Genomic DNA, 56,410 nt, shown 5'->3' with positions numbered 1-56,410 from the left:
GATGTCCCATAATCGTTCCTCATCGTCAGTAGAAAATCCAGTGACCGTCAGTACCCCTGCAGTCGGTACCAACAAAGCGTTCATAAGCTTTGCTAACGTCGATTTGCCAGAGCCATTGTGTCCAATAATTGAAACAAAAGAACCTTCCTGAATAGAAAAGTCTATACCTTTTACCACGGGGGATGCTTCAAATTGCTCCGAGTGATATTGAAAGGTAAGCCTACTAGCCTGAATCATGTTAGATTGTTCTTTCAAAGTCCTCACATCCCTCGTCACAGGCAATAATACAAGATGTTTTTGGAACTATATCTGGATAAAAGAAAAAAGGGTTGAATCAGAACCCGGCAAAACCAGACCCTGTCCTCACCCTTTCTCTAGCAACCAGTTACTATTCAACTAATTCGATATAAGCCATTGGTGCAGCATCGCCACGGCGAGGACCAATTTTAAGGATACGAGTGTATCCACCATTACGCTCAGCGAAACGTGGTGCGATATCATCGAAAAGTTTTTGAACAGCTGTTTTGCCTTCCTCAGTAGCGATTTCGTTACGAACGAAAGCAGCTACTTGACGACGTGCATGAAGATCACCGCGTTTTGCAAGAGTGACCATTTTATCAGCGATAGAACGTAGTTCTTTCGCTTTCATTTCAGTCGTTTCGATGCGCTCATTGATGATAAGATCTGTTACCAAATCGCGGAACAGAGCTTTACGAGCCGCACTACGACGTCCCAGTTTACGGTATGCCATGTTCTAACCTCCTTCTTTCTGGTGTGTTGTGACTTATATTGCATCAGCATTTCACACCAGATTTGACCCTCTCCCAAGACAAGGAGTGGATAGTAACATCTGTATAGATAACTATGCTAAAAGCTCTTAGTCATCGTTACGTAGACCTAGACCAAGTTCTTGAAGTTTTTCTTGAACTTCTTCTAAAGATTTACGTCCCAAGTTACGAACTTTCATCATATCTTCTTCAGACTTCTGAGTTAACTCTTGAACCGTGTTGATACCAGCGCGTTTCAAGCAGTTGTAAGAACGAACAGAAAGATCAAGCTCTTCGATAGTCATCTCCAAGACTTTTTCTTTCTTATCTTCTTCTTTTTCGACCATGATTTCAGCATCTTTGGCTTCGTCAGTCAAACCAACGAACAAGTTAAGATGTTCCGTCATGATTTTGGCTCCAAGGCTAACAGCTTCCTCAGGGCGGATGCTTCCATTTGTCCAAACTTCCAATGTTAATTTATCATAGTTAGTCATTTGCCCAACACGGGTATTCTCAACTTGATAGTTAACACGTTTGATTGGAGTGTAAATGGAATCAATTGGAATAACCCCAATTGGTTGATCCTCAGATTTATTGCCATCTGCTTGAACATACCCACGACCGCGTCCTGCTGTCATGCGAATATGCAGACGACCGCCATTTGCTAACGTTGCGATATGCAGATCAGGGTTTAAAATCTCCACATCACTATCAGCACGAATATCTCCTGCTTTCACAACGCCTTCGCCTTCTGCATCAATCTCAAGGATTTTTTCTTCATCAGAATGGATCTTAAGCGCAAGACCCTTGATGTTGAGGATGATTTCAGTTACGTCCTCCACGACTCCATCAACAGTCGAGAATTCGTGTAGTACACCGTCAATTTGAACAGAAGTAACCGCCGCACCTGGCAAAGAAGACAGTAGAATCCGTCTAAGTGAATTGCCAAGGGTTGTACCGTAACCACGCTCAAGGGGCTCAACGACGAATTTGCCGTACAAGTTATCGTCGTCTAACTCCACAACCTCAATTCTAGGTTTTTCTATTTCTATCATTCTTAACAAACCCTCCTTCAAAACGTCGAAATTCAAGGGTGGGCCTAGGGACCCACTCAGGAATTTCTTTCGGCGGTTTACCGTTTGCATGCATGTCAAGCCAAAAAAGCAGAATCTACCATTCTATTATGGACAAGTTCTGAGCTTTATAAACCCGACTACACGCGGCGACGTTTTGGTGGACGGCAGCCGTTGTGTGGGATTGGGGTAACATCTTTAATCATGTTAACTTCCAAACCAGCAGCTTGCAATGAACGGATAGCAGCCTCACGACCAGCACCAGGACCTTTAACTAGTACTTCCAAAGAACGCATTCCATGATCCATTGCAGTTTTTGCTGCAGTTTCAGCAGCCATTTGAGCTGCGAATGGAGTGCTCTTACGGGAACCTCTGAAGCCGAGGGCACCAGCACTGGACCAAGAGATTGCGTTGCCATGAGGGTCTGTGATCGTAACGATAGTGTTGTTGAAAGTAGAACGGATATGTGCTACGCCAACTTCAACGTTTTTACGATCGCGACGACGTGTACGAGTCGCAACTTGTTTTCTTTTAGCCATGTTAATTTACCCTCCTTTACTTCTTCTTGTTCGCTACTGTACGACGAGGACCTTTACGTGTACGAGCATTTGTTTTAGAACGTTGACCACGAACTGGTAATCCACGACGATGGCGGATACCACGGAAGCAACCAATTTCCATCAAGCGTTTGATGTTAAGAGAGATTTCACGACGAAGATCCCCCTCAACTTTGATGTTCTTGTCGATGAATTCACGAAGTTTGTTAACTTCATCTTCAGTCAAATCACGAACACGAGCATTAGCATCTACGCCAGCTTCCGCAAGAATGCGTTGGGAAGTAGAGCGACCGATACCGAAGATATAGGTAAGTGCGATTTCCACTCGTTTTTCACGAGGCAAGTCGACGCCTGCAATACGTGCCATTCTTCTAAAGCACCTCCTTGAGTTTATCCTTGTTTTTGCTTATGTTTTGGATTTTCACAAATAACCATAACGTTACCTTTGCGACGGATAACTTTACATTTTTCGCAAATCGGTTTAACCGACGGTCTTACTTTCATGGTTCTTGCCTCCCTTTTCTAGGGGTTAAAATTATTTGTAACGGTACGTAATACGCCCGCGAGTTAAATCGTAAGGCGATAGTTCGACAGTTACCTTGTCTCCAGGAAGAATACGAATGAAGTGCATTCGAATTTTTCCAGATACGTGTGCCAATACTTTATGTCCATTTTCCAGTTCAACACGGAACATTGCATTTGGCAATGGTTCGATGACGGTACCTTCTACTTCAATTACGTCGTCTTTGGCCATTGGCTAGTCTCCTTTCAACTGTTTATACAGTCAGACCATGAGTTTGGCATCATCATAATGCCTCGAGAAACTTCTCGGCTACTTGAACAAACTTATCGTCAACACGTTGAACGACAATCTTCCAGTTCACCTTCGTTTAGGGTCTAGTCAAGATCTCATAGCCATCTTCCGTAATCGCGATGGTGTGTTCATAGTGCGCACACTTTTTCCCATCCACTGTTACGACCGTCCAATTGTCCTCCAATGTGCGGACATAACGTTCGCCAGCATTCACCATCGGCTCGATTGCTAAAACCATTCCTGGCTTTAATCTTGGCCCTCTGTTAGGAGAACCATAATTAGGAATTTGTGGATCTTCATGCAAACTTTGACCGATTCCATGTCCCACGTACTCGCGGACAATTGAATAACCAGCAGCTTCCGCATGTAGTTGAATCTCATGAGAGATATCAGAAAGGCGTCCATCAGGAATTGCTTTCGCCAGACCTTTATATAAGGACTCTTCTGTGACTTGCATCAGGCGCTGATCATACAAAGAGATGTTACCAACAGCATAGGTCCAGGCTGAGTCACCATGATAACCCTGGAACTTAGCACCAATGTCTATGCTGATGATATCCCCTTCTTGCAATGTCCGTTTTCCTGGAATTCCATGTACGAGTTCCTCATTGACTGAGGCACAGATACTGCCTGTAAACCCACCGTAGCCCTTAAACGACGGAATCGCATTATGACTGCGAATAAAAGTTTCGGCCAGCTCATCAAGTTCCTTTGTAGTAACACCCGGCTTTATGAAGTTTGCCAGCTGTTGGTGAGTTAAAGCGACAATTCGGCCAGCTTCCCTCATAATCTCAAGTTCAGCTTTTGACTTTATATTAATCATTATCGCTTACCCTCGCAATAACGCGGCAATATTTTCAAACACCTTGTTGATATCTTGTTCCCCATTGATTGTACGCAAGATACCCTCTTTGGAGTAGTAATCAACCAAAAGATTAGCCTGAGAAATATTAACATCTAAACGTTGTGTTACTACTTCTGCTTTGTCATCATCTCGTTGGAATAGCTTGCTGCCATCTTTATCACAGATTCCATCCACTTGAGGTGGGTTAAACACTGTGTGGTAGCTCGCAGCGCAAGTTGGGCAGATCCAGCGACCAGTAAGACGTTCAATTAACAACTCGCGGCGAACCTCGATGTTAATCACGTGGTCAAGTTCACGTCCCAGTTCTTTTAGCATGGAGCTTAATGCTTCAGCTTGGGGAACTGTGCGCGGAAAACCATCGAGAAGAAATCCTTTTGCACAATCATCTTTACTTAAACGTTCCCGCACAATGCCGATCGTAATCTCATCTGGTACTAAGTTACCTTTATCCATATAGGACTTTGCTTCCATTCCTAGAGGAGTTTGGTTCTTAATAGCAGCCCGGAACATATCTCCGGTAGAGATGTGCGGGATGTTAAAGGTTTCTACGATACGTTCTGCCTGTGTGCCTTTACCAGCTCCAGGAAGACCCATCAAAATTATATTCATGTCCATCCCCCGTCCACTTACGAAAGATATCTTAAGGAATTCCTTAAAGAACTCTTTCTGCACCAGATCCTCTCCCATTAGGAGGTTCAGAGGTGATTATTATACTCGTTATTTAATGAAGCCTTTGTAATGACGCTGTATAAGCTGGCTCTCGATTTGTTTCATGGTGTCGAGAACAACCCCAATCATAATCAAGATGGATGTACCACCGATATAAATCGAGTTAGGCAATCCAAACATCTTACTAAATGCGAAAGGCAATAGCGAGATGATAGTCAGGAATATAGCACCGGCGAACGTTAGGCGAGTTAATGTACGAGTAATATATACCTCGGTGTTAGTACCAGGGCGAATTCCAGGAATGTAACCGCCATTCTTTCTCATATTTTCTGCCATTTGAGCAGGATTCATCTGAACAAATGTATAGAAGAACGTAAAGCCAATGATTAACACCGCGTAAAGCGTCATGCCAAGCGGAGAACTAACCTGGAAGTTGTTATAAATCCAGTTAGCAATTCCTTCACCAGTCGGTTTTACCCAGAAACTAGCGATTGTTGACGGGAACACTACTAGCGACACAGCGAAGATTACCGGAATAACCCCTGCTGAGTTGACTTTTAGTGGAATATGAGAAGACTGTCCACCAAACATCTTACGTCCTACAACACGTTTCGCATACTGTACAGGAATCTTACGCAAGCCTTGTTGCATGTAGATAATTCCTACAACCAGCAATAGAATCGCTAGTAGAATCAGTAAGATTTTAATAACTCCAAAGAAAACTTGCGAGTTGGGATTATTAAACTGCATCTCATAGATTGTATGAATCCCACCAGGTATATTGGCGACGATACCCGCCATGATGATAATGGAAATACCATTACCAATGCCCTTTTCGGTAATTTGCTCACCTAACCACAGCAAAAAAGCAGTCCCTGCTGTTAGAGTCAAAGCAATTAACAAAAAGCTGCTCCAAGATGTGTCAGTAACTAATCCGTTCATCATTCGGTTAAAACCATAGGTCATACCAAGTGATTGGATAAATCCAAGAACAATCGTACCGTAGCGTGTTACCTGCGCAATTTTGCGACGTCCCACTTCTCCTTCCTTCGACCATTGCGTAAACTTCGGAACCACATCCATGGAAAGAAGCTGCATAATGATCGAAGCAGTGATGTATGGCATAATACCCATCGCGAAGATAGAGAATTTTTTCAATGCACCACCAGAGAATGTATCCAGAAGACCAACAAAATTGTTGGTATTACCTTGAAGTAAATCAACATTGATGTTAGGCACAGGAACGTGGGTTCCAATTCGGAAGACGACAAGCATCAAAAGAGTGAAAAACACCTTTCGACGCAGGTCGCCTATCTTAAAGATGTTAGAAAAAGATCCTAACATTAGATCACCTCAGTGGTTCCACCGACTTGAGCAATCTTTTCAGCAGCAGCACCAGAGAATTTGTGAGCTTTTACTGTAAGCTTCACTGTTAATTCACCGTTAGCCAAAACCTTCACTCCATCACGAAGAGCACTGATAACTCCTGTTTCTTTAAGCAACTCAGGTGTAACCACTGTACCTTCAGCAAAGCGATTCAACGCATCTAGAGATACGATTGCAAACTCCTTGCGGTTGATGTTGTGGAAGCCACGTTTAGGTAAACGACGGAATAATGGGTTTTGACCACCCTCAAATCCTGGGCGTACGCCACCACCAGAACGAGCATTTTGACCTTTGTGACCTTTACCAGCTGTTTTACCAGTTCCACTACCGATACCACGTCCTAGACGTTTACGTTCATGACGGGATCCTTCTGCTGGTTTAAGTTCATGCAATTTCATAGGTTGCACCTCCTCACTATCAATCTGTAGCTTATTCTCCGATTTCCTTTACATCTACAAGATGTTTAACTTTGAAAATCATACCACGCATTGCTACGTTGTCTTCTTTTTCTACTGTTTGACGGATTTTGCGAAGGCCAAGGGCTTTCACCGTTTCCTTCTGGTCAGCCGGACGACCGATTAGGCTACGTTTTAGCGTGATTTGTAATGATTTCGCCATGTCCCTTTCCCTCCTTCTATCCTAAAAGTTCTGCGACAGTTTTTCCGCGAAGTTTAGCTACGTCTTCAGCAGTTTTCAGACGGCTAAGGCCTTCAAGAGTAGCGCTAACCATGTTGATTGGGTTGTTAGAACCCAAAGACTTACTCAACACGTCACCTACACCTGCAAGTTCAAGTACCGCACGAACTGGTCCACCCGCAATAACTCCTGTACCTTCAGAAGCTGGCTTGATCAATACACGGCCAGAACCGAAATGGCACAAAACTTGGTGAGGGATGGTAGTTCCTTTTAAAGGTACGCGAATCATGTTTTTCTTCGCGTCATCAATTGCTTTACGAATAGCGTCCGGTACTTCTTGGGCTTTACCCATACCAGAGCCAACATGGCCGTTCTTGTCGCCTACTACTACTAGTGCGCTAAAGCTGAAGCGACGACCACCTTTAACCACTTTTGCTACGCGGTTAACAGCGACGACTCTTTCTTCTAGCTCTAATTTGCTAGCGTCGATACGCATTCTTTTCCCTCCTTATATCTTATTGTCTCTTAGAATTGCAGACCAGCTTCACGTGCTGCATCAGCTAGTGCTTTAACACGTCCATGGTACAAGTAACCACCACGGTCAAAGACGATTTCAGTGAGACCTTTTTCTTGAGCGCGTGCTGCGATCAAGTTACCAACAGCAGTTGCTGCTTCAGTATTAGAACCGTTATTTAAGTTAAGCTCTTTATCAAGTGAAGATGCAGATGCAAGAGTTGTACCTGCTACATCATCGATTAACTGAGCATAGATATGCTTAGAAGAACGGAAAACGTTCAAACGTGGACGAGCAGCAGAACCCATTACACGCTTACGAATACGCAGTTGACGTTTTTTCCGTGCTTTGTTTTTATCGTTTTTCGTAAACATTAAGCGGCCTCCTTTCTGATGAAACTATGCGGCTTATTTACCTTTTTTACCTTCTTTACGACGAACAACTTCGTTGCTGTAACGAATACCTTTACCTTTGTATGGCTCAGGTTTACGTAGAGAACGAATTTCAGCAGCCACTTGGCCTACACGCTCTTTATCGATACCTTTAACAACTAATGTTGTTTGGTTAGTTAGTTCTAATTCGATTCCTTGTTCAGGAGTTACCTCAACTGGGTGAGAGAAACCTAGAGAAAGAGTTACACCGTTAGCAGACTTAGCTCCACGATAACCTACACCTACTAGTTCAAGTGTACGAGTGAAGCCTTCAGATACACCTACAACCATGTTCGAAACCAAGGCACGAGTAGTACCATGGAGAGAACGATGAAGTTTATTGTCAGACGGACGTTCAACGATTACTTCAGATTCAGTAATGTTGATTTTGATGTCCGGATGAAAGTTACGAACGAGAGTACCCTTAGGGCCCTTTACTGTCAACTCTGTACCGTTCAGAGTTAAAGTAACGCCTGCAGGAACCGTAATCGGTTTTTTACCGACACGCGACATGACTTGCACCTCCTGTGCGTAAATCTAAGATTACCAAATATAAGCTAGTACTTCTCCACCAACATGTGCTTGACGAGCTTGTTTGTCAGTCATAACACCTTTGGAAGTAGAGATCAAAGCGACACCTAGTCCGCCTAATACACGAGGAATTTCATTGTTGTTTGCATAAACACGGTGTCCTGGCTTACTGATACGTTTCAGGCCAGTGATAACACGTTCGTTGTTAACCCCGTATTTAAGGAACAAACGAATGATTCCTTGCTTGTTGTCTTCGATAAATTCTGCATCACGGATAAAGCCCTCTTCTTTCAAAAGACGAGCAATTTCCTTCTTCAAGTTAGATGCAGGAATTTCAACTTTCTCGTGGCGAACCATGTTCGCATTGCGGACGCGAGTTAGCATATCAGCAACTGGATCAGTCATTACCATGAGAGAAAAACCTCCTTCCCGTCTATATTACCAGCTGGCTTTCTTTACACCTGGAATTTGGCCTTTGTAAGCCAATTCACGGAAGCAAATACGGCACAGTTTAAATTTGCGAAGCACAGAGTGCGGACGACCGCAACGTTCGCAACGAGTATACGCACGAACTTTAAACTTTGGATCACGCTGTTGCTTCACGATCATAGATTTCTTTGCCACAATTGTCCCTCCTTACGATAGGGTTTATTTACGGAATGGCATACCCATCTGAGTCAGAAGTTCACGAGCTTCTTCATCAGTTTTCGCAGATGTTACAACTACGATATCCATACCGCGAACCTTATCAATTTTATCGTATTCGATCTCTGGAAAAATCAATTGTTCTTTAAGACCAAGAGTATAGTTTCCACGACCGTCAAAAGCTTTGGATGAAATACCACGGAAGTCACGAACACGTGGTAGAGATACGTTCATCAATTTATCGAGGAATTGGTACATACGCTCACCACGAAGTGTTACCTTCGCACCGATCGGCATACCTTCACGCAATTTGAAACCAGCGATAGACTTCTTCGCACGAGTAACAATTGGCTTTTGACCAGCGATTAATTGTAAATCTTCAATGGCTGTATCGATAGCTTTTGCGTTAGCAACTGCTTCACCAACACCAATGTTGATAACGATTTTCTCTACTTTAGGAACTTGCATGACAGTTTTATAGTTAAACTTAGTCATCAAGCTAGGAACGATTTCCTGCAAGTACTTATCTTTCAATCTTGCTGCCATTTAAGACAACCTCCTTTCCGACCTGACTACTTATCGATTACTTCGCCAGATTTTTTCGCAACCCGAACTTTTTTACCGTTCTCTAATACTTGGTAACCTACGCGGGTAGGTTTTCCTGATTTAGGGTCAATTAGAGAGACATTAGAAACGTGAATGGCAGCTTCTTGTGTTACGATTCCGCCTTGTGGATTCGCTTGAGAAGGACGAGCATGCTTCTTCACAAGATTAATACCTTCTACCAATACACGGTCTTTTTTAGGTAAAGCAGCCAATACTTGACCTTTTTTACCTTTGTCTTTGCCCGCAGTAACGATAACCATATCGCCTTTTTTTACGTGCATCGCTGGGTGCACCTCCTATCGAACAAAATACAGATTTGTTACGTTAATTTAGATAACCTCAGGAGCCAGAGAGATGATCTTCATGAAGTCTTTTTCACGAAGCTCACGAGCAACCGGTCCAAAGATACGTGTACCACGTGGAGAGTTATCATCTTTGATAACTACCGCTGCATTCTGGTCGAAGCGGATGTAAGAACCATCGTTACGACGTACGCCACTAACTGTACGAACGATAACAGCCTTAACTACTTGACCTTTCTTGACAACTCCTCCGGGTGTAGCAGCTTTGACAGAGCAAACGATAATGTCGCCTACATTAGCTGTCTTGCGGCCAGATCCACCAAGAACCTTAATGCACATTAATTCTTTAGCACCAGAGTTGTCAGCAACTGCTAGTCTGGATTGAGTTTGGATCATTCTGAGTCACTCCCTTCGGATGTGATGTTTTATCCGAGTCTATCATATATTAAGCTATCTTATACAATGACAGCTTCTTGTACTACTTTTACAAGACGGAATCTCTTGTCCTTAGAAAGCGGACGAGTTTCCATAATTTCTACGATATCACCGATTTTAGCTGTATTGTTTTCATCGTGTGCTTTGAACTTTTTAGAGTACTTCACACGCTTACCATACAACGTATGTTTTTTGTAGGTTTCAACCAGAACAACAATGGTTTTGTCCATTTTGTCTGATACTACACGACCTACCAGCGTTCTACGCAAATTGCGTTGTGCGGTCATCGTTGGAACCTCCTTCCTTATATTAGCCGATTCCTAATTCACGTTGGCGTAGGATAGTTTTCGCGCATGCGATATCCTTACGCACTTGCTTAATACGAGCCGTGTTTTCCAATTGGCCAGTAGCTAATTGAAAACGAAGGTTGAACAATTCTTCTTTCAAAGAAGAAACGTTTTGTTCGATCTCGGCAGTGGTTAGATTGCGGTATTCATTAGCCTTCATGTGCGTCACCACCCACTTCTTCGCGCTTAACAAACTTACACTTTACAGGTAGTTTGTGCATAGCAAGACGCATAGCTTCACGCGCTACTTCTTCAGATACACCAGCAAGTTCAAACATAACTTTACCTGGTTTAACTACAGCAACCCATTTTTCAACGGAACCTTTACCAGAACCCATGCGGACTTCTAGAGGTTTTTGTGTAATCGGTCTGTCTGGGAAAACTTTAATCCAAACTTTACCGCCACGACGGATATAACGTGTCATCGCAATACGTGCTGCCTCGATTTGACGATTCGTTACCCAAGCTGGTTCAAGAGCTTGGAGGCCATATTCACCGAAAGCAACAGTTGTACCGCCTTTAGCGTTACCGGACAACTTCGGACGATGTTGTTTACGATGCTTCACGCGTTTAGGCATCAACATGTTTACTTGCCTCCTTCCACTCGTGCAACGTTCTTCTTAGTAGGAAGAACTTCACCACGGTAGATCCATACTTTTACACCGATGCGGCCATAAGTAGTGTGAGCTTCAGCTGTACCATAGTCGATGTCAGCACGCAATGTATGAAGAGGTACAGTACCTTCGCTGTAACCTTCAGAACGCGCGATATCAGCTCCACCTAGACGACCACTAACAAGTGTTTTGATACCTTTCGCACCTGCACGCAAAGAACGAGTGATTGTTTGCTTTTGTGCACGACGGAAAGAAATACGGTTTTCCAATTGACGAGCAATGTTTTCAGCTACAAGAGTAGCGTCAAGATCAGGTTTCTTGATCTCGTTGATATTGATGTGAACACGCTTGCTAGTAAGTTGGGAAAGAGCTTTACGAAGTGTTTCAACTTCAGATCCACCTTTACCGATAACCATACCAGGCTTAGCAGTGTGAATTGTTACGTTTACGCGATTTGCAGCGCGTTCGATTTCAACAGTAGATACAGCAGCGTCTTTAAGACGACCTTTGATGTATTTACGAATGTGAAGGTCTTCATGCAACAAAGTTGCGAAGTCCTTATCAGCATACCATCTGGATTCCCAGTCACGAATTACGCCAACTCGCAGACCGACCGGACTTACCTTTTGTCCCACTCAATTTCCCTCCTTATTTTTCGTTTAGTACCACTGTAATGTGGCTCGTACGCTTATGAATACGGCTAGCACGACCCATTGCACGTGGACGGAATCGTTTCAAGGTAGGACCTTGATCAACGAAAATTTGACCAACAACAAGGTTTTCAATATCCATGTTGTAGTTATGCTCAGCATTAGCAATCGCAGAGTTTAAAAGCTTCTCTACTACTGGAGAACCTGCTTTAGGAGTGTGTTTCAAAATACCTAGAGCTTCTCCAATTTTCTTGCCTCTGATTAGATCGATAACTAGACGCACTTTACGAGGCGCGATTCGAATATTACGAGCAACTGCTTTGGATTCCATGATTGTACCTCCCCTCTATGAAGAGAATAATTAGCGCTTCTTGGATTTTTTGTCGTTGTCGACGTGACCCCTGAAGGTACGAGTAGGTGCGAATTCACCTAATTTGTGTCCGACCATATCTTCAGTCACGTATACAGGAACATGTTTACGACCATCGTATACAGCGAATGTATGACCGATAAAATCAGGGAAGATTGTAGAACGGCGTGACCAAGTTTTAACAACTTTCTTCTCGCTTTTCTCGTTCAAAGCATCAACCTTTTTCATCAAGTGGTCGTCCACGAAAGGACCTTTCTTCAAGCTACGACCCATAGTTCAGAAACCTCCCTTCGCCAAAGGCGTTCGGTTTATTGTATTATCCGATCTTACTTCTTACGGCGACGGATAATGTATTTATCGTTCTTGTTTTTCTTCTTACGAGTCTTAAGACCCAATGCAGGTTTACCCCAAGGAGTAACTGGTGCTTTACGACCGATAGGAGCGCGACCTTCACCACCACCGTGTGGGTGATCGTTAGGGTTCATTACGCTACCGCGAACAGTAGGACGTACGCCCAACCAACGCTTACGACCAGCTTTACCGATGTTGATCAACTCATGATCCAAGTTACCAACTTGACCGATTGTAGCACGGCACACGTTGTGGATACGACGAGTTTCACCAGAACCTAGACGTACGATTACGAATTCACCATCGCGACCTAGCAATTGAGCAGATGTACCAGCTGCACGTACCAACTGAGCACCTTTACCTGGTTTCAACTCGATGTTGTGAATTGTTGTACCAACAGGAATGTTTACAAGTGGTAAGCAGTTACCTGTTTTGATGTCTGCATCTGCGCCAGATACAATCTCATCTCCAACTTTCAAACCATGTGGAGCGATGATGTAACGCTTTTCACCATCAGCGTAGTTGATTAACGCGATGTTTGCAGAACGGTTTGGATCGTATTCGATAGTAGCTACGCGACCTACGATACCATCTTTGTTACGTTTGAAATCGATAACACGATATTTACGCTTATGGCCGCCACCTTGATGACGAACAGTAATCTTACCTTGGTTGTTACGTCCAGCTTTTTTGTTAAGCGGTTGTAGAAGAGATTTCTCCGGAGTGGAGGTTGTGATCTCTTCGAAGGTAGAAACCGTCATTTGGCGACGACTCGGAGAAGTCGGTTTAAACTTCTTGATACCCATTCCTTATTCCCTCCTTATAGAAAGTCGTCGAACTTAGATACCTTCGTAGAATTCTAGCTCTTTGCTATCAGCAGTCAATTTAACGATTGCTTTTTTCCACTCAGAAGTGTATCCAGCATATTTACCATAGCGTTTAGGTTTTGCAGCAACGCGAATTGTGTTAACTGCTTCAACTTTTACGCCGAAAACTTTCTCAATAGCTTGTTTGATTTCCGTTTTGTTGGCTTTCATCGGTACTTCGAAAACGTACTTCTTATCAGCCATCATATCGGTGGTGCGCTCAGTAATGATAGGGCGCTTGATAACATCGTGAAGGCTCTTCATTATGCGAGCACCTCCTCTACTTTAGCAACCGCTTCTTTAGTCACGATTACTTTATCATGTGCAACTAGGTCAAGAACGTTAACGCCAGCAGCATCAATGCACTTAGCACCTGGGATGTTGCGAGAAGAAAGAGCGATGTTTTGATCATAGTCTGCTGTTACGATTAGAACTTTACGGTCAACTTTCAAGCTAGAAAGAATACCAGCAAAATCCTTAGTTTTAGGAGCAGACATAGTCAAAGCATCTAGTACTAACAATTCATTGTTTTGTACTTTTGTAGATAAAGCGGATTTAAGAGCCAAACGACGAACTTTACGGTTTAGCTTATATCCGTATTTACGAGGTGTAGGTCCGAATACTACGCCGCCGCCTTTCCATTGAGGAGAGCGAATAGATCCTTGGCGTGCACGACCAGTACCTTTTTGACGCCATGGTTTGCGTCCACCACCACGTACTTCAGAACGATTTTTTACATCGTGAGTACCTTGGCGTTGAGAAGCTTGTTGCATAACGATTGCATCAAACAGTACAGCGTTGTTTGGTTCGATACCGAATACAGCTTCAGCCAATTCGATGTCGCCTACTTGCGCACCTGTTTGGTTATAAAGAGCTACTTTTGGCATGTCAGTTCCTCCTTTCCTTATTTCTTGACAGCCGTACGCACGACTACGTAGCTGTTTTTAGGTCCAGGTATGGAACCTTTAACAAGAATCAAGTTACGGTCTGTGTCAACTTTAACAACCTCAAGATTTTGGATTGTTACGTTTTCGCCACCCATTTGACCAGGCAATTTCATACCTTTGAATACACGGTTAGCTGCGATAGAACCCATGGAACCTGGTCCACGATGGTAACGGGAACCGTGAGCCATTGGACCACGAGCGTGGTTGTGGCGCTTGATAGAACCTGCAAAACCTTTACCTTTTGTCACGCCGGACACGTCTACAAACTCTCCTGCGGCAAAAATATCAGCTTTAAGTTCTTGACCTACCTCATATTCTGTGAGGTTAATTCCGTCGATTTCACGGATGAAGCGCTTAGGTGCAGTGTTAGCTTTAGCTGCATGTCCTTTTTCAGGTTTGTTCGCACGATGATCTTTCTTATCGTCGAAACCGATCTGAATCGCCTCATATCCATCAGTTGCTTGATCCTTCTTTTGAAGAACTACGCAAGGACCTGCTTGGATTACAGTTACAGCAGTCGCTGTACCATTTTGAGCGAAGACTTGAGTCATTCCAAGTTTTCTTCCTAAGATTCCTTTGGTCATTTGTGCCACCTCCTACATTAACATTTTCATAAAATGACCTTTGTTGTATCAAGTCCCTACTGACGAGCAGGGGAGCTATATGAAGAATCCTTTAACTTCCGTACTCATCAAGACAACGCTAGCTAGCGTGTCATTCTCTAGGTAGAGATTAAAGCTTAATCTCAATGTCAACACCAGATGGTAGATCCAAACGCATTAGTGCATCAACCGTTTGTGGTGTTGGATTCAAGATATCAATTAGACGCTTATGCGTACGCATTTCGAATTGCTCACGAGAATCTTTATACTTATGAACCGCACGAAGAATTGTGTACACAGCTTTCTCAGTAGGAAGTGGAATCGGACCAGATACATTTGCACCGGAACGTTTCGCAGTTTCTACGATTTTTTCTGCTGATTGATCTAGAATCTTATGATCATATGCTTTCAATCGGATACGAATCTTTTGTTTTGCCATTGTAGTCCCTCCTTTTTCGCCCATATTATAACGGACATTTCTCCGCGAAAATATCCTGCACCCCAGCAATGGCAAAGGAGCCGGGTGTGTCAGCAACCTCCCGCATCATCGCAAGTCCATGACCAACATTCACTATTTTACTAAATAAATATAGGCATTGCAAGTTTTTTTTGTAATTCCTATGATTTTCTAATCAAACAAGTATAATAGAGTTATGCGGGTTACGACTTTTGCTATTATACAATAGAAAGGAGCCTTCATGTGATTGAAAAGACTGGAAGCCTTTATGACCAAATTGGAGGAGCTCCCACCCTTAAGAAACTAGTAAATCACTTCTATGATTTGGTTGCCAAGCATGAAGACTTAATTCCTATTTTTCCAGCGGATCTTACAGAAGTAAAAGCAAAGCAATATTTGTTCCTTACACAATTTCTTGGTGGACCTTCTCTCTATTCTGAAAAGCATGGACATCCGATGCTTCGAGCACGCCACCTGCCTTTTGAAATTACTCCTAAAAGAGCAGGAGCTTGGCTTCTTTGTATAGAACAAGCTCTAGATCATACTAAGATCGATGAACCGATGAAGTCTCAGATTTTTGAACGTCTTACTTTAACAGCACATCATATGATCAATCATTGGAATCAACAAGAAGGAACGTCTTCGTAGGCGTTCCTTCTTCTATATGATATAAAGTTTTAACACATGAAACTTTGCCTAAACTTCTCTCCTTTTATTACATACAAGAATTTTTACGGAACGCGAAGTAGACCCAAGATAAACTCCCGCAATCGTACATAATAAAGCGACTATAGCTAAATAAGTAAGTGGCTCATTTATAAGCCAAGCAGCAAAAAGCAAACTCGCTATTGGCATGCCATTCAAAAAGATGGAAGTTTGACTTGCTCCAATCTTTTGAATGCCATAATTCCACCCTAAAGAGCCGAGTCCACTGGAAATACCTCCTGAACAAAAAATCACAAACCAGGTAAACCAACTGGTATTCATCTCCTGAAAAATAGATGTGGGATAAATTCCTATACTTAAGACCGCTAAAATAATAGCACCGATCCATTGAGAATACGCAGTCAGCTCCCACACAGGCAAGCCAGTTGACTTAGCTCCTCTTACAAACAATCCACCTGCTACATACATGAGCATAGAACCAAAAATAATAATTTCACCCAACCCAAAAGATATATGTCCATCCCCTTTTGATGTAACTGCAATAATCACACCAGTAAAACCCAGTAAAATGCCCATACCTTTGCGAATACTTAATTTTTCACCCAACAACAAGGCTGCTAATAAGGTAGTGGCTAATGGATTTAATGCCAAGATTAATGAGGAGCTTCCAGCCGTACTATGTTGAAGTCCCCAAGCTAAAAGAATCTGATGCAAAGCAATTGATGTGGAACCGATTGCTACTATAAACAACCATTGTTTTACTGAGAGTTTACATTTTTCTTTCTTCTTAACAAAAAGAATTGGTGTTAACACGATTGCTGCGATCAGCATTCGAATTGCTGCAATGACCACTGGAGGAAAAAAAGACAGGTATTTCACCATTACTACATTAAGTCCCCAGAAACATACTACGGAAGTTAGTATGACATAGATGTATGAATCTTTCTTTCCCACTTCTGTTCCACTCCTCAAGTAAAAGTATGAATGGTATTGTAACAGGTAGATAATTATTTGACTATAGTCGTGGTTGTAAAGAATTGCTTACTTAGCATACAAAAAACCCGAGGAGAATATCCTCGGGTTTTTATATCAAGTAAAAACTATTCAACGATAGTAGATACTACGCCAGCGCCTACTGTACGGCCACCTTCGCGAATCGCGAAACGAGTACCTTGTTCCATTGCAACTGGAGCGATAAGTTCAACAGTGAACTCAGTGTTATCGCCAGGCATGATCATTTCAACGCCTTCTGGCAATTGAACGATACCTGTTACGTCAGTTGTACGGAAGTAGAACTGAGGGCGGTAGTTAGCGAAGAATGGAGTATGACGTCCACCTTCTTCTTTAGATAGAACGTAAACTTCACATTTAAATTTAGTGTAAGGTTTAACAGAACCTGGTTTAGCTAGACATTGTCCACGCTCGATGTCTTTACGCTCAACACCACGTAGAAGAGCACCAATGTTATCGCCTGCTTCAGCTTGATCAAGAAGCTTACGGAACATCTCAACACCTGTTACAGTAGAGTTGCGAGTTTCTTCTTGAAGACCGATGATTTCGATAGCGTCACCAACTTTGATAACACCGCGCTCAACGCGACCAGTAGCAACTGTACCACGACCAGTGATTGTGAATACGTCCTCTACAGGCATCAAGAAAGGTTTGTCAGTAGCACGTTCTGGAGTTGGGATGTAAGAATCAACAGCTTCCATCAACTCAAGAATTTTCTTAGCCCAATCGCCATTTGGATTGTCCAAAGCTTCTTTAGCAGAACCTTTGATTACTGGAGTATCGTCACCTGGGAACTCATATTGAGATAATAGGTCACGGATTTCCATTTCAACTAGTTCTAGCAACTCTTCATCGTCAACCATGTCGCATTTGTTCATGAATACTACGATGTAAGGTACACCTACTTGTTTAGAAAGAAGGATGTGCTCACGAGTTTGTGGCATTGGACCGTCAGCAGCAGATACTACTAGGATCGCTCCGTCCATTTGTGCAGCACCAGTGATCATGTTTTTAACATAGTCAGCATGGCCTGGGCAGTCAACGTGTGCATAGTGACGAGTAGCTGTTTCGTACTCAACGTGTGCAGTGTTGATTGTGATACCGCGCTCGCGCTCTTCAGGAGCAGCGTCGATGCTACCGTAATCCATAGCAGTTGCTCCACCAGTTACTGCAAGAACAGTAGTGATAGCAGCTGTTAGAGTTGTTTTACCATGGTCAACGTGACCGATAGTACCAATGTTAACGTGGGGTTTATTCCGCTCAAATTTTGCTTTTGCCATGAGAATATATGCCTCCTTAAAGATTAAAGGTTTTTATGATAAGTATAGAGAGAAAGGTTTACATGAAATTGGTAGTAACCAAACAATATTGTAAACCTTTCTTCTTTGAAGATAAAGAGAGAAATCTACACTAGAAGTAAATTCTCAAAAAATAAATGCTGATTATTCACCTTTAGTTTTCTTGATGATTTCCTCAGAAATATTTCTTGGTACTTCTTCGTAGTGGTCGATTTGCATAGAGTACTGACCGCGACCTTGTGTACGGGAGCGTAATACTGTAGAGTAACCAAACATCTCAGAAAGTGGAACCATTGCACGGATAACCTGTGCATTTGCACGAGCATCCATACCTTCGATACGTCCACGACGAGAGTTGATGTCACCCATTACGTCACCCATGTAGTCTTCAGGTACAGTAACTTCTACTTTCATAACTGGCTCAAGAAGAACAGCTCCACATTTCTTAGCTGCTTCTTTAAGTGCCAAGGAACCTGCAACTTTAAACGCCATCTCAGAGGAGTCTACATCATGGTAGCTACCGTCTAGAAGAACAGCTTTAATGTCAACAAGTGGGAAACCTGCAAGAACACCATTTTTCATGGATTCTTCAATACCTGCTTGAGCTGCTGGGATGTATTCACGAGGAATCGCACCCCCGACAACCTTGTTCTCAAACATGAAGCCTTGACCTGGCTCAAGTGGAGAGAACTCAACCACAACGTGACCGTATTGACCACGACCACCAGATTGACGTACGAATTTACCATCAACTTTAGCAGTTCCGCGGAATGTTTCACGGTAAGCTACTTGTGGAGCACCCACGTTAGCTTCTACCTTGAATTCGCGTCTCATACGGTCAACGATGATATCAAGGTGAAGCTCACCCATACCACCGATGATGGTTTGTCCTGTTTCTTCATCTGTGTGCGTACGGAACGTTGGATCCTCTTCAGAAAGTTTAGAAAGGGCAATACCCATCTTATCTTGGTCTGCTTTAGATTTTGGTTCGATAGCAACGTGAATAACTGGCTCAGGGAATACCATAGACTCAAGGATAACTGGCGACTTCTCATCGCACAAAGTATCCCCAGTTGTAGTATCCTTCAAACCTACAGCTGCTGCAATGTCACCGGAGTGAACCATAGGGATCTCTTCGCGGTGGTTAGCGTGCATTTGTAGGATACGTCCGATACGCTCGCGTTTACCCTTAGTAGAGTTAAGCAAGTAAGAACCGGAAGCAAGTGTACCAGAGTATACGCGGAAGAAAGTAAGTTTACCAACGTAAGGGTCAGTCATGATCTTAAATGCAAGAGCAGAGAACGGACCATTGTCATCGGATTCACGAACTACTACTTCGTCACTCTCTGGAAGAGTACCTTTAATTGCTGGTACGTCAATTGGAGCTGGCAAGTAGTCAACTACTGCATCCAACATCAATTGAACACCTTTGTTTTTATAAGAAGAACCACAAAGAACAGGGACTAGATTAACTGCGATGGTACCTTTACGTAGAGCAACTTTGATTTCTTCAATCGTTAACTCTTCTCCTTCAAGGTATTTCATCATTAGTTCTTCATCTTGTTCCGCAGCTGCTTCAACAAGTTTCATGCGAAGTTCTTCGCATCTATCTTTCAATTCAGCAGGAATCTCGGTAGTTTCAGAAGTTTTACCCAAGTCATCAATATAGATATGAGCTTTCATTTCAACAAGATCAACGATACCTGTGAAATTATCTTCAGCTCCAATTGGGTATTGGATAGCTACTGGGTTAGCACCTAGACGCTCTTTGATTTGATCTAAACACATATCAAAATCAGCACCCATGATATCCATTTTATTCACGTAACAAACACGTGGTACGCCATAACGGTCTGCTTGGCGCCATACAGTCTCAGACTGTGGCTCTACGCCGCCTTTCGCGTCAAAAACCGCAACAGTACCATCAAGTACGCGCAGAGAACGTTCAACTTCAACTGTGAAGTCTACGTGACCAGGAGTATCGATGATGTTGATGCGGTGACCATTCCATTGAGCAGTCGTAGCAGCAGAGGTGATTGTAATACCGCGCTCTTGTTCTTGTTCCATCCAGTCCATCGTTGCGGCACCTTCGTGTGTCTCACCGATTTTGTGAACGCGACCGGTATAAAAAAGAATACGCTCGGTTGTTGTCGTTTTACCGGCATCAATGTGTGCCATGATACCGATATTACGCGTATTCGCTAGAGAGAATTCGCGAGCCATTTAGGAATTGCTCCTTCCATACTCATATGTGAGAATATGCGGGTATCCAGAAGACACCCGCTTTGCATTCTACCAGCGATAGTGTGCAAACGCTTTGTTTGCTTCAGCCATTTTGTGAGTATCCTCACGTTTTTTAACAGCTGCACCAGTACTGTTTGCTGCATCCATAATTTCGCTAGCTAAACGCTGTTCCATAGTTTTTTCACCACGAAGACGAGCGTAGTTAACTAACCAACGAAGACCAAGAGTCGTACGACGCTCAGGTTTAACCTCGATAGGTACTTGGTAGTTAGCACCACCTACACGGCGAGCCTTTACCTCAAGTACAGGCATGATGTTTTTAAGAGCTTCTTCGAACACTTCCATAGGGTTGCGTCCTGTACGTTCTTGAATGATGTCAAACGAGTTATATAGGATATTTTGCGCAACTCCACGCTTACCATCCAACATCAAACGGTTGATTAAACGAGTAACCAACTTGCTGTTATGAATTGGATCTGGCAATACGTCGCGTCGAGCAACTGGACCTTTACGCGGCATCAAGTTTCCCTCCTTTTCCTAGAGTTATTATAAGGTAATCACGCAATGTGATTATTTTTTTGCAGGTTTCGGACGTTTTGTACCATACTTGGAGCGAGATTGCATACGGTTGTTAACACCCGCTGTATCAAGCGCACCACGTACGATATGATAACGTACCCCTGGTAAGTCTTTTACACGACCACCACGAACTAGTACAACACTATGTTCTTGAAGGTTGTGACCGATACCTCCGATGTAAGCTGTAACCTCGATTCCGTTAGTTAAACGTACACGAGCATACTTACGAAGGGCGGAGTTCGGTTTTTTAGGTGTCATTGTACCTACACGAGTACATACACCACGTTTTTGAGGTGAACTTTGGTTCGTTTGAGATTTCTTAAAGCTGTTGTACCCTTTTTGTAGAGCTGGGGACTTAGACTTTACGACTTTATCTTTACGACCTTTGCGCACTAATTGGTTAATTGTAGGCATGATCTTTTTCCTCCTTCCTCATTCTTTAGTGTAAGACCACAGATCCAGGTGAATCACTTATGGGCAAAATAAGATGCCTTTGCCAGAAAAACGCACTGTTCTTCAACAAAAACATAACTTAACCACTTTTTTTTATTGCACAAGCGGCTGCCCCAACTTGTATTCCACACGCTTTACCTAAACGCTTCATGGAATCAACAAAGTTGACGGGAACACCCTTCTCTTTACATAGAAGTGCGATCCTTTGTATTAAACGTCTATCTGCATCCTTAGCCAAAAACACTTCCTCAACAAGTCCGTGTTCGATCGCTTTGGTAGTTTGATTAATACCGATCGTTAACTCCTTTGCCCACTCTACTTTTTCATAAGACATGATGATCATATCCTCCAAAGTAATTGAGTTATCAGGCACACTCAAGTATCATACCAGCTATTCTTATAGAAGTCAACCTATGATTCTATAAAAAATTATTTCCTATTAAATAGATAAGGAGGCGGTTTCCCCAAGGAGGAAGCGCCTCTCTATCTATATAGCAAACTAGGACTCTACTGAAACAGCTTCTAGCATGTCAGTGTTACCTTCTGCTTGTTCACGATTTAAGAGTCTTGAATTGCGATAACGGTTCATACCGGTACCAGCTGGGATCAGCTTACCAATAATTACGTTCTCTTTCAATCCAAGAAGCTTATCTACTTTACCCTTAATCGCCGCATCTGTAAGAACACGTGTTGTTTCTTGGAAGGATGCTGCAGACAAGAAGGAATCTGTCTCCAGGGATGCTTTTGTGATACCAAGCAACACTGGGCGTCCAACTGCTGGACTCTTGCCAGACATAAGAACTTTTGCATTTGCAAGTTCGAATTCATGCACTTCCACGAAAGAACCTGGCAACAGATCAGTTTCTCCACTATCAATTACACGCAATTTACGAAGCATTTGACGAATCATTACCTCTACGTGCTTGTCGTTGATTTCTACCCCTTGCATACGGTAAACTTTTTGAACCTCTTGCAAGATGTAGTTGGATACACCGCGTTGTCCGCGTACTTTCAGCATTTCTTTCGGGTCTACGGAACCCTCTGTCAACTCATCACCAGCGTTTAGCTTCTGACCAAGAGTAACTTTAATACGTGAGCCATATGGAGCAGCGTATTCTTTATTCTCAGCTTCACCACGCACTTCGATGATTCGTTTGTCTTTATCTTCACGGATGCTGATTACTTCCGCGTCGATTTCCGTAATAACCGCTTGACCTTTAGGATTACGCGCCTCAAACAACTCTTGAATACGCGGTAAACCTTGCGTGATATCGTCTCCTGCTACCCCACCGGTATGGAAAGTACGCATTGTTAACTGTGTACCTGGCTCACCAATGGATTGTGCAGCGATAATACCAACTGCTTCCCCGATTTCTACCTCTGCTCCTGTAGCCAAGTTGCGGCCATAGCAACGTTTGCAGACACCGTGGCTTGTGCGGCAAGCAAGTACGTTACGAATGTAAACATCTTGAATGCCAAGTTTTACGATATATTCCGCCATGTCTTCAGTAATTTCCTCATTACGATGAACAAGAATTTCACCCGTTTCAGGATGACGTACTGTTTCAAAGCAAGTACGGCCTTCTAAACGATCAGACAGTTTTTCGATTTCTTCTTTACCATCTTTAATAGCGCTCACGCGAATACCTTTATCTGTTCCGCAATCTTCTTCGCGAACGATAACGTCTTGCGCTACGTCTACTAGACGACGAGTCAAGTAACCTGAGTCAGCTGTACGCAGGGCTGTATCGGCCAAACCTTTACGCGCACCATGCGTAGAGATGAAGTATTCCAATACCGTTAGACCTTCACGGAAGTTGGATTTGATTGGTAACTCAATGATTCGACCTGATGGATTCGCCATCAAACCGCGCATACCAGCTAACTGAGTGATCTGGGATACGTTACCACGGGCACCGGAATTAGCCATCATGTAAATCGCATTGAATTGATCCATGGATTTCATGAGAACTTCGGTTACTTCATCCTTTGCTTTTGACCAAATTGAGATAACACGATCATAACGCTCATCTTCGGTAATTAAACCACGACGGAATTGCGCCATTACCGCACTTACTTTTTCGTCAGCAGAACTAAGGATTGCTTGTTTTTCGGATGGAACTACGATATCCGCAACGGCGATCGTAATACCAGCCTTCGTCGAATATTTAAAGGCCAACTCTTTAATCTTATCAAGAATTTCAGATGTCATGGTTGTTCCAAAACGGCGGAAACATTCAGCAATGATTGTTCCCAAGAAGCCTTTTTTCACAGCACCAGGATCCTTCAAATTCTGAATAAAATTATTAGTATCTTGGCCCTTTTCGAACATAAAGTACTCATCAGATACTTGGTTCTGAAGGTTGTCTCTTGTAGGAGCATTGATGTAAGGCAACTCTGGAGGGAAAATCTCGTTGAAGATTACTTTCCCTACTGTAGTAGCTAGCAATGACTCATGTTGTTGTTCCGTAAACGACGTTTTGCTCAAACTCTTCGCCGGAATAAGAATACGCGTTTGCAAAGTGATGTACGCATTTTCATAAGCTGCAATTGCATCGGCTGGATCGCGGAAGATAGAACCTTCTCCCACGTCACCTTTACGCTCCAAAGTCAGATAGTAAGAACCAAGCACCATATCCTGAGAAGGTGTAACAACTGGTTTACCATCTTTCGGGTTCAAGATGTTTTGTGCAGCAAGCATCAAGATACGAGCTTCAGCTTGTGCTTCTGCAGACAATGGTACGTGGACCGCCATCTGGTCACCATCAAAGTCAGCGTTATAAGCTGTACATACGAGCGGATGCAGACGAATTGCGCGTCCCTCTACCAATACCGGTTCAAATGCTTGAATACCCAAACGGTGCAAGGTAGGTGCGCGGTTTAGTAATACAGGATGCTCTTTGATTACCTCTTCTAGAACGTCCCATACTTCATGTTGTACGCGCTCAACTTTACGTTTCGCGCTCTTGATGTTGTGAGCTAGGCCTTTTGCTACAAGCTCCTTCATTACGAAAGGCTTGAAGAGTTCCAACGCCATTTCCTTAGGCAGACCACATTGGTACATACGCAAGTTCGGTCCTACTACGATAACGGAACGACCAGAATAGTCAACACGTTTACCCAAAAGGTTTTGACGGAAACGACCCTGCTTACCTTTAAGCATATGGCTCAAAGATTTCAATGGACGGTTACCAGGACCAGTAACAGGACGTCCACGACGACCGTTATCAATCAACGCATCCACTGCTTCTTGTAGCATACGTTTTTCATTTTGTACGATAATGTCTGGTGCGCCAAGTTCAAGTAGGCGTTTTAGACGGTTGTTACGGTTGATAACACGACGATACAAGTCATTTAGGTCAGATGTCGCAAAACGTCCACCATCCAACTGTACCATCGGACGCAATTCTGGAGGAATTACAGGCAATACGTCAAGTACCATCCAATCAGGGCGATTACCAGAGTTACGGAACGCTTCCAATACCTCTAGACGTTTAATCGCACGAGTGCGGCGTTGACCCTGCACGGTTTTTAAATCTTCCTTCAGAGTGCTTACTTCTTTTTCAAGGTCAATTTCAGCCAGCAAGCGACGAATTGCTTCAGCACCCATCGCTGCTTGGAAGGATTGACCATATTTTTCACGATAGTTACGGTATTCTTTTTCAGACAAAAGTTGTTTTTTGTCCAAAGGAGTATCTCCCGCATCTACTACTACATAAGAAGCGAAGTAGATAACTTCCTCAAGGGAACGAGGAGACATATCCAGTACCAGACCCATACGGCTAGGGATACCTTTGAAATACCAGATGTGGGAAACAGGAGCAGCAAGCTCAATATGCCCCATACGTTCACGACGCACTTTTGCACGAGTTACCTCAACGCCGCATCGATCACAAACCACACCTTTATAACGAACGCGCTTGTATTTACCGCAATGACATTCCCAATCCTTGGTTGGTCCGAAAATACGTTCACAGAACAAACCATCTTTTTCAGGTTTCAGGGTACGGTAGTTAATTGTTTCAGGTTTTTTAACTTCCCCGAAAGACCACGAACGGATCTTATCGGGAGAAGCTAAACCAATCTTCATATATTCAAAATTATTGACGTCAATCACAGGGCGTTACCTCCCTCTTGTACCGGAATCTTACTCATCTTGTGCGCCTATGCTTTCAGGTAAGAGATTTAACTTTTCTCCAGTTCCTTCATCCTCATCATCTGTTTCGCGCATTTCAATTTCCTGCTCGTCTCCAGAGAGGATTTTTACGTCCATACCTAAGCTTTGAAGTTCTTTAATCAATACTTTGAATGATTCTGGAACTCCAGGTTCTGGTACGTTTTCACCTTTAACGATCGCTTCGTACGTTTTCACACGACCAACAACATCGTCAGATTTAACGGTGAGGATCTCTTGCAGAGTATATGCGGCACCGTATGCTTCAAGCGCCCATACCTCCATCTCCCCGAAGCGCTGACCACCGAATTGAGCTTTACCACCCAATGGTTGTTGCGTAACAAGAGAGTATGGTCCAGTTGAACGAGCATGAATCTTATCGTCAACCAAGTGAGCCAGTTTCAGCATGTACACGCAACCTACTGTTACACGGCGATCGAATGATTCACCTGTACGGCCATCATATAGGAGGGTTTTACCGTCGCGGTCTAATCCAGCTTCTTCAAGTGTATCAAGAACATCATCTTGACGCGCACCATCGAAAACAGGAGTCGCTACGTGAATACCCAACAATTTAGCAGCCATACCCAAATGTGTTTCAAGTACCTGACCGATGTTCATACGCGATGGTACACCCAGTGGATTCAATACAATCTCAACTGGCGATCCATCTGGTAGGAACGGCATATCTTCTTCCGGCATGATACGGGCAATAACCCCTTTGTTACCATGTCGACCGGCCATCTTATCTCCAACGGAAATCTTACGTTTTTGAGCAATGTATACACGCACTAGTTGGTTAACACCTGGAGGCAATTCATCGCCATTGTCGCGAGTAAATACTTTTACATCGACAATGATACCAGATCCACCGTGCGGTACACGTAGTGAGGTATCACGAACTTCTCGTGCCTTTTCACCAAAGATCGCATGCAATAGACGCTCTTCCGCAGTCAGTTCTGTTACACCCTTAGGCGTTACTTTACCAACAAGGATATCGCCATCGCGGATCTCAGCACCCACGCGAATGATACCACGTTCATCAAGATTCTTCAGCGCCTCTTCCCCTACGTTCGGAATATCGCGAGTAATCTCTTCTGGTCCTAATTTCGTATCACGTGCTTCTGATTCATATTCTTCAATATGGATCGACGTGTAGACGTCATCTTTAACCAGTTTTTCACTTAACAAGATCGCATCCTCGTAGTTATAACCTTCCCAAGTCATAAACGCTACGATAACGTTGCGACCAAGTGCCAATTCACCCTTCTCCGTAGACGGACCATCACCGATAATATCACCTGTTTCAATAATATCACCAGGTTGTACAATCGGGCGCTGGTTAATGCAAGTCCCTTGGTTAGAACGAATGAATTTGTGCATTTTATATTTATCTAGGTCTCCAGCAACTTGTTTACCGTCAACCTCTATATAACGTCTTACAGTTACTTCACGAGCTGTTACACGCTCTACTTTTCCAGGCCATTTCGCAACAACTGCAACACCGGAGTCTTGCGCTGCTTTATGTTCCATACCAGTTCCTACGAACGGAGCTTGAGGAATTAGCAAAGGAACGGCCTGACGTTGCATGTTTGATCCCATCAGAGCACGGTTGGCGTCATCGTTCTCAAGGAACGGAATCAACGCTGTCGCAACCGATACAACCTGCTTAGGAGAGATATCCATAAAGTCTACTTTATCGCGAGGTACGTTAAGGATTTCACCTTTACGGCGGCAAATAACCATCTCGTTTGCAAATCTACCATCTTCAGCTAATGGCTGATTCGACTGAGCTACGTTATATACATCCTCTTCATCAGCTGTCAAATAATCAATCTCAGTTAATACAACTCCTGTTTCAGGATTAATTTTACGGCGAGGTGTTTCAATAAAGCCGTAATCATTAATACGAGCAAAAGTAGACAGGGAGTTGATCAAACCGATGTTTGGTCCCTCTGGAGTCTCGATCGGACACATACGTCCATAGTGAGAGTGATGCACGTCTCGCACTTCGAAACCAGCGCGTTCACGTGTCAAACCACCAGGCCCCAATGCGGACAAACGGCGTTTATGTGTTAATTCAGCAAGCGGATTCGTCTGATCCATGAACTGTGAAAGCTGGGAGCTACCAAAGAACTCTTTGATCGCCGCGATTACAGGACGGATGTTAATCAAAGCCTGCGGAGTAATTTGATTTTGGTCTTGAATGGACATGCGTTCACGAACCACACGTTCCATACGAGAAAGACCAATACGGAATTGGTTCTGTAACAATTCACCTACAGAACGTAGACGACGGTTACCCAAATGGTCAATATCATCTGTAGTACCTATGCGATGAAGTAAGTTAATAAAATAGTTAATTGCGGAAACGATATCTGCTGGAGTAATATGCTTTACAGACATATCAATATTAGCATTACCGATAATCTTAACTACTTTACCTTCTTCATCAAAGATATCTATAGATTGAAGAGTAATCGTTTCGTTTTCTAGAACTCCACCATGTGTACGTACGTCCACATAGTTTACGCCACCTTCCAACATAGGTAGAATTTTTTCCATTACACGACGATCAATAATTTGACCTGCTTCTGCAATGATTTCACCTGTTGTTGTATCAATCAGCGTCTCAGCAAGACGTTGGTTAAATAGGCGATTTTTAATATGGAGCTTTTTGTTCATTTTATAGCGACCTACTGAAGCTAAATCATAGCGCTTTGGATCGAAGAAGCGAGAAATCAATAAGCTCTTCGCGTTCTCTACAGTAGGTGGTTCACCTGGACGCAAACGCTCATAGATTTCAATCAAAGCTTTCTCAGTAGAATCGGTGTTATCTTTTTCAAGCGTATTATTTACGAATTTCTCATCATGACCCAAAAGGTCTAGAATATCTTTATCAGTTCCAAAACCTAAAGCACGTAGTAACACTGTAACTGGAATTTTACGAGTACGATCGATACGCACATAAATGATATCTTTCGCATCGGTTTCAAGTTCAAGCCATGCTCCACGGTTCGGAATAACAGTAGCGCTGAAAGTCTGTTTACCGTTCTTATCAATTTTAGTGTTATAGTAAACACTAGGGGAACGAACGAGCTGACTGACAATAACGCGCTCCGCTCCATTTATAATGAAGGTACCCGTTTCTGTCATCAGTGGGAAATCTCCCATAAAGACTTCTTGCTCCTTCACTTCGCCCGTCTCTTTGTTTAGAAGACGTACTTTAACACGCAATGGAGCAGCATACGTTACATCACGTTCCTTCGACTCGTCTACGCCGTATTTAGGCTCACCAAGACTGTAATCAATAAACTCCAGCACTAAATTACCAGTAAAGTCTTGGATTGGCGAAATGTCTTGGAACATCTCTCTTAAACCAGTATCCAAAAACCATTGGTAAGATTTTTGCTGAATTTCGATTAGGTTAGGTAGTCCCAGTACTTCGTTGATTCGAGAATACGTGCGACGCTGGCGGTGCTTACCGCTCTGGACCAGTTTACCTGCCAACTCATTCACCCCTCACTATTTGTTGCAACACCCTTTAGTTAGATGTTGACCGCAACATGTCTTCCCTCTTAATTTAGGAAAACGGAAAGCATCTAGTAATATAACGCCAGACGCTGAAGACACAAAAATAAAAATGGGTTAACCATTTAACCTCATTTTTGATAAAAAACTCTATTCTAAAAGAATTCCCAACCTTTTACAGCTTTAACCCTCTATGCATAAAAATCAGCACAAAAAGGTATTGACAAATCAGGAATCGCTCAGTTTAGACATTTAACCCATATTGACATTTTATAATGTTAACATAAGGAAAATGCCTCGTCAAGGAGATTTGGTTATTTTCTTGCTCGAATTATAAAATAACCCTTGCTTTTTTCGACAGTTTCTACCTCTCGAAAATATTCTTCCATTTTTTTAATAGCAGAAGGTGCACCTTGCTTCTTTTGAATAACAACCCACATTTCACCGTCAGGCGCTAAAAGCTTATAACCTTCTGTGAAAATGCGATGCACCGTCTCTTTTCCAGCTCGGATGGGAGGATTGGTTAAGATAACATCAAACTCTCTATCCTCTACTTGCTCGTAAAGGTCACTGGCCATAATCTCCACATTGGAAATCCCGTTTCGCTCTGCATTCCGTTTTGCAAGTGCTACTGCTCGTTCATTTATATCAATCATAGTAACGAGCCCTTTGTTAGCTATCGATGCAGCCGCAAAACCCATCGGGCCATAGCCACAGCCTACATCAAGAACGCGCGCATGTTCCGAAAACTGCATGGTTTCTATCAAAAGCACGCTCCCAAAATCAATTCGTTCCCGAGAAAAAACACCACTATCGGTAGTAAAGTGATAGGTTTTTCCAAGTAGCTCAAAGTTAAATTCAGCTTCCTCATGTGCCGATTGTGGTCGGTTTGTGTAATAATGATCACTCATCCTCTTGCCTCCTTTCCCAAGCAATTCAATCAAGATCAAATAAGCCTAGATAGCAGAAATCCCCCAACCTTAACGGTAAGGGGGATTTCTCTATAGAAAGTAGAAGAAATTACTTAACTTCTACAGTTGCACCTGCTTCTTCAAGCTTAGCTTTGATGCCTTCAGCTTCGTCTTTAGAAACGCCTTCTTTAAGTGCTTTAGGAGCGTTGTCAACCAAGTCTTTTGCTTCTTTCAAGCCAAGACCAGTGATTTCGCGAACAACTTTGATTACGTTGATTTTGGAAGCTCCGCCGCTAACTAGGTTAACAGTGAACTCAGTTTGCTCAGCAGCTGCTTCAGCGCCACCAGCCATAACAGCTACAGGAGCTGCAGCAGTTACACCAAATTCTTCTTCGATTGCTTTTACTAGATCGTTCAATTCAAGAACGGACATACCTTTGATAGCTTCTAAAATTTGTTCGTGATTCATTTTAATGTCCTCCAATCTTTCTTATACCGATTAGGCGCCTTGGCCTTCTTTTTGTTCGGAAACAGCTTTAACCGCAAGCGCGAAGTTGCGAACTGGTGCTTGTAGCACGCTGAGAAGCATGGACAACAAGCCTTCGCGAGATGGTAGTGCAGCAAGTGCTTTGATTTCTTCAGCGCCTACTACTTTACCTTCGATAACTCCACCTTTGATTTCAAGTGCTTCATTTTTCTTTGCGAAGTCAGCAATGATCTTCGCAGGAGCAATTACGTCACCTTTGGAGAAAGCAATTACGTTTGGTCCCAATAGGTATTGGTCCAATTCGCTCAAGTTTTCTTGAGCTGTAGCTAAACGAGACAAAGTATTTTTATATACTTTAAATTCAATGCCAGCTTCACGCAATTGTTTACGAAGTTCAGTTACCTGAGCAACTGTAAGACCACGATAGTCAGCTACTACTGTTGTTTGACTTTCACGTAACTTAGTAGCGATCTCGCTGATTACTTGTGCTTTCTCTTCACGGATAACAGTTGGACGAATTTCTGCCATTTGTTACACCTCCCGTGCAATCAATCCTAATGTAAATTGAAAATGCCCTCGCAGACGCTTCGCGAGGGCACATATCAACAGAACGAATCTATTAATAGTACACACCTCGGAAGGAAATTAAGCAGCTTGCCTTTCGGTTCATTGCACCTTCTGTCTGCGGTATGACAATATTCTCTTTAACAACAGGTTATATATTATCAACTTCTCTACTAGAAGTCAACTGTAATTATTTTACATCAATGCGTACACCAGGACCCATAGTGGAGCTGATAGATACACTCTTCATGTAAATACCTTTAGCTGCTGCTGGTTTTGCACGGTTAAGCGCTTCTGTCAGAGCTGCAAGGTTTTCAGTTAGTTTTTGAACATCAAAAGATACTTTACCGATAGGAGCGTGGATAATACCACCTTTTTCTACACGGTATTCGATCTTACCTGCTTTGATTTCATTAACTGCTTTTGTAACATCAAATGTTACAGTTCCAGTTTTAGGGTTTGGCATTAGACCTTTAGGACCTAATACGCGACCCAATTTACCTACTTCACCCATCATGTCTGGAGTAGCAACGATAACGTCGAACTCAAACCATCCACCTTGGATTTTAGCAAGCATGTCTGCATCGCCTACATAATCTGCTCCAGCTGCTTCAGCTTCTTTCGCTTTTTCACCTCTAGCAAATACAAGAACACGTTGTACTTTACCAGTACCGTGTGGCAATACAACAGCACCACGAATTTGTTGATCAGCACGTTTAGGGTCTACACCCAAACGGAATGCTGCTTCAACTGTTTCATCAAATTTAGCAGAAGCTACGTTTTTCACTAGCTCGATCGCTTCAGATACAGCATACACTTTAGTCTTGTCGATCTGCTTTGTAGCTTCTAGATATTTTTTACCATGCTTAGGCATTTGCAAATCTCCCTTCAATGTGGTCGTAGCGGTTTAATCCTCCCACAGGATGAGACACAAAACTTGTAATCTCATCCTTAACAAGCAATCAAAGACAGATTAGTCTTCGATTACGATACCCATAGAACGGGCAGTACCTTCAACCATACGCATAGCTGCTTCAACAGAAGCTGCGTTAAGATCAGGTTGTTTCAAGATCGCGATATCACGAACTTTATCACGTTTCAAAGTAGCAACTTTTGTTTTGTTAGGCACGCCAGAACCAGATTCGATTCCTGCTGCTTTTTTCAATAGAATTGCTGCCGGTGGAGTTTTTGTAATGAATGTGAAAGAACGATCTTCAAATACAGTAATTTCTACTGGAATGATCATTCCTGCTTCGCTTTCTGTACGAGCGTTAAATTCTTTACAGAAACCCATGATATTAACCCCAGCTTGACCGAGTGCCGGACCTACTGGAGGTGCAGGGTTTGCCTTACCTGCTGGAATTTGTAGTTTAATTACGCGGATTACCTTCTTAGCCACGTAATACACCTCCTTCTTCGTGTGTGGTAATGCGGGGTACTCGCCCCTCCCACTCTACCAAAAAACCATATGAGCTATTTAGTAGTGAGATTGAGAACCGCATTCGTCTGCAGATTCTAGAATCATCAAGAACTGTATCATATGAAACGATACTTTTCAAGATGAGTTCTTAATCCATTTTTTCAACTTGCGTATAATCTAATTCAACTGGTGTCTCGCGACCGAAAATATCCAATAGCACGCGAATTTTTTGTTTGTCGGCCAGAATTTCAATGATTTCTCCATCACGACCTGTGAAAGGACCATCCTTTACAGTAACCATGTCGCGAAGCTCAAAATCGATCCTAACTTTCGGCGCTTCAAATCCCATTGTTTTGAGAATTGTATCCGCTTCTTCAGGAAGCAACGCTGTTGGTTTGGAACCAGCTCCAGTGGATCCGACAAAACCCGTGACCCCTGGGGTATTCCGCACGACATACCATGAATCGTCCGTCATAACCATTTCAACAAGCACGTATCCAGGAAATACCTTTTTGGTAACTGTGCGTTTTTTACCGTCTTTATTCTCTACTTCTTCCTCAGTAGGAACAAGCACCCGAAAGATTTTGTCTTCCATGCCCATAGACTCAACACGTTTTTCCAGATTCGCTTTAACCTTGTTTTCATACCCAGAGTAAGTATGAACGACATACCACGCTTTTTCCATATCCACGAGGACGTTAGACGTCCGTCCCTCCTAAGACCCGAATATTACCTACTTCTTAATAATAAGACCGATTAGCTCTGAAATTCCAAAGTCCACCACAAACATAAATACCGCCAAGAACGTAATCGCAAGCACAACGACAGTTGTATAGCTAACCAGCTCTTTGCGATTCGGCCAGCGGACTTTTTTCAATTCAGAGACAACATCTTTTAAAAACGAACCTGTTCTGGAAAAGATATTCATATTGCTACCTCCAGACTTCTCGTTCATCATTACTTAGTTTCACGATGAACTGTGTGCTTTTTATCACGGGAGCAATACTTCTTCTTTTCGATGCGCTCAGGGTTCGTACGCTTGTTCTTCGTGCTGATATAGTTACGATCACCGCAATCGGTGCACGCTAATGTAATGTTTACTCGCATCATTGCCACCTCCATCTTTTCTGATACCTAAAGACTATAACTACAACCCAAATAAACTCGGGAAAAACCGCTACTTTTTTCCGTATGTTCATAGAAGTAACCATAGAATCTACTCTATGGCTACCAAACAAATTTATCACAACAGCTAGCTCAATGTCAACGAAATGCCTTGACAATTTTATACACTATCGTTCTAACTAATATTTCCTTGAATATAATTCGACAAAAAACAGGATTTTCGCATTTATGGCCGAATACATTCTTATAGACAACACTGAAGCATCACAGAAGCATCCAAAAATTACAGTTGCACTTCTCTACCTTCTAAATATCGTTCCAATTTCCGTTTCACTCGTTGCAACGCATTGTCGATAGATTTTACATGGCGATCCAACTCAACTGCGATCTGTTGATAGGAACGTCCATCCAGATAAAGCATCAGTACCTGACGTTCCAAGTCGCTAAGAATTTCACTCATTTTCCCTTCAATGTCGTCAAATTCTTCTCGATTAATAAACAGCTCTTCAGGATCAGTTACCTTTGTTCCACAAATCACGTCAAGCAATGTTCGATCCGAATCCTCATCATAAATGGGCTTGTCCAACGATACGTAAGAGTTAAGAGGAATGTGCTTCTGCCTTGTTGCCGTCTTTATCGCAGTAATGATTTGACGGGTAATGCATAACTCGGCAAATGCCTTAAACGAAGTGAGCTTGTCCCCTCTAAAATCCCGTATGGATTTGTATAGGCCAATCATGCCCTCCTGTACAATATCTTCACGGTCCGCCCCGATCAAAAAATAAGAACGAGCTTTGGCCCGTACGAAATTTTTGTACTTATTGATCAGGTATTCTAGGGCCTCAGCATCGTTCTCTCGTACTAACTCTACAACTTCTTCGTCGGACATCAGATCATATTGAGTATGTTTCAACTCCTTGAGGTCAACACTCACTATTATCCCTCCGACACCTGGTTACATAAGATAGTGTTATTATACATGAATCGATAAAATAGCGTCAACCAAATGCGTTTTACTCTCTTCTCCATTTTTCGAAGATTTTCGCTATTTCATCATTTAACGGAATCCGTGAAAAACACTGGTCTTCATTCGTTTGTTTTACCGTTTGATCAATTTCCTTGTGGGCATTTTCTACTTCTAGTAACAGCTCTCTTGCCGATTTTCGTAGAGCTCCCTGCCCAAAAATGACCCGTTGAGAAGTATAGTCGGATGTAGCGACATATATTTGTCGATTTTTCTCGAAAAACTCATGAACTAGTCGCTCAATTTTTTCGTCAGCTGTCTCTTTTTTCTTCGTAAAGTAAACCTCGATCTTAAAATCTTCCTGTTTTCTTCCAATTCCGGGTATTTTATAGGCATCAAATACTACAATGACCTTAATTCCTGAGTAGCTTTGGTAATCAGCTAATTGAGAGATGAGGAGGTCGCGCGCCTCATCCATCTGATCCTGATCCTTCAAGACGCGCAACTGTGGCCAAGCCCCAATAATGTTATAGCCATCTACAATGAGCAGTTGCTTGCTCTTTCTTTTAGCCATTTCATTTTCCTCTAGGTAAGAGTGGGTTTCGTCCTCGATATACCTCATACATTAGAATAGCCGCTGCAACCGAAGCATTAAGCGAAGTAACTTGTCCAACCATCGGCAAACGGTAAAGGAAGTCGCAATTCTCGCGTACAAGACGACTCATTCCCTTCCCCTCACTACCAATTACCAAAGCAAACGGCATGGTATAATCCCCTTCTCGGAAATCCTGTTTTCCTGCCGCATCCGTACCACCAATCCAGAAGCCCTTTTCCTTCAATTCCTCCATCGCACGTACAATATTAGTCACACGGGCAACTGGCACATATTCAATAGCACCAGCAGAGGCTTTAGCAACTGTTGCTGTCAAAGAAACAGACCGACGTTTTGGTATAATGACGCCATGTGCTCCAACTGCATCAGCAGTCCGCAGAATGGAGCCTAGATTATGTGGGTCCTCCAACTCATCTAAAATAATCACAAAAGGTACTTCATTTCTCTCTTCTGCCTTAGCTAAAATATCATCTATCTCCACATAGTCATACGCTGCTACTGAAGCAATGACCCCTTGATGGTTATCTGAGTTAACCAATTGATCTAGCTTCTTTCGATTGGCTGTGGTAATCACCACTCCAAGCTCCTTTGCTAGCGTGAAGATAGGCCCCATCTGGTTTTTATTAGCACCTTCTGCCATCCAGATTTTATTAATAGTACGTCCCGAGCGCAAAGCCTCGATAACGGGGTTTTTACCCAAAATCCACTCTTCATTCATTTCATTTATTCTCCTTCCACGATTGCAAACGCTTGTTGAATAATCTCCTGCAATCGCTTGTCTTCACCATTCAAATATAAATAGCCGACCAAGGCCTCGAATGCTGTAGCATGTCGATAATCAACAATATCAGCATTCTTGGCGCTTGATCCAGATTTGGCATTTCTTCCACGCTTTACTTGCGCCATCTCCTCTTCAGTTAAAGAAGGAATGAGATGGTGCAAGATTGTCGCTTGCGCTTTTGCAGCCACATAGCGATTTGCCGTTTTATGCAGTAGATTTGGTTTTGCAATCCCTCGCGTTATCAAATGGTAGCGCACGTAATGAGCATACGTAGCATCCCCCAAAAAGGCGAGCACTAGCGGATTAATAAGTTTAGGATCACGAGCTAGTGTATCTCTTTCTATTATCATGTTATTGCTCCTTATTTTCGACGCCAACGAATACCCTGTGGTGTATCTTCAAGGATAATCCCCATCTCTTGTAGTTGATCGCGGATTTCATCAGAACGAGCAAAATTTCGAGCCTTTCGAGCTTCCGTACGTTCTGCTATTAAAAGCTCAATCTCTTCATCTAGTAAAGTAGGCTCTGCTTGCAAAGTCAAACCTAATACAGCACTTAGCTCTTCTAGCAACTGACGATAAGCTTTGATTTGTGTTGCCCCTACGTTTTCACGACGCGTGTATAGGTTAGCTTCCTTGGCAATGTCAAACAATACTGTAATTCCATTGGCTGTATTTAAATCATCATCCATCTCTTCTTCAAAACGCTTACGTAAACCCTCAATCAACTGTGCTTGCTCCTGAGCTAAGCCGTTTGGCTCTTCTTCACGCGCCGTATTCAAACGATGCCCCAGATTCTCATAAGCATTTTTGATACGTTCTAATCCATTAGCAGCTTGCTCTAGCATTTCATCACTAAAATTAATAGGACTGCGATAATGACCACTTAGCATGAAAAAGCGAATGAGTTGACCACTGTATTTTTCAATCAGATCGCGTGCTAACAAAAAATTACCCAAGGACTTAGACATCTTCTCGTTGTCGATGTTAAGCATTGCGTTATGCATCCAGTACCGGGCGAACGGCTTGCCTGTAAAGCATTCTGACTGTGCAATCTCATTTTCATGGTGAGGGAAAGTAAGATCTGTTCCACCTGCATGAATATCAATGGATTCGCCTAGGAAACGAAGGGCCATTGCAGAGCACTCAATATGCCAGCCTGGACGACCTGCTCCCCAAGGGCTCTCCCAAGAAATTTCTTGAGGCTTAGCCGCTTTCCACAGAGCAAAGTCAAGTGGGCTCTCTTTCTTTTCACTTACTTCAATGCGTGCTCCTGCTTGCAAATCATCTAGTGGTTGATGAGATAGTTTACCATACTCGTCGAAGCGATTGGTACGGAAATAGACATCGCCCTCACTCTCGTAAGCAAACCCTTTTTCAATCAAACCCTCAATAAAGGAAATGATTTCTGGAATCGTATTCATAACTCGTGGTTGAATATCTGGCGGTAGGACATTTACTCCTTGCAGGTCCTGATTAAAAGCCTCTGTATAACGGTCAGCCAATTCGGCCACGGTTGTCTGTTCTTCATTTGCTTTACGAATTAATTTGTCATCTACATCGGTAATATTTTGTACAAAAGTAACCTCATAGCCTTTGTATGACAAATAGCGGCGCAATGTATCAAACACAATGGCAGGACGCGCATTTCCTATATGAATATAATTATAAACGGTTGGACCGCAAACATACATTTTCACTTTGCCTTCCTCTAACGGGATAAAGGCCTCTTTTTCGCGTGACATGGTGTTATATAAGCGTATGCTCATTATTTGATTTCTCCTTTTTAACTTGATCAAGCTCCATTTTTAATTGAGCAATTTCCTTTTGCATGTCCCGAATCATTTCTAAAATCGGGTCTGGTAAATTAACATGATCTAAATCACATTCTACTTTTTTGCCATTTTGCATCTTAATACGCCCCGGAATCCCAACTACTGTTGAATGGGGGGGAACAGGTTGGAGGACGACGGAACCCGCTCCAATCTTTGAATAATCGCCAATCTTAAATGAACCAAGCACCTTTGCCCCAGAGGCGATAATGACATTGTTTCCTACCGTCGGATGACGCTTTCCTTTTTCTTTTCCTGTACCTCCAAGGGTTACTCCTTGATATATTGTTACATCATCGCCAATCTCACAAGTTTCTCCAATTACAACACCAGCTCCGTGGTCAATAAACATTCTCCGACCAATCGTTGCTCCTGGATGTATTTCGATTCCTGTAAAAAAACGCGTGATTTGGGAAACGAAACGAGCTGAAGTTTTCCAGCCTTTTTTCCATAATCTATTCGCCATCCGGTGTCCCCAAATGGCATGAAGCCCTGCATAAGTTAGCACCACTTCCCACGTACTACGTGCAGCAGGGTCACGTTCAAACACTATCTGTATATCTTCCTTCATCCTAGCAAACATGGGACTCCCCCTATTCTTTTGTCTGACCACCGGTTTCTCAACGTTCTATCGTAAACGAAGCAGGCTTTACGTTTTGACAAGGCTTCAGCAGGGCAGGATGTTGCTTTTTCTCAGATGAATACAAAAAACACCGCCTCATACGCCTATATAGACGCAGAGACGGTGTTTTTACCGTGGTTCCACTCTGCTTAGATGAATTAAACTCTACACCAACGATGACTAGAGTTCATCTCGCTCAATACCCTTTATCGGCGGGTCCCCCGACCAATCTACTTTCAATAGACATTGTGTTCAATTGGTTGCTCCCAGGTGCATTTCCAAGCAGAGTCTACAAACGGCTTCCACCTATCCCGTTCTCTCTATTGAATCCTCTCACTTGTACTTCTCCTGTTCAACGCGTGTAACTTCTATATTGTTTTTATTATAGACTAGAAATAACTTGTTGTAGACGTGCTAATACTTTTTCACGGCCAATTAAATAAATGGATTGACCAAGATCACGTCCGTGTGCCTGACCTGTAATAGATACACGCACTGGCATAAATAGCGCTTTTCCCTTATGTCCAGTTGCTTTTTGGACTGCCTTCAGGGAAGCATTAATTGTTTCTACACTATATTCATCTGCAGATTCAATGTGCTCCTTAAAGCTCACAAGCACCTCTTTTACTTGAGGTTCTTTTAATACGAGCCTCGCATCCTCTTCATAAACCACTTCATCTAAGAAAAAGAGAGCGGAAAGAGGTACAATCTGTGCACAGTAAGACATTTGTTCTTGATATAGTGCTACGATCTGTTTCGCCCATTCTCTGCGTTCAGAAGTCAATTCTTCTTCTAAGAAACCAGCTTCTTGTAGATGAGGGATACACATGTCAACGATCTCGTCTACTGGTTTAGCTTTTAGATAATGATTATTCATCCAGTTCATTTTGGTGCTGTCAAATACAGCTGGGGACTTGCTAACTCGATCGAAGCTAAATAGCTCGCTCAACTCTTCTAATGAGAAGATCTCTTGTTCCCCACCTGGAGACCATCCTAATAGCACTAAGAAATTAACAATAGCTTCTGGTAAGTAGCCCATATCGCGATATTGTTCAATGAATTGAATAATGCTTTCATCGCGTTTACTCATCTTTTTACCCTCTTGATTTAAAATAAGAGCTAAGTGAGCGAATTGGGGTGCCTCCCAACCAAATGCTTCATAGATCATCAATTGACGTGGTGTATTGGAGAGATGTTCTTCTCCTCGAACAACATGACTGATTTTCATGAGATGGTCATCGATTACAACCGCAAAGTTATAGGTTGGGATACCATCTGGACGACAAATAACGAAATCCCCGCCCATTTCATTTGAATCAAAGGTTACTTCACCACGGACTAGATCATTCACTGTATAAGAACGATTATCTGGCATAATGAAATGAACAGAAGGAACGCGTCCTTCTTTCTCATATGCAGCTTTTTGTTCTGGAGTAGTATGACGATGCTTTTCTAAAATACGAGGGGTTTCATTACGTGCAAGCTGCTCTTCGCGTTCTGCATCAAGCTCTTCCTTTGTTGCATAGCAATAATACGCTTTTCCCTCATGTAATAATTGCTCAATGTATCCTTTATAAATATCCAAGCGGTCCATGCAACGATATGGGCCATATGGGCCACCAATGTCATCGCCCTCATCCCAATCGACGCCGAGCCACTTCAAGTTTTCCATTTGCTTTTCTGCAGCATTTTCCACATTGCGAACCTGATCTGTATCCTCGATACGCACAATAAATTTTCCGCCTAAACGACGTGCATACAAATAATTAAATAGCGCTGTACGAGCACCGCCAATATGCAAATGACCGGTTGGACTCGGAGCATAGCGCAAACGAACTTCCTTTGTCATGATGACACCATCCTTATCCCATCTCTTCCAACTTATGATACTACTAGACTTACGCATTGACAAGCAAACATACAGCCTGCGCAGCGATACCCTCTCCACGTCCAGTAAAGCCCAATTTTTCCGTTGTGGTTGCTTTAATATTCACCTGAGAAGCATCTGCATCTAGCGCTTTAGCAATTACTTCACGCATCTGCGGAATATAAGGTGCCATTTTGGGTGCTTGTGCGATGATCGTAGCATCAACATTTCCTAATTGATATCCTCGCTCTTTTACCAAATTCCATACATGGAAAAGTAACTGTAGGCTATCAGCATCTTTAAAAGCCGGATCAGTATCAGGGAAATGCCGTCCAATGTCTCCCTCTCCAATCGCTCCAAGAAGTGCATCAGAAATCGTATGTAATAGTACATCCGCATCTGAATGTCCTAACAGGCCTTTTTCATATGGAACAGTTACGCCACCAATGATGCAAGGCCTGCCTTCCACCAGTTGATGCACATCGAAACCTTGTCCGATCCTCATTTTCTCCTCTTCCTCTCTTCCGAACGCCTCTTCATAATCTCTTCTCCAAACCAGAGATCATCAGGAGTTGTCACCTTGATGTTTTCATAGCTACCTTCAACAATTGTAACTGGGTACCCAAGCATTTCTACGAGCATCGCATCGTCTGTTCCTACTTTTCCCTGATCAACCGCAAACTGATGCGCCTCTTTTACGAGTGAAAGTGGAAAAGCTTGTGGGGTTTGAACCGCCCACAAGCTCTCGCGTGCCGGGGTTGCTTGCACGATTCCATCTGGACCTACGATTTTAATCGTATCCTTTACAGGAACCGCTACAACAACTGCCTGATGATCTTTTAATTTGGTTATAATTCCAGAAATTTGCTCGGCCGTGATAAAAGGTCTTGCTGCATCATGGATTAATACATGCGTACAGCTCTCCGATAAAGCTTCAAGGCCATTTCGCACGCTATCTTGACGCTCCGCACCACCTGTAGCCAAGATCACCGAATACGGCATGCCCTTTCGCCATCGATCCATATCCTCGTAATCTTGTTCATTTATCACCAGAACTACCTCGGTAATTCCAGGATGTTGAACGAAAGCTTCAACTGTATGCTGAAAAATTGGCTTATGCTGTAAATGTAGCCATATCTTATTCTTACCAGCTTTCATTCGTTTCCCTGTCCCAGCGGCAACGATCACCACGCTTGTTTCCACACGTACCCTCTCCATTATGTTATCAATGCGCTACAATGCCTTCTCCAACATCTTTGGCTTCGCAAAGATCATGCGACCTGCCGATGTCTGTAGTACGCTGGTTACCAGCACATCAATCTCTAACCCAATATAATCTCGACCGCCTTCTACTACGATCATAGTACCGTCATCAAGATAAGCCACACCTTGACCGTACTCTTTCCCGTCTTTAATCACCTGCACATGTAATTCTTCTCCCGGCAGGACCACAGGTTTAACCGCATTGGCTAAATCATTGATATTAAGAACTGGAACACCTTGCAATTCACAGACCTTATTTAAGTTGAAGTCATTGGTAACCACTTTACCGTTAAGCACCTTCGCTAGTTTAATCAATTTACTATCCACTTCCGCAATCTCTTCAAAATCTCCTTCATAAATTTGAACATTAACTTTTAATTCTTTTTGAATTTTGTTTAGAATGTCCAAACCTCTGCGTCCGCGGTTTCTTTTTAGTGCATCAGACGAATCGGCAATATGCTGCAATTCTTCAAGTACAAAACCTGGAATAACAAGTGCTCCCTCGATAAAACCGGTGCGACAGATATCTGCAATTCGACCGTCGATAATAACGCTGGTATCCAAAACTTTATGCTCAACGTTGGCAGCAATGCCCCCGCTTTCCTTTTTGTTCTTCTCCTTACGACCTATAGAAAATACCGCCATAATTTCATCTCTTTTACGGAATCCCACCTGAAAGCCTAAATAACCAAGCAAACCAGAAACAAGAAGTGGTAAGAAATCACCGAGAACTGGGAGCGGTATACTATTGATCGGTAGGAATAATAAAAAGGCAACGATAAGTCCGATAATCAAACCTAAGGCTCCAAACATGACATCAGTAATAGGGAGCGTCAATAACCTTTCTTCACCCCAGCGGATTGCATTCACCAAGTAATCCACCAACGTATTTGCCAAAAAGTAAAACAAAACCACCCCTAGTACAGCCCCAATGTATGCTGGACGTGGAACTTCTCCAAAATTGAGCAAATCATTCAAAAATGAGAAAAATGCAGGTCCAAACTGATACCCCAGTCCTCCACCAACGATAACAAAGAAAACCTTGCAGATTCGTTTTAACATAGGCTCACCTCCTCTTATTAATATAGACAGAAGATCTAACAAAAAAACCTAGTCTCCTGCAAATGATTTGAATGGTTTGTCTCATATCTCTTTCCCCTCACTATAACAAAATATTTTTTATAGTGTCAAATAGCCGGAAATTTTAACACAGCTTCAACATGTACGTCAATCAAAAAAACATAAATTTGTAAAACCAGCAAAAATTCTAACGTTTGACAGATGGATTAAGGAGTTTCTATAATAAACCATAACCAAGTGAATAGAATTTTCTGACTCCCCCTCATCAGAGAACAGAGGTGAATACTATTGTCTAGTGAAATCAAGGATTTTCAAGAACAAGTTTCCAACCTACTGATTAGACATCGGAGTATTTTAGACGTCATGACTAAGCTGCAGGAGTCTAGCGCTCGAACAAACCGAGCATTGACAAAAGCGGTAACTGATTGTGGATGCGTGGAGATTACTGCCTTAAAGCAAGCATTTGATCCTGCAAGTACTTTACACGATAACCAACCTCATCTAGATACGCATTTTTCAGGACAGCTTTGTGAACATTGTCGGGACATCGTAACCGCTGAAATTGGGAAAAACTTATTTTACTTAGCTGCCCTTTGCAACGTCACTGATATTTCCTTATCCAAAGTACTCGAAGTTGAAACAGACCGGCTCAATACGTTAGGAGTTTTTAACCTCTCCTAGCATCAATTGTTCTTTTCTCTCTATACTACGGATGAACCCACAAGAAAGTTGCAACCCCCCGTTTAACTCAAACGGGGGGTTGTTTTTTGATCCTATTGGGTTATAGATAATGCTTTTTCTCTTCTTGTGATTCTCTTTTTCTTACCTTGCGAATAAAATATTCAACGTTTTTTTTTATCCCATACAAAGCATATAGTGCGAGAGGCACAAATACCAGTTTGGAAATTTGATTAGGGAACATGACCGCAATAATAATCACACCAACGATGATTATTGGGGCAATCCAATATGCTGATTTCGGAATCCCTACTTTTTTGAAGTTTGGGTATTTCACGCGCGATACCATAAGGTAAGCAAGCATCAGCATTCCAAGTGCCAAGATGGTTGTTGGAAATACTTCATGAAATAGTGCCAGTGTAGCTAGTACACCACCAGCAGCCGTAATAGGCAAGCCAATAAAGTAACCAGGAACACCCGCTTGTACATTAAAACGTGCTAAGCGACAAGCTCCACAAATCGGGAAAAGTGCCGTGATGATGATACCTACTACACTAATTTCTTGCAAAGCAACTACATACATAATAAAGGCTGGTGCTACCCCAAAAGATATAACGTCCGATAATGAGTCCAATTCTTTTCCAAATTCACTTTGTGCATTTAACATACGTGCTACACGACCATCCAAACCGTCCAACAGCATCCCGACGATTACTGTAATGGCTGCGAAATCAACATAATCGTTAAATGCCAAGATCATTGCTACTATACCTAAAAATAGGTTGCCTAGAGTGAGCATGTTCGGCAATGCTTTCACAATCATAGTCTACCTCCGTTAATTATCATCCCACGATATTCTATCCCTACTGCTGACTGGTAATTGGTAAGAGTAGAAAAAGGGGGTAATTTATACCTGTTGACTTTAAAAAGAAAACCGTAGCATAATCCCTTCATACTAATAGAACTAAATGTGCCTGTCAATGAACACTTGTTCTTGGATTCTTCTCAATCCGTCCTTAATGGCACGTGCCCTAATCTCACCAATTCCTTCTACATCGTCCAATTCCTCGATAGTAGCCATCATGATGAAGTGTAAGTTACCAAAGTGGCAAATGAGATTGCATATGACAGTGGAAGGAAGTCTAGATATTTTACTGAGCAATCGATATCCACGTGTCATCACTGCCTCGTCCGAGAGCTTATTCATATTTATATACCCCAATAAACGAAGAAAGACGCTTGGATCCATCAATTCCTCAGGACTGAGCTTACTCATCTCGTTTAAGACTTGCTTAGTATCCACCTTATCGTCTTTTGCATAGTCTAAAATGAGCAGTTCCGCCTCTTGTTCCACATTGACTACAAGCTCTTCTAGTTGCAGGTTGATTAACCGCCCCTCGGTACCTAATTCCAGAATATATTTTTTCATCTCTAACTTTATACGGATGACCATCTCAATCCGTTGCATAACCGATACAATTTCATGAACAGTGACTAATTGTTCAAATTCTAGGGCACTTAGATTTGTAAGCCCTTGCTCTAACACCATCTTATATCTTTCCAAAGTTTGAAGTGCTTGATTCGTTTTTGCCAAAATAACACTAATATCTTTAATAACGTAGCGCTGAGTCCCTTGGTATAAAGTAATGACATTGCGCCTCTGGGAAATAGCTATAACCAAATGGTTAGTTAATCGTGCTATTCGATCGGCTGTCCGATGCCTGGTTCCCGTTTCATTAGAAACAACAGCCCCACTGGGCAATAGCTGTGTGTTGGCATATAAAATTCGCTTCGCGTCCTCGCTGACAACAATAGCTCCGTCCATTTTAGCCAATTCATATAAATGTGCAGGAGTAAATTCACAATCAATAAAGAAGCCACCATCAATTATGTTTTTCATCTGTGTACTACACCCTACAACAATTAAAGCTCCTGTTTTGGCATGTAGAACGTTTTCCAATCCTTCACGAAAAGGCGTACCTGGAGCGACAAAACGCAAAGCATCCAACATCAAATATAGCTACCCCCTCAACGCATATTCCAAAGCTTCCTCTACATTCTTCACACCAATTACCTCAATGCCTGAAGGCTTTTCTAGTCCTCGCATGCTTCTCTCCGGAATAATGACACGCTTAAAGCCCAGTTTTTCCGCTTCACGTATACGTTGCTCAATTCGAGAAACACCGCGTACTTCACCTGTTAAACCAATTTCTCCAATCACTACGTCATATGGATTTGTAGAATGATCTCGAAAACTACTAGCAATGCTCACTGCAATAGCTAAATCAATGGCAGGCTCATCCAGGCGAACACCACCAGCTACATTTACATAGGCATCTTGGTTTTGTAGCATCAAGCCTACTCGTTTCTCCAAAACGGCCATAATCATAGCAATTCGCTGATGATCTACTCCTGTTGCCATTCGACGTGGAGTAGCAAAGCTGGTTGGGGAAACCAATGCCTGGAGTTCAACAAGTACAGGGCGAGTCCCTTCCATACTCGCTACTACTGTTGATCCAGCAACTCCAATCGGACGTTCGGCTAAGAATAGTTCAGAAGGATTTTCTACTTCAGTAAGTCCTTTTTCTTTCATTTCAAAAATACCCATTTCATTTGTAGATCCAAATCGGTTCTTAACAGCCCGTAAAATACGGAAGGTATTATGTCGATCTCCTTCAAAGTAAAGAACAGCATCAACCATATGCTCAAGCATACGCGGCCCAGCAATTGCTCCTTCTTTTGTAACATGTCCGACAATAAAGATAGCAATACCTTTACTTTTTGCTATTCGCATGAGGTGGCTGGTACACTCTCTGACCTGAGCTACACTACCTGCAGCAGATGTGACAGCAGGATGAAAAATGGTTTGGATTGAGTCAATAATGACCACATCAGGGTCCACAAACGTTATCTGCTCCTCCACCTGCTCCAAGTCAGTCTCTGTCACTACTAGCAGATTTGATGTTTGCACACCAAGTCGATCAGCTCGCATTTTAATTTGTTTAACAGACTCCTCACCGGAGATATACAACACTTTATTATTCTGATGTGCAAGAGCAAAAGAAGTTTGGAGAAGTAAAGTAGACTTTCCGATCCCCGGATCTCCTCCAACAAGCACCAGCGATCCCAAAACTAATCCGCCACCTAATACACGATTTAATTCACCTAAAGTAGTATCTAATCGTGGTTCTTCGTCACTTATTACCTCTGTGATTGGTTGTGCTTTTTGTTTGGTGGACATTCCACGCTCTCTGCCACCTACTTGTTTACGTTCTAATTCTTCAACCAGTGTATTCCAATTATTACAGCCTGGGCATTTGCCCATCCATTTGGGACTTTCGTACCCACAATCCTGACACACAAACTTTGTTTTTACTTTTGACATATAACATACTCCCGTATCTATAAATTCATTCTACTGTTGTTCGTGCAAGTTCTGTTAAATCCTGCTAATGAAAAGCATTTTTATATCACCTTACATTTATGCTAGCTGTATAAAAAATATCCCCGAATCATCTTCGGGGATACATACTGCTTCCTTCTGAAATTATACCATGTTTTGCTTCAAGATTAGTTTATTTTGTTACTTTTACTTGTTCTAAGCGTTTTACCGTTAATTTGCCATCTTCAGCCTCAATTTGAACGGTATCTCCTTTAGTGATCGTACCCTTGAGCAATTCCTCAGACAAGCGGTCTTCGATGTTCCGCTGAATAGCTCGGCGTAATGGTCGTGCACCATAGGCAGGATCAAAGCCCTCTTTAGCGAGAATTTTCTTGGCCTCTTCGCTTAGATTAAAATCAATCTCTTGTTCCACTAAGCGTTTGCGCAAGTCCTCAGTCATCAACGTAACGATTTTTTCAATATGCTCCTGTTCTAAAGAGTGGAACACAATAATTTCATCGATACGGTTCAAGAACTCTGGACGGAAGCTGCGTTTCAATTCATCCATCACTTTATCTTTCATATCTTGATATTTCTTTTCAGAATCATTCGTAGTAAAGCCAAGGGAGCTATTTTTCCTAATCATGCTAGCACCCACATTGGATGTCATGATGACTACCGTATTACGGAAATCAACTGTCCGTCCTTTAGAGTCTGTTAATCGTCCATCATCAAGCACTTGTAATAAAATATTAAAGACATCTGGATGTGCCTTTTCAATTTCATCTAACAAAATGACTGAGTATGGTTTACGGCGAACCTTTTCTGTCAATTGACCGCCCTCATCATAACCTACATATCCTGGAGGCGCACCAACAAGACGAGCAGTAGTATGCTTCTCCATATATTCAGACATGTCTACACGAATCATGGCATCTTCATCACCAAATAATGTTTCAGCGACGGCACGTGCCAATTCTGTTTTACCTACCCCTGTTGGACCCAAGAAGATGAACGAACCGATCGGGCGTTTTGGATCTTTTAAACCAGCACGAGCACGGCGTACCGCACGGGCAACCGATTTTACAGCCTCATCCTGCCCAATAACTCGGTCGTGTAGAATATCTTCCATTTTTAACAGGCGTTCCGTTTCTTCTTCTTTCAATTTTAAAACAGGAATACCAGTCCAGTTAGCTACCACATGAGCGATATCCTCAGGAGTAACTTCCATGTTTAGTTTTCCTTGTCTCTCTTTCCAATCCTTCTTAGTGGAATCGAGCTCCTCGCGTAGTTTTTGTTCCTTATCTCTCAAAGCCGCAGCTTCCTCAAATTCCTGAGATTGTACTGCTGCATCCTTTTCTTTACGAACCTCTTCTAATCGAACTTCTAATTCTTTTAAGTTAGGTGGTACTGTAAAAGATTGCAGGCGAACTTTGGAAGCTGCCTCGTCAATCAAATCAATAGCCTTATCTGGTAAAAAGCGATCAGATATATAACGATCAGACAATTTCACCGCTTGATTAATTGCTTCATCTGTAATTTTCACACGGTGATGGGCTTCATAACGATCACGTAAACCACTCAAAATTTTAATTGCATCTTCTGGAGTTGGTTCATCTACTTGAATTGGTTGGAAGCGACGTTCGAGCGCAGCATCCTTCTCAATGTATTTTCGATACTCATCCAACGTGGTGGCCCCTACGCACTGTAGCTCACCGCGAGCAAGAGCTGGTTTTAGGATATTGGATGCATCAATCGCTCCCTCAGCCCCACCTGCTCCAATTAATGTATGCAACTCATCAATGAACAGAATAATATTTCCTGCTTGACGAATTTCATCCATGATTTTTTTCAGACGATCCTCAAATTCACCACGATATTTGGTACCTGCTACCACTGTACCCATGTCTAAAGTCATGACGCGTTTATCACGTAATGTTTCTGGGATTTCATTATTAACAATTTTTTGGGCAAGACCCTCTGCTATTGCGGTCTTACCAACACCCGGTTCCCCAATTAAGACTGGGTTATTTTTTGTCCGTCGGCTCAATACCTGAATGACACGTTCAATTTCTTTCTGACGACCAATCACCGGATCAAGTGAACCTTCTTTAGCGATAGTCGTCAAGTCCCGTGCCAATCCATCTAAAGTAGGAGTATTGGCTGAAGCATTGCTTCCAGATGGTTGATGTGATGACATCATTTCTGAGCTACCCAATAATTGCAATACCTGTTGACGCGCCTTATTTAGGCTCACACCTAGGTTGTTCATGATCCGCGCAGCAATTCCTTCTCCCTCGCGAATCAGACCTAACAAAATATGCTCAGTTCCCACGTACGTATGACCTAGCTTGCGAGCCTCATCCATGGACAACTCAATTACTTTTTTAGCTCGTGGAGTGTAGTTTGGTGTATAGTTTGTCGTGTTTGCCGGTTGTTCAGGAGCACGACCGATTAAAGATTCTACTTCACTTTGAATTTTATCAAGGCCGAGACCGAGAGCTTGAAGTGCTTTTGCCGCAATCCCTTCTCCCTCACGGATCAGACCTAAAAGGACATGTTCAGTCCCAATATCTTTGTGACCTAAGCGAACTGCCTCTTCCAATGCTAAAGCTAATACTTTTTGCGCACGCTCTGTAAATCGTCCAAACATCATAGTATAAGCACCTCCATTACTCTTCTCTTATGAATTACATTTTAGTCGTTCCCTGATAACATAAGCTCTACGCTCATCACGTTGTTCTGCTGTTAGTTTCTGCCCAGCATCATATTGTAAAAAGCCGGGTTGTGTGCTTACTAACAGCTCATTCACAACAAATGGGCTACATGCTTGCAAATATCCCAAATCTATACCTAATCGTACATCAGATAAACGCTGCGCCGCTTCCTTTGATTCTACCGTTCTTGCATGAGTCAAAATCCCATAAGAACGGAAAATCTTATCCTCAATAGATATGCGATTATGCTCTTGCAAATACTGACGTGCTTCACGCTCTTGTTCAATAATCTGACTTGCAACGCTATATAGATTGGAAATAATATCTGCTTCTGACATACCGAGTGTCACTTGATTGGAAAGCTGAAAGAGATTTCCAACAGCTTCGCTTCCTTCCCCATACAGGCCACGAACAACCAAGCCTACTTGAGTAATAGCTTGCAAAATTCGATTGATTTGTTGGGTCATCACAAGTGCCGGTAAATGTAACATGACAGAAGCACGTATACCTGTACCTACGTTTGTAGGACAACTGGTTAAATATCCTCGTTTTTCGTCAAATGCATAATTGACTTGTTTTTCGAAGATGTCATCCATCTTGCTTCCTCTTTCCCAGGCCTCACGCAATTGAAAGCCTGGCAAGAACACCTGAATGCGTAGATGATCTTCTTCATTCACTAATACACTGATAGATTCGTCCTCACTTAAAATGACAGCACCTTTTCTTGATTCCTCTGCCAAATTAGGGCTGATGAGATGTTTTTCTACCAGTACTCTCTTTTCGAGAGGCTTCATCTCCTCCATGCACAACAGTTCGAAGGAACCTTTTTTCTTCATAGAAGGAGAATCAATTACTTCTTGTACTTTGCGTACGACCTCTTCTGCTTGTGAGTCAGTAGCTAGGAGTGGAAATGGATGTTGACGTAGGTTCCTGGCAATGCGCAACCGTGTACTAATAACAATATCAGAGTCAGGACCCTCGCCTTTCATCCAATTACTCCATGGATGCTGGGTAAAACGCTGTAGGGACATACTTGATGTTCACCTCCACCATTTATTCACTTGGATTGTTCAATCTTTTGTTCCAATGCACGAATACGGTCTCTAATTTCTGCTGCCTTCTCAAACTCCTCTGTAGCAATATGTTGTTGCAGAGCAGTTTTTAGTTGCTGTAAATCCTTTTTTATCTTTAGCTGGCTACCTGTACGTTCAGGTACTTTCCCCATATGCTGGGTATTTCCATGAATTCTTCTGAAGAGCGGATCGAGTTTAGCTCCGAAATGGTTATAACAATCACTACAACCAAAGCGACCACTCTTGCTAAATTGTGTATAGGTTAAACCGCATGTTTCGCAACGCGTAAGCGGAGAAACCGTATTTTGGCTAATCTGCTGACTATTGACACCTTTGTTCATCGGATCAAAATTTAATAGACCAGCCAATAAATTATTTAGACCGAAATTCCCAAACCCTGAGAAATATTCACCTTTTTCCTTAGCACATTGCTCGCAAATATGAGTCTCAGACTTTTCACCATTTACGATTTTGGTAAGATGTAAGGTTGCTGGGCGTTTGCCGCACTCTTCACAATTCATAATAAGAATCCTCCTTACAAGTCAATCGGTACATTCAGACTTCAGGGTTAATTCCATTTCTGCAAAGTGTAACTTTTATGTTATTAGGATTGTTGTAATCATATGCTTTAAAATACTGGCTCTCAACTGATCACGCAAAGGTGTGTTAACCATTAGAACCTGCCTTGAGGTAGCTACCTTCATTAAAGTGGCTTCTCGTAGATTAATCCATCTTTCTTCCACTAAACGATCAATAATAGAGTAGCCATAAGATTGACTTATACTATCTCCAATCATTTCTTCTGTCAAAAGCTCTTGTAATGTTTCCCTACACAAAATCTGTGCTTTGCGAATCCGGATAAAGCCTCCACCGCCACGTTTACTTTCAACAATATATCCTTTTTCAATAGAGAAACGAGTGTTAATAACGTAATTAATTTGGGACGGTACACATTGAAACTTTTCGGCAATATCACTCCGCTGAATTTCAATAGCTCCATTCGGACTCTCCTGAAGTATGCCCTTTAAATGCTGCTCAATGATGTCCGATATATTTCGCAAAGTGTCGCCTCCTTGCCTAAGAATATGCTTGATGCTAAGGGCCTCAAAATTAATTTTTTTGTTAGTTAATTTGACTTTGACTATCTTTGACTTTTATTATAATTACTTTTTTATTTACTTTCAACCCTTATTTCCCTTACTCCTTTATTTTGGTCAAAAAAGGTCTATTTCAACCTGTATCAATCAAAAAAACCACCTCGAAAAAGGTGGTTCATTTTTGCCTATTTATTTAGATTGATAAAATGGTACCTGTTGAAGTAATTCTGCATAGCTTTTAATGACTACATCCGCATTTTTCAGCTCACCAGAATGAGCAAAGCCAAAATCACAGCCTACTGTCCATAAATGATTCTTTTTACCAGCCTCAACATCCGACTTACGATCTCCTACCATTACTGCCTGCTTAATATCATACGTTCGTAGAAGAAGGGCAACTAGATCTACTTTTGACTTAGTTTGGAAACGTCCAGCTGAGTACAGATCAGTAAAAAGGTGTGTGATTTTAAAGTGTTCACATATCGCTTCCACATAACCATCCATTGCATTAGATGCTACAAAAAGCGCGATTCCCTTTTCGTGCAATGCAGTAAGTTGTTCTACAACTCCCGGATACAAGGAAACAACACCTTCGTCTAATAACTTCTCTTCATGCTTAGCTAATAACTCAGTAGCAAGCTCTCTTGTCTTTTCATCTGCTTCCGGTAACATTACATCCCATATCTCATCTAGAACCATACCCAAGGTACTAGTAATAGCACGATCATCAGGAAGTTCACCATCCCATAGCTGACGATCTCTTAAATCTTGAAAGGTGCGTCTAAAACCTGGAATAGCCATAGACTCTGTTTGCAATAAAGTACCATCCATGTCAAAAATAACGGCATGCTGTATGCTCACTCTACCACCTCAATATCGTGTTGTTAAATGATTGTGACCGATCTTCATGGAAATAACGCATCTCTACTGCATATCTTGTTTAATAAATGCAGCGATTTCATACGCAGCAAACGGACGAGCAATCATTTCAGCTTGTTGTCGCATTGCTTTAGACTTTTGTTCATCTGAAAGCACCTGCTCAATTGAGTATATCAAATCTCGACTCTCTGTAGCGTGAACAGCACAGCCATTGTTTAACAAAAAGTGACTATTTCGTTCTTCCTGACCTGGTAATGGATTAAAAATAACCATAGGAACACGTTTGCTTAATACTTCAGCAGTTGTTAAACCACCTGATTTTGTCACAATCGCATCAGCTACTTCTAAATATTCATGGAAATTATCCACATATTTTAATGCCACTACATCATGAGAATACGAACGGTTTGTAACACTTCGATATAATTTGTCATTTAAACCTGTTAAGACGAAAATTTTTAAAGGAATATGTAATTCATCGAGACCTTGTAACACTTTATCCATAGGACCTAATCCTAATCCGCCCCCGGACAATATTAATACCTTTTGCTCCGGCTGAATTGCAAATTTAGTACGGAGCTCCTGTTTATTAAGCTCTTCTCTAAACTTGCGCATAATCGGGATGCCCATTGGTTTAAATTTTTGATGATTTTCATGATAAAGATCAACTAAGTAAAAAAGCTGTTCACTAGCAATAAAATAGTGATCAATATGATGATTCACCCAGGATGGGTGGATAGTATAATCGGTTATAACTGTATAAATTGGTTCGGTCCACTGGTTACGTCCCTTTAATACAGAGAGCATACAGCTGGCAAATGGGTGCGTAGCAATAAAAGCGTCTGGTTCTACACTGTTAATCAATCGTTTCAAATTATTTGCCAGTAGCTTATTAACAAAAACATTCATATCAAACAGTCTGGTTTTCTCTGTATTATGATAAATTTTACCCCAAACACTTGGAGAGAGTTTTAATATATTCGTATAGCTTTCCAATAAAATTTTATGGAAGGTTGGACTTATATATTCAAGGGTGTCAATTACCATAGAAGCATAACCAAGTTCGCTTAACTCTTCCTGAATCGCACGAGCAGCCTGGTTATGACCGTTGCCAATGGAGGCGGAAAAGATGAGTATCTTTTTCATTTCGACTCTCCTTTGCTGTCTATTCCAACATCAGTTCATTTGCACCCAATTCTTTTTAACACTAGCACATCTCACATTTTCTGTAAGTACATAAATTAATGTCTTATCATTGGGGTACGAAGATGAGGAAGGCCTAATTCATGTAGGAAAAGTATATTTAGCCTGATTTGATTCCTATCCTTACCATATCATACCATCGGTTATAACCTAAGTCATATCTTCATGTGCATATATGTTCTAATGTTCTCTTATTTAATACGATTTAACACTGCAATAAGATACACTATGATTCTATCTAAATAATCTTTTCATAAAACGAAAAATCTCTCAACAATAATCTGTTGAGAGAATCTATTCAGTATCTTCATTCTCTGAAAACTAGATAATGAAGTCAGCATAAAGGCAATGTGGATAAGTCCTCGACCGATTAGTATTCGTCAGCTCCATGCATTACTGCACTTCCACACCGAACCTATCAACCTCATCGTCTATGAGGGGTCTTACTAGCTTGCGCTATGGGAAGTCTCATCTTGAAGGGGGCTTCACGCTTAGATGCTTTCAGCGCTTATCCCGTCCGCACATAGCTACCCAGCTGTGCCACTGGCGTGACAACTGGTGCACCAGAGGTGCGTCCATCCCGGTCCTCTCGTACTAAGGACAGCTCTCCTCAAACTTCCTACGCCCGCGACAGATAGGGACCGAACTGTCTCACGACGTTCTGAACCCAGCTCGCGTACCGCTTTAATGGGCGAACAGCCCAACCCTTGGGACCTACTTCAGCCCCAGGATGCGATGAGCCGACATCGAGGTGCCAAACCTCCCCGTCGATGTGGACTCTTGGGGGAGATAAGCCTGTTATCCCCAGGGTAGCTTTTATCCGTTGAGCGATGGCCCTTCCATGCGGAACCACCGGATCACTAAGCCCGACTTTCGTCCCTGCTCGACTTGTAGGTCTCGCAGTCAAGCTCCCTTGTGCCTTTACACTCTACGAATGATTTCCGACCATTCTGAGGGAACCTTTGGGCGCCTCCGTTACTCTTTAGGAGGCGACCGCCCCAGTCAAACTGCCCACCTGGCATGGTCCTTCCACCCGATAAGGGCGGCAAGTTAGAAACTCCGTACATCAAGGGTGGTATCCCAACGACAGCTCCACGAAGGCTGGCGCCCTCGCTTCACAGCTTCCCACCTATTCTGTACATGATGCACAAAGTTTCAATACCAGGCTACAGTAAAGCTCCATGGGGTCTTTCCGTCTTGTCGCGGGTAACCTGCATCTTCACAGGTATTATGATTTCACCGGGTCTCTTGCCGAGACAGCGCCCAAGTCGTTACGCCTTTCGTGCGGGTCGGAACTTACCCGACAAGGAATTTCGCTACCTTAGGACCGTTATAGTTACGGCCGCCGTTTACTGGGGCTTCGGTTCAAAGCTTCGCTTGCGCTAACCCATCCCCTTAACCTTCCAGCACCGGGCAGGCGTCAGCCCCTATACTTCGCCTTGCGGCTTCGCAGAGACCTGTGTTTTTGCTAAACAGTCGCTTGGGCCTTTTCACTGCGGCCTCCTCGGGCTATAAACCCTACCGAGGCGCCCCTTCTCCCGAAGTTACGGGGCCATTTTGCCGAGTTCCTTAGCAAGAGTTATCCCGCGCACCTTAGGATTCTCTCCTCGCCTACCTGTGTCGGTTTGCGGTACGGGCACCTTGTTCCTCGCTAGACGCTTTTCTTGGCAGTGTGAAATCAGGGACTTCGGTACTTAAATTTCCCTCGCCATCACAGCTTGTGCTTATTGGTGTGCGGATTTGCCTACACACCACACTTACTGCTTAGACGGCCATCCAATAGGCCGCTCACCCTATCCTCCTGCGTCACGCCATTGCTCAAACGGAACAGAGGTGGTACTGGAATATCAACCAGTTGTCCATCGCCTACGCCTTTCGGCCTCAGCTTAGGTCCCGACTAACCCTGGGAGGACGAGCCTTCCCCAGGAAACCTTAGGCTTTCGGTGGACAAGATTCTCACTTGTCTTTTCGCTACTTACACCGGCATTCTCACTTCCAAGCGCTCCACCGCTCCTCACGATACGGCTTCACTGCTGCTTGGAACGCTCCCCTACCCAGTCCATAAGGACTGCCATAGCTTCGGCGGTATGTTTAGCCCCGTTACATTTTCCGCGCAGAGTCACTCGACCAGTGAGCTATTACGCACTCTTTAAATGGTGGCTGCTTCTAAGCCAACATCCTGGTTGTCTGGGCAACTCCACATCGTTTCCCACTTAACATACACTTGGGGGCCTTAGCTGATGGTCTGGGCTGTTTCCCTTTTGACGATGGATCTTAGCACTCACCGTCTGACTCCCGGATATAAGTACTTGGCATTCGGAGTTTGACTGAATTCGGTAACCCGATGAGGGCCCCTAGTCCAATCAGTGCTCTACCTCCAAGACTCTAAATCCGAGGCTAGCCCTAAAGCTATTTCGGGGAGAACCAGCTATCTCCGAGTTCGATTGGAATTTCACCGCTAG

At 42.7% G+C, this 56,410-nt stretch carries 68 protein-coding genes, 1 rRNA gene and 2 other annotated features (2 of these 71 running past the window's edge); of the genes, 2 read left to right on the top strand and 67 right to left on the bottom strand.

The window, feature by feature from the left end; translation table 11 throughout:
* The 31 genes from ACQV1I_RS01115 to rpsJ all read right to left on the bottom strand — a co-directional run.
* Positions 1-237, bottom strand: the 5' portion of a protein-coding gene (locus ACQV1I_RS01115) for an energy-coupling factor transporter ATPase (RefSeq protein WP_116335310.1). It extends 600 nt beyond the left edge of the window; only the first 237 of its 837 coding nucleotides appear in the window; its start codon is at positions 235-237; its stop codon lies beyond the left edge, outside the window.
* A gap of 151 nt (positions 238-388) precedes the next feature.
* A complete protein-coding gene (rplQ, locus tag ACQV1I_RS01110; protein WP_018674387.1) occupies positions 389-751 on the bottom strand; it encodes a 50S ribosomal protein L17 in 363 nt (120 codons plus the stop codon).
* A 126-nt stretch (positions 752-877) separates the two neighbouring features.
* The gene (locus ACQV1I_RS01105; RefSeq protein ID WP_094701813.1) at positions 878-1,822 is read right to left on the bottom strand and encodes a DNA-directed RNA polymerase subunit alpha; all 945 of its coding nucleotides are present in this window, start codon (positions 1,820-1,822) and stop codon (positions 878-880) included.
* 158 nt (positions 1,823-1,980) lie between these two features.
* On the bottom strand, positions 1,981-2,379 hold the full coding sequence (rpsK, locus tag ACQV1I_RS01100; protein ID WP_018673881.1) for a 30S ribosomal protein S11: 399 nt from the start codon (positions 2,377-2,379) through the stop codon (positions 1,981-1,983).
* Between the two features lie 16 nt (positions 2,380-2,395).
* Positions 2,396-2,764, bottom strand: a complete 369-nt coding sequence (rpsM, locus tag ACQV1I_RS01095; RefSeq protein WP_018673882.1) for a 30S ribosomal protein S13 — start codon at positions 2,762-2,764, stop codon at positions 2,396-2,398.
* A gap of 23 nt (positions 2,765-2,787) precedes the next feature.
* Entirely contained in the window at positions 2,788-2,901 is a 114-nt protein-coding gene (gene rpmJ / locus ACQV1I_RS01090) for a 50S ribosomal protein L36 (protein WP_003333770.1), read from the bottom strand.
* 31 nt (positions 2,902-2,932) lie between these two features.
* Positions 2,933-3,151, bottom strand: a complete 219-nt coding sequence (infA, locus tag ACQV1I_RS01085) for a translation initiation factor IF-1 (RefSeq protein WP_003333772.1) — start codon at positions 3,149-3,151, stop codon at positions 2,933-2,935.
* Positions 3,152-3,287: 136 nt separating this feature from the next.
* Positions 3,288-4,034 carry a type I methionyl aminopeptidase gene (gene map, locus ACQV1I_RS01080; protein WP_094701814.1) on the bottom strand — a complete coding sequence of 249 codons (747 nt, stop codon included), beginning with the start codon at positions 4,032-4,034 and terminating at the stop codon, positions 3,288-3,290.
* 6 nt (positions 4,035-4,040) lie between these two features.
* Positions 4,041-4,685, bottom strand: a complete 645-nt coding sequence (locus ACQV1I_RS01075; RefSeq protein ID WP_094701838.1) for an adenylate kinase — start codon at positions 4,683-4,685, stop codon at positions 4,041-4,043.
* Positions 4,686-4,793: 108 nt separating this feature from the next.
* Positions 4,794-6,089, bottom strand: coding sequence for a preprotein translocase subunit SecY (secY, locus tag ACQV1I_RS01070; RefSeq protein ID WP_018673885.1), 1,296 nt, complete (start codon positions 6,087-6,089; stop codon positions 4,794-4,796).
* The gene (rplO, locus tag ACQV1I_RS01065; protein WP_003333776.1) at positions 6,089-6,529 is read right to left on the bottom strand and encodes a 50S ribosomal protein L15; all 441 of its coding nucleotides are present in this window, start codon (positions 6,527-6,529) and stop codon (positions 6,089-6,091) included. Before rplO ends, secY begins: the two co-directional genes overlap by 1 nt.
* Positions 6,530-6,560: 31 nt before the next feature.
* Complete coding sequence (rpmD, locus tag ACQV1I_RS01060; protein ID WP_018673886.1) at positions 6,561-6,749, bottom strand: 50S ribosomal protein L30; 189 nt, start codon at positions 6,747-6,749, stop codon at positions 6,561-6,563.
* Between the two features lie 16 nt (positions 6,750-6,765).
* A complete protein-coding gene (rpsE, locus tag ACQV1I_RS01055) occupies positions 6,766-7,263 on the bottom strand; it encodes a 30S ribosomal protein S5 (RefSeq protein ID WP_018673887.1) in 498 nt (165 codons plus the stop codon).
* A gap of 29 nt (positions 7,264-7,292) precedes the next feature.
* Positions 7,293-7,655 (bottom strand): 50S ribosomal protein L18, encoded by a 363-nt coding sequence (gene rplR, locus ACQV1I_RS01050; protein ID WP_018673888.1) that lies wholly within the window; start codon positions 7,653-7,655, stop codon positions 7,293-7,295.
* Between the two features lie 33 nt (positions 7,656-7,688).
* The gene (gene rplF / locus ACQV1I_RS01045) at positions 7,689-8,225 is read right to left on the bottom strand and encodes a 50S ribosomal protein L6 (RefSeq protein ID WP_018673889.1); all 537 of its coding nucleotides are present in this window, start codon (positions 8,223-8,225) and stop codon (positions 7,689-7,691) included.
* 30 nt (positions 8,226-8,255) lie between these two features.
* Positions 8,256-8,654, bottom strand: coding sequence for a 30S ribosomal protein S8 (gene rpsH, locus ACQV1I_RS01040; protein ID WP_018673890.1), 399 nt, complete (start codon positions 8,652-8,654; stop codon positions 8,256-8,258).
* A gap of 27 nt (positions 8,655-8,681) precedes the next feature.
* Complete coding sequence (locus tag ACQV1I_RS01035) at positions 8,682-8,867, bottom strand: type Z 30S ribosomal protein S14 (RefSeq protein ID WP_003333781.1); 186 nt, start codon at positions 8,865-8,867, stop codon at positions 8,682-8,684.
* Between the two features lie 24 nt (positions 8,868-8,891).
* Positions 8,892-9,434 carry a 50S ribosomal protein L5 gene (gene rplE / locus ACQV1I_RS01030; protein ID WP_003333782.1) on the bottom strand — a complete coding sequence of 181 codons (543 nt, stop codon included), beginning with the start codon at positions 9,432-9,434 and terminating at the stop codon, positions 8,892-8,894.
* Positions 9,435-9,460: 26 nt separating this feature from the next.
* Complete coding sequence (rplX, locus tag ACQV1I_RS01025) at positions 9,461-9,775, bottom strand: 50S ribosomal protein L24 (protein ID WP_094701816.1); 315 nt, start codon at positions 9,773-9,775, stop codon at positions 9,461-9,463.
* A 48-nt stretch (positions 9,776-9,823) separates the two neighbouring features.
* Positions 9,824-10,192: a 50S ribosomal protein L14 gene (rplN, locus tag ACQV1I_RS01020; protein ID WP_003333784.1), complete on the bottom strand. Its 369-nt coding sequence runs from the start codon at positions 10,190-10,192 to the stop codon at positions 9,824-9,826.
* 59 nt (positions 10,193-10,251) lie between these two features.
* A complete protein-coding gene (gene rpsQ, locus ACQV1I_RS01015) occupies positions 10,252-10,518 on the bottom strand; it encodes a 30S ribosomal protein S17 (RefSeq protein WP_018673892.1) in 267 nt (88 codons plus the stop codon).
* A 22-nt stretch (positions 10,519-10,540) separates the two neighbouring features.
* Positions 10,541-10,738, bottom strand: a complete 198-nt coding sequence (gene rpmC, locus ACQV1I_RS01010; RefSeq protein ID WP_003333786.1) for a 50S ribosomal protein L29 — start codon at positions 10,736-10,738, stop codon at positions 10,541-10,543.
* Positions 10,728-11,162: a 50S ribosomal protein L16 gene (rplP, locus tag ACQV1I_RS01005; protein WP_018673893.1), complete on the bottom strand. Its 435-nt coding sequence runs from the start codon at positions 11,160-11,162 to the stop codon at positions 10,728-10,730. Before rplP ends, rpmC begins: the two co-directional genes overlap by 11 nt.
* A 2-nt stretch (positions 11,163-11,164) precedes the next feature.
* Positions 11,165-11,827 carry a 30S ribosomal protein S3 gene (gene rpsC / locus ACQV1I_RS01000; protein ID WP_003333788.1) on the bottom strand — a complete coding sequence of 221 codons (663 nt, stop codon included), beginning with the start codon at positions 11,825-11,827 and terminating at the stop codon, positions 11,165-11,167.
* 13 nt (positions 11,828-11,840) lie between these two features.
* Positions 11,841-12,173, bottom strand: a complete 333-nt coding sequence (gene rplV / locus ACQV1I_RS00995) for a 50S ribosomal protein L22 (RefSeq protein ID WP_018673894.1) — start codon at positions 12,171-12,173, stop codon at positions 11,841-11,843.
* 30 nt (positions 12,174-12,203) lie between these two features.
* Positions 12,204-12,485 carry a 30S ribosomal protein S19 gene (gene rpsS / locus ACQV1I_RS00990; protein WP_018673895.1) on the bottom strand — a complete coding sequence of 94 codons (282 nt, stop codon included), beginning with the start codon at positions 12,483-12,485 and terminating at the stop codon, positions 12,204-12,206.
* Between the two features lie 53 nt (positions 12,486-12,538).
* On the bottom strand, positions 12,539-13,369 hold the full coding sequence (gene rplB, locus ACQV1I_RS00985; protein WP_018673896.1) for a 50S ribosomal protein L2: 831 nt from the start codon (positions 13,367-13,369) through the stop codon (positions 12,539-12,541).
* Positions 13,370-13,402: 33 nt separating this feature from the next.
* Positions 13,403-13,693 (bottom strand): 50S ribosomal protein L23, encoded by a 291-nt coding sequence (gene rplW / locus ACQV1I_RS00980; protein ID WP_003333793.1) that lies wholly within the window; start codon positions 13,691-13,693, stop codon positions 13,403-13,405.
* Positions 13,693-14,316 (bottom strand): 50S ribosomal protein L4, encoded by a 624-nt coding sequence (gene rplD / locus ACQV1I_RS00975; RefSeq protein WP_018673897.1) that lies wholly within the window; start codon positions 14,314-14,316, stop codon positions 13,693-13,695. Before rplD ends, rplW begins: the two co-directional genes overlap by 1 nt.
* 17 nt (positions 14,317-14,333) lie before the next feature.
* The gene (gene rplC, locus ACQV1I_RS00970; protein ID WP_018673898.1) at positions 14,334-14,960 is read right to left on the bottom strand and encodes a 50S ribosomal protein L3; all 627 of its coding nucleotides are present in this window, start codon (positions 14,958-14,960) and stop codon (positions 14,334-14,336) included.
* Positions 14,961-15,108: 148 nt separating this feature from the next.
* Complete coding sequence (rpsJ, locus tag ACQV1I_RS00965; protein ID WP_003333796.1) at positions 15,109-15,417, bottom strand: 30S ribosomal protein S10; 309 nt, start codon at positions 15,415-15,417, stop codon at positions 15,109-15,111.
* A 261-nt stretch (positions 15,418-15,678) separates the two neighbouring features.
* Here rpsJ and ACQV1I_RS00960 point away from each other — a divergent pair, with 261 nt between their 5' ends.
* Positions 15,679-16,083 (top strand): globin, encoded by a 405-nt coding sequence (locus ACQV1I_RS00960; RefSeq protein WP_116335300.1) that lies wholly within the window; start codon positions 15,679-15,681, stop codon positions 16,081-16,083.
* A 48-nt stretch (positions 16,084-16,131) separates the two neighbouring features.
* On the opposite strand, the gene ACQV1I_RS00955 is transcribed toward ACQV1I_RS00960, so the two are convergent.
* From ACQV1I_RS00955 to ACQV1I_RS00830, 26 genes are all read right to left on the bottom strand, one after another.
* Positions 16,132-17,055 carry a DMT family transporter gene (locus tag ACQV1I_RS00955; RefSeq protein ID WP_116335301.1) on the bottom strand — a complete coding sequence of 308 codons (924 nt, stop codon included), beginning with the start codon at positions 17,053-17,055 and terminating at the stop codon, positions 16,132-16,134.
* A 146-nt stretch (positions 17,056-17,201) separates the two neighbouring features.
* On the bottom strand, positions 17,202-18,392 hold the full coding sequence (tuf, locus tag ACQV1I_RS00950; protein ID WP_018673901.1) for an elongation factor Tu: 1,191 nt from the start codon (positions 18,390-18,392) through the stop codon (positions 17,202-17,204).
* Positions 18,393-18,554: 162 nt separating this feature from the next.
* The gene (fusA, locus tag ACQV1I_RS00945; RefSeq protein ID WP_116335302.1) at positions 18,555-20,633 is read right to left on the bottom strand and encodes an elongation factor G; all 2,079 of its coding nucleotides are present in this window, start codon (positions 20,631-20,633) and stop codon (positions 18,555-18,557) included.
* 69 nt (positions 20,634-20,702) lie between these two features.
* Positions 20,703-21,173, bottom strand: coding sequence for a 30S ribosomal protein S7 (gene rpsG, locus ACQV1I_RS00940; protein ID WP_003333802.1), 471 nt, complete (start codon positions 21,171-21,173; stop codon positions 20,703-20,705).
* 51 nt (positions 21,174-21,224) lie between these two features.
* Complete coding sequence (gene rpsL, locus ACQV1I_RS00935; RefSeq protein WP_018673903.1) at positions 21,225-21,647, bottom strand: 30S ribosomal protein S12; 423 nt, start codon at positions 21,645-21,647, stop codon at positions 21,225-21,227.
* Positions 21,648-21,765: 118 nt separating this feature from the next.
* Entirely contained in the window at positions 21,766-22,020 is a 255-nt protein-coding gene (locus tag ACQV1I_RS00930) for a 50S ribosomal protein L7ae-like protein (protein WP_018673904.1), read from the bottom strand.
* 165 nt (positions 22,021-22,185) lie between these two features.
* Positions 22,186-25,803 (bottom strand): DNA-directed RNA polymerase subunit beta', encoded by a 3,618-nt coding sequence (gene rpoC / locus ACQV1I_RS00925; protein ID WP_094701819.1) that lies wholly within the window; start codon positions 25,801-25,803, stop codon positions 22,186-22,188.
* Positions 25,804-25,833: 30 nt separating this feature from the next.
* Positions 25,834-29,370: a DNA-directed RNA polymerase subunit beta gene (gene rpoB, locus ACQV1I_RS00920; protein ID WP_094701820.1), complete on the bottom strand. Its 3,537-nt coding sequence runs from the start codon at positions 29,368-29,370 to the stop codon at positions 25,834-25,836.
* A 335-nt stretch (positions 29,371-29,705) separates the two neighbouring features.
* A complete protein-coding gene (locus ACQV1I_RS00915; RefSeq protein ID WP_116335303.1) occupies positions 29,706-30,302 on the bottom strand; it encodes a class I SAM-dependent methyltransferase in 597 nt (198 codons plus the stop codon).
* Between the two features lie 109 nt (positions 30,303-30,411).
* Positions 30,412-30,771 carry a 50S ribosomal protein L7/L12 gene (rplL, locus tag ACQV1I_RS00910; RefSeq protein ID WP_018673908.1) on the bottom strand — a complete coding sequence of 120 codons (360 nt, stop codon included), beginning with the start codon at positions 30,769-30,771 and terminating at the stop codon, positions 30,412-30,414.
* 30 nt (positions 30,772-30,801) lie between these two features.
* A complete protein-coding gene (rplJ, locus tag ACQV1I_RS00905) occupies positions 30,802-31,317 on the bottom strand; it encodes a 50S ribosomal protein L10 (protein ID WP_094701822.1) in 516 nt (171 codons plus the stop codon).
* Positions 31,318-31,345: 28 nt separating this feature from the next.
* Positions 31,346-31,495 (bottom strand) — a sequence feature (ribosomal protein L10 leader region).
* Positions 31,496-31,543: 48 nt separating this feature from the next.
* The gene (gene rplA / locus ACQV1I_RS00900) at positions 31,544-32,227 is read right to left on the bottom strand and encodes a 50S ribosomal protein L1 (protein ID WP_094701823.1); all 684 of its coding nucleotides are present in this window, start codon (positions 32,225-32,227) and stop codon (positions 31,544-31,546) included.
* 99 nt (positions 32,228-32,326) lie between these two features.
* Entirely contained in the window at positions 32,327-32,752 is a 426-nt protein-coding gene (gene rplK / locus ACQV1I_RS00895; RefSeq protein WP_018673911.1) for a 50S ribosomal protein L11, read from the bottom strand.
* Positions 32,753-32,921: 169 nt separating this feature from the next.
* Positions 32,922-33,458, bottom strand: coding sequence for a transcription termination/antitermination protein NusG (nusG, locus tag ACQV1I_RS00890; RefSeq protein ID WP_003345138.1), 537 nt, complete (start codon positions 33,456-33,458; stop codon positions 32,922-32,924).
* 48 nt (positions 33,459-33,506) lie between these two features.
* The gene (gene secE / locus ACQV1I_RS00885; RefSeq protein WP_003333814.1) at positions 33,507-33,701 is read right to left on the bottom strand and encodes a preprotein translocase subunit SecE; all 195 of its coding nucleotides are present in this window, start codon (positions 33,699-33,701) and stop codon (positions 33,507-33,509) included.
* A 29-nt stretch (positions 33,702-33,730) separates the two neighbouring features.
* On the bottom strand, positions 33,731-33,883 hold the full coding sequence (gene rpmG / locus ACQV1I_RS00880; protein ID WP_255193757.1) for a 50S ribosomal protein L33: 153 nt from the start codon (positions 33,881-33,883) through the stop codon (positions 33,731-33,733).
* A gap of 298 nt (positions 33,884-34,181) precedes the next feature.
* Positions 34,182-34,832, bottom strand: coding sequence for an RNA polymerase sporulation sigma factor SigH (sigH, locus tag ACQV1I_RS00875; protein ID WP_003333816.1), 651 nt, complete (start codon positions 34,830-34,832; stop codon positions 34,182-34,184).
* Positions 34,833-34,911: 79 nt separating this feature from the next.
* Complete coding sequence (locus tag ACQV1I_RS00870) at positions 34,912-35,436, bottom strand: NYN domain-containing protein (RefSeq protein ID WP_018673912.1); 525 nt, start codon at positions 35,434-35,436, stop codon at positions 34,912-34,914.
* A 1-nt stretch (position 35,437) separates the two neighbouring features.
* The gene (gene rlmB / locus ACQV1I_RS00865) at positions 35,438-36,193 is read right to left on the bottom strand and encodes a 23S rRNA (guanosine(2251)-2'-O)-methyltransferase RlmB (RefSeq protein WP_018673913.1); all 756 of its coding nucleotides are present in this window, start codon (positions 36,191-36,193) and stop codon (positions 35,438-35,440) included.
* A gap of 5 nt (positions 36,194-36,198) precedes the next feature.
* Positions 36,199-36,606: a Mini-ribonuclease 3 gene (locus ACQV1I_RS00860; protein ID WP_018673914.1), complete on the bottom strand. Its 408-nt coding sequence runs from the start codon at positions 36,604-36,606 to the stop codon at positions 36,199-36,201.
* A gap of 11 nt (positions 36,607-36,617) precedes the next feature.
* Entirely contained in the window at positions 36,618-38,024 is a 1,407-nt protein-coding gene (cysS, locus tag ACQV1I_RS00855; protein ID WP_116335304.1) for a cysteine--tRNA ligase, read from the bottom strand.
* Positions 38,005-38,670: a serine O-acetyltransferase gene (gene cysE, locus ACQV1I_RS00850; protein ID WP_094701825.1), complete on the bottom strand. Its 666-nt coding sequence runs from the start codon at positions 38,668-38,670 to the stop codon at positions 38,005-38,007. The genes cysS and cysE overlap by 20 nt, the downstream gene beginning before the upstream one ends.
* Before the next feature lie 152 nt (positions 38,671-38,822).
* Positions 38,823-39,074 (bottom strand) — a binding site (T-box leader).
* A 17-nt stretch (positions 39,075-39,091) separates the two neighbouring features.
* Positions 39,092-40,558, bottom strand: coding sequence for a glutamate--tRNA ligase (gene gltX, locus ACQV1I_RS00845; RefSeq protein WP_116335305.1), 1,467 nt, complete (start codon positions 40,556-40,558; stop codon positions 39,092-39,094).
* A 49-nt stretch (positions 40,559-40,607) separates the two neighbouring features.
* Positions 40,608-41,081 (bottom strand): 2-C-methyl-D-erythritol 2,4-cyclodiphosphate synthase, encoded by a 474-nt coding sequence (ispF, locus tag ACQV1I_RS00840; RefSeq protein WP_116335306.1) that lies wholly within the window; start codon positions 41,079-41,081, stop codon positions 40,608-40,610.
* A complete protein-coding gene (gene ispD, locus ACQV1I_RS00835; protein ID WP_094701827.1) occupies positions 41,078-41,779 on the bottom strand; it encodes a 2-C-methyl-D-erythritol 4-phosphate cytidylyltransferase in 702 nt (233 codons plus the stop codon). Before ispD ends, ispF begins: the two co-directional genes overlap by 4 nt.
* A gap of 30 nt (positions 41,780-41,809) precedes the next feature.
* A complete protein-coding gene (locus tag ACQV1I_RS00830; protein ID WP_116335307.1) occupies positions 41,810-42,901 on the bottom strand; it encodes a PIN/TRAM domain-containing protein in 1,092 nt (363 codons plus the stop codon).
* Positions 42,902-43,207: 306 nt separating this feature from the next.
* On the opposite strand from ACQV1I_RS00830, the gene ACQV1I_RS00825 reads away from it, so the two are divergent.
* Positions 43,208-43,600, top strand: coding sequence for a DUF1573 domain-containing protein (locus tag ACQV1I_RS00825; protein WP_094701829.1), 393 nt, complete (start codon positions 43,208-43,210; stop codon positions 43,598-43,600).
* Positions 43,601-43,700: 100 nt separating this feature from the next.
* On the opposite strand, the gene pssA is transcribed toward ACQV1I_RS00825, so the two are convergent.
* From pssA to ACQV1I_RS00775, 10 genes are all read right to left on the bottom strand, one after another.
* Positions 43,701-44,420, bottom strand: a complete 720-nt coding sequence (gene pssA / locus ACQV1I_RS00820; protein WP_018673922.1) for a CDP-diacylglycerol--serine O-phosphatidyltransferase — start codon at positions 44,418-44,420, stop codon at positions 43,701-43,703.
* A 141-nt stretch (positions 44,421-44,561) separates the two neighbouring features.
* Positions 44,562-45,608 carry a DNA integrity scanning diadenylate cyclase DisA gene (disA, locus tag ACQV1I_RS00815; protein ID WP_094701830.1) on the bottom strand — a complete coding sequence of 349 codons (1,047 nt, stop codon included), beginning with the start codon at positions 45,606-45,608 and terminating at the stop codon, positions 44,562-44,564.
* A 9-nt stretch (positions 45,609-45,617) separates the two neighbouring features.
* Positions 45,618-46,982 (bottom strand): DNA repair protein RadA, encoded by a 1,365-nt coding sequence (gene radA, locus ACQV1I_RS00810; protein ID WP_018673924.1) that lies wholly within the window; start codon positions 46,980-46,982, stop codon positions 45,618-45,620.
* Positions 46,983-47,172: 190 nt separating this feature from the next.
* On the bottom strand, positions 47,173-49,635 hold the full coding sequence (locus ACQV1I_RS00805) for an ATP-dependent Clp protease ATP-binding subunit (protein ID WP_116335308.1): 2,463 nt from the start codon (positions 49,633-49,635) through the stop codon (positions 47,173-47,175).
* Positions 49,636-49,662: 27 nt separating this feature from the next.
* Positions 49,663-50,727 (bottom strand): protein arginine kinase, encoded by a 1,065-nt coding sequence (locus ACQV1I_RS00800; RefSeq protein WP_018673926.1) that lies wholly within the window; start codon positions 50,725-50,727, stop codon positions 49,663-49,665.
* A gap of 26 nt (positions 50,728-50,753) precedes the next feature.
* Positions 50,754-51,290: a UvrB/UvrC motif-containing protein gene (locus ACQV1I_RS00795; RefSeq protein ID WP_094701833.1), complete on the bottom strand. Its 537-nt coding sequence runs from the start codon at positions 51,288-51,290 to the stop codon at positions 50,754-50,756.
* A gap of 75 nt (positions 51,291-51,365) precedes the next feature.
* Positions 51,366-51,830 carry a CtsR family transcriptional regulator gene (locus ACQV1I_RS00790; RefSeq protein ID WP_094701834.1) on the bottom strand — a complete coding sequence of 155 codons (465 nt, stop codon included), beginning with the start codon at positions 51,828-51,830 and terminating at the stop codon, positions 51,366-51,368.
* 225 nt (positions 51,831-52,055) lie between these two features.
* A complete protein-coding gene (locus tag ACQV1I_RS00785; RefSeq protein ID WP_116335309.1) occupies positions 52,056-52,727 on the bottom strand; it encodes an HAD family hydrolase in 672 nt (223 codons plus the stop codon).
* Between the two features lie 63 nt (positions 52,728-52,790).
* Entirely contained in the window at positions 52,791-53,891 is a 1,101-nt protein-coding gene (locus tag ACQV1I_RS00780; RefSeq protein WP_094701836.1) for an MGDG synthase family glycosyltransferase, read from the bottom strand.
* Positions 53,892-54,298: 407 nt separating this feature from the next.
* Positions 54,299-56,410 (bottom strand): 23S ribosomal RNA (locus tag ACQV1I_RS00775) (it continues 817 nt past the right edge of the window).

It is taken from the genome of Brevibacillus sp. JB24b, assembly GCF_051713385.1.
Lineage (GTDB): Bacteria > Bacillota > Bacilli > Brevibacillales > Brevibacillaceae > Brevibacillus_B > Brevibacillus_B laterosporus.
This window is presented reverse-complemented; position numbering and strand designations above follow the sequence as displayed.

What these genes read in the sequence shown, in the direction of transcription:
- ACQV1I_RS00780 (WP_094701836.1), bottom strand. Translation starts at nt 53,891, where the DNA reads ATGAAAAAGATACTCATCTTTTCCGCCTCCATTGGCAACGGTCATAAC.
- ispF (WP_116335306.1), bottom strand. Translation starts at nt 41,081, where the DNA reads ATGAGGATCGGACAAGGTTTCGATGTGCATCAACTGGTGGAAGGCAGG.
- ACQV1I_RS01075 (WP_094701838.1), bottom strand. Translation starts at nt 4,685, where the DNA reads ATGAATATAATTTTGATGGGTCTTCCTGGAGCTGGTAAAGGCACACAG.
- rpsQ (WP_018673892.1), bottom strand. Translation starts at nt 10,518, where the DNA reads ATGACCGCACAACGCAATTTGCGTAGAACGCTGGTAGGTCGTGTAGTA.
- rplQ (WP_018674387.1), bottom strand. Translation starts at nt 751, where the DNA reads ATGGCATACCGTAAACTGGGACGTCGTAGTGCGGCTCGTAAAGCTCTG.
- rpsH (WP_018673890.1), bottom strand. Translation starts at nt 8,654, where the DNA reads ATGGTAATGACTGATCCAGTTGCTGATATGCTAACTCGCGTCCGCAAT.
- rplD (WP_018673897.1), bottom strand. Translation starts at nt 14,316, where the DNA reads ATGCCAAAAGTAGCTCTTTATAACCAAACAGGTGCGCAAGTAGGCGAC.
- infA (WP_003333772.1), bottom strand. Translation starts at nt 3,151, where the DNA reads ATGGCCAAAGACGACGTAATTGAAGTAGAAGGTACCGTCATCGAACCA.
- rplB (WP_018673896.1), bottom strand. Translation starts at nt 13,369, where the DNA reads ATGGGTATCAAGAAGTTTAAACCGACTTCTCCGAGTCGTCGCCAAATG.
- rplN (WP_003333784.1), bottom strand. Translation starts at nt 10,192, where the DNA reads ATGATCCAAACTCAATCCAGACTAGCAGTTGCTGACAACTCTGGTGCT.
- ACQV1I_RS00870 (WP_018673912.1), bottom strand. Translation starts at nt 35,436, where the DNA reads ATGGCTAAAAGAAAGAGCAAGCAACTGCTCATTGTAGATGGCTATAAC.
- ACQV1I_RS00915 (WP_116335303.1), bottom strand. Translation starts at nt 30,302, where the DNA reads ATGAGTGATCATTATTACACAAACCGACCACAATCGGCACATGAGGAA.
- rplJ (WP_094701822.1), bottom strand. Translation starts at nt 31,317, where the DNA reads ATGGCAGAAATTCGTCCAACTGTTATCCGTGAAGAGAAAGCACAAGTA.
- rpsS (WP_018673895.1), bottom strand. Translation starts at nt 12,485, where the DNA reads ATGGGTCGTAGCTTGAAGAAAGGTCCTTTCGTGGACGACCACTTGATG.
- rpsK (WP_018673881.1), bottom strand. Translation starts at nt 2,379, where the DNA reads ATGGCTAAAAGAAAACAAGTTGCGACTCGTACACGTCGTCGCGATCGT.
- ACQV1I_RS00795 (WP_094701833.1), bottom strand. Translation starts at nt 51,290, where the DNA reads ATGAATTGTGAAGAGTGCGGCAAACGCCCAGCAACCTTACATCTTACC.
- rplP (WP_018673893.1), bottom strand. Translation starts at nt 11,162, where the DNA reads ATGTTGATGCCTAAACGCGTGAAGCATCGTAAACAACATCGTCCGAAG.
- rplX (WP_094701816.1), bottom strand. Translation starts at nt 9,775, where the DNA reads ATGCACGTAAAAAAAGGCGATATGGTTATCGTTACTGCGGGCAAAGAC.
- ACQV1I_RS00830 (WP_116335307.1), bottom strand. Translation starts at nt 42,901, where the DNA reads ATGTTAAAACGAATCTGCAAGGTTTTCTTTGTTATCGTTGGTGGAGGA.
- rplF (WP_018673889.1), bottom strand. Translation starts at nt 8,225, where the DNA reads ATGTCGCGTGTCGGTAAAAAACCGATTACGGTTCCTGCAGGCGTTACT.
- rplL (WP_018673908.1), bottom strand. Translation starts at nt 30,771, where the DNA reads ATGAATCACGAACAAATTTTAGAAGCTATCAAAGGTATGTCCGTTCTT.
- rpsG (WP_003333802.1), bottom strand. Translation starts at nt 21,173, where the DNA reads ATGCCGCGTAAAGGTCCAGTTGCTCGACGCGACGTATTGCCAGATCCA.
- rlmB (WP_018673913.1), bottom strand. Translation starts at nt 36,193, where the DNA reads ATGAATGAAGAGTGGATTTTGGGTAAAAACCCCGTTATCGAGGCTTTG.
- radA (WP_018673924.1), bottom strand. Translation starts at nt 46,982, where the DNA reads ATGTCAAAAGTAAAAACAAAGTTTGTGTGTCAGGATTGTGGGTACGAA.
- rpsM (WP_018673882.1), bottom strand. Translation starts at nt 2,764, where the DNA reads ATGGCACGTATTGCAGGCGTCGACTTGCCTCGTGAAAAACGAGTGGAA.
- cysS (WP_116335304.1), bottom strand. Translation starts at nt 38,024, where the DNA reads ATGAGCATACGCTTATATAACACCATGTCACGCGAAAAAGAGGCCTTT.
- ACQV1I_RS00805 (WP_116335308.1), bottom strand. Translation starts at nt 49,635, where the DNA reads ATGATGTTTGGACGATTTACAGAGCGTGCGCAAAAAGTATTAGCTTTA.
- rpmJ (WP_003333770.1), bottom strand. Translation starts at nt 2,901, where the DNA reads ATGAAAGTAAGACCGTCGGTTAAACCGATTTGCGAAAAATGTAAAGTT.
- pssA (WP_018673922.1), bottom strand. Translation starts at nt 44,420, where the DNA reads ATGATTGTGAAAGCATTGCCGAACATGCTCACTCTAGGCAACCTATTT.
- rplR (WP_018673888.1), bottom strand. Translation starts at nt 7,655, where the DNA reads ATGTTTACGAAAAACGATAAAAACAAAGCACGGAAAAAACGTCAACTG.
- rplA (WP_094701823.1), bottom strand. Translation starts at nt 32,227, where the DNA reads ATGCCTAAGCATGGTAAAAAATATCTAGAAGCTACAAAGCAGATCGAC.
- ACQV1I_RS00800 (WP_018673926.1), bottom strand. Translation starts at nt 50,727, where the DNA reads ATGTCCCTACAGCGTTTTACCCAGCATCCATGGAGTAATTGGATGAAA.
- rplV (WP_018673894.1), bottom strand. Translation starts at nt 12,173, where the DNA reads ATGGAATCCAAAGCAGTTGCTCGTAATATTCGAATCGCGCCTCGTAAA.
- rpsE (WP_018673887.1), bottom strand. Translation starts at nt 7,263, where the DNA reads ATGCGTATCGACGCTAGCAAATTAGAGCTAGAAGAAAGAGTCGTCGCT.
- secE (WP_003333814.1), bottom strand. Translation starts at nt 33,701, where the DNA reads ATGAATATCTTTTCCAGAACAGGTTCGTTTTTAAAAGATGTTGTCTCT.
- rplE (WP_003333782.1), bottom strand. Translation starts at nt 9,434, where the DNA reads ATGGCAGCAAGATTGAAAGATAAGTACTTGCAGGAAATCGTTCCTAGC.
- ACQV1I_RS00930 (WP_018673904.1), bottom strand. Translation starts at nt 22,020, where the DNA reads ATGTCTTATGAAAAAGTAGAGTGGGCAAAGGAGTTAACGATCGGTATT.
- gltX (WP_116335305.1), bottom strand. Translation starts at nt 40,558, where the DNA reads ATGACAAAGGAAGTTCGTTTGCGCTATGCTCCGAGTCCAACCGGTCAT.
- rplC (WP_018673898.1), bottom strand. Translation starts at nt 14,960, where the DNA reads ATGACCAAAGGAATCTTAGGAAGAAAACTTGGAATGACTCAAGTCTTC.
- nusG (WP_003345138.1), bottom strand. Translation starts at nt 33,458, where the DNA reads ATGGAAAAAGCGTGGTATGTCGTTCATACTTACTCTGGGTATGAAAAC.
- fusA (WP_116335302.1), bottom strand. Translation starts at nt 20,633, where the DNA reads ATGGCTCGCGAATTCTCTCTAGCGAATACGCGTAATATCGGTATCATG.
- rplO (WP_003333776.1), bottom strand. Translation starts at nt 6,529, where the DNA reads ATGAAATTGCATGAACTTAAACCAGCAGAAGGATCCCGTCATGAACGT.
- cysE (WP_094701825.1), bottom strand. Translation starts at nt 38,670, where the DNA reads ATGTTTGCTAGGATGAAGGAAGATATACAGATAGTGTTTGAACGTGAC.
- rpmD (WP_018673886.1), bottom strand. Translation starts at nt 6,749, where the DNA reads ATGGCGAAATCATTACAAATCACGCTAAAACGTAGCCTAATCGGTCGT.
- secY (WP_018673885.1), bottom strand. Translation starts at nt 6,089, where the DNA reads ATGTTAGGATCTTTTTCTAACATCTTTAAGATAGGCGACCTGCGTCGA.
- map (WP_094701814.1), bottom strand. Translation starts at nt 4,034, where the DNA reads ATGATTAATATAAAGTCAAAAGCTGAACTTGAGATTATGAGGGAAGCT.
- ACQV1I_RS00860 (WP_018673914.1), bottom strand. Translation starts at nt 36,606, where the DNA reads ATGATAATAGAAAGAGATACACTAGCTCGTGATCCTAAACTTATTAAT.
- ACQV1I_RS01105 (WP_094701813.1), bottom strand. Translation starts at nt 1,822, where the DNA reads ATGATAGAAATAGAAAAACCTAGAATTGAGGTTGTGGAGTTAGACGAC.
- tuf (WP_018673901.1), bottom strand. Translation starts at nt 18,392, where the DNA reads ATGGCAAAAGCAAAATTTGAGCGGAATAAACCCCACGTTAACATTGGT.
- disA (WP_094701830.1), bottom strand. Translation starts at nt 45,608, where the DNA reads ATGTTGGATGCTTTGCGTTTTGTCGCTCCAGGTACGCCTTTTCGTGAA.
- rpsL (WP_018673903.1), bottom strand. Translation starts at nt 21,647, where the DNA reads ATGCCTACAATTAACCAATTAGTGCGCAAAGGTCGTAAAGATAAAGTC.
- rplW (WP_003333793.1), bottom strand. Translation starts at nt 13,693, where the DNA reads ATGAAGAGCCTTCACGATGTTATCAAGCGCCCTATCATTACTGAGCGC.
- rpmG (WP_255193757.1), bottom strand. Translation starts at nt 33,883, where the DNA reads ATGATGCGAGTAAACATTACATTAGCGTGCACCGATTGCGGTGATCGT.
- rpsJ (WP_003333796.1), bottom strand. Translation starts at nt 15,417, where the DNA reads ATGGCAAAACAAAAGATTCGTATCCGATTGAAAGCATATGATCATAAG.
- rpmC (WP_003333786.1), bottom strand. Translation starts at nt 10,738, where the DNA reads ATGAAGGCTAATGAATACCGCAATCTAACCACTGCCGAGATCGAACAA.